Source organism: Sphaerospermopsis sp. FACHB-1194, assembly GCF_014696235.1.
Classification (GTDB): domain Bacteria; phylum Cyanobacteriota; class Cyanobacteriia; order Cyanobacteriales; family Nostocaceae; genus Sphaerospermopsis; species Sphaerospermopsis kisseleviana.
In genome coordinates this window covers 1-57671 of the sequence record NZ_JACJPU010000021.1, presented here as the reverse complement: position 1 = coordinate 57671, position 57671 = coordinate 1, and the positions used below count along the sequence as shown (strand labels likewise).

The 57671-nt window shown below is 35.9% G+C and carries 61 protein-coding genes, 1 tRNA gene and 2 pseudogenes; 27 read left to right on the top strand and 37 right to left on the bottom strand.

The features are described from left to right. Positions 1 to 509 precede the first annotated feature (509 nt). Entirely contained in the window at positions 510 to 722 is a 213-nt protein-coding gene (locus H6F45_RS13870) for a hypothetical protein (RefSeq protein ID WP_096567966.1), read from the bottom strand. Between the two features lie 233 nt (positions 723 to 955). Here H6F45_RS13870 and H6F45_RS13865 point away from each other — a divergent pair, with 233 nt between their 5' ends. Then, a complete protein-coding gene (locus H6F45_RS13865; RefSeq protein WP_190347455.1) occupies positions 956 to 2095 on the top strand; it encodes an SGNH/GDSL hydrolase family protein in 1140 nt (379 codons plus the stop codon). Positions 2096 to 2165: 70 nt separating this feature from the next. Here the strand turns inward: H6F45_RS13865 and larE are convergent, their stop codons facing one another. Continuing rightward, positions 2166 to 2999 carry an ATP-dependent sacrificial sulfur transferase LarE gene (larE, locus tag H6F45_RS13860; protein WP_096567962.1) on the bottom strand — a complete coding sequence of 278 codons (834 nt, stop codon included), beginning with the start codon at positions 2997 to 2999 and terminating at the stop codon, positions 2166 to 2168. 196 nt (positions 3000 to 3195) lie between these two features. Between larE and H6F45_RS13855 the strand changes: the two are divergent. The 3 genes and pseudogenes from H6F45_RS13855 to recJ all read left to right on the top strand — a co-directional run. Then, positions 3196 to 3450: pseudogene (locus tag H6F45_RS13855) on the top strand (4-Cys prefix domain-containing protein); the annotation flags it as partial. Between the two features lie 76 nt (positions 3451 to 3526). Continuing rightward, the gene (locus H6F45_RS27030) at positions 3527 to 3649 is read left to right on the top strand and encodes a hypothetical protein (RefSeq protein ID WP_272110438.1); all 123 of its coding nucleotides are present in this window, start codon (positions 3527 to 3529) and stop codon (positions 3647 to 3649) included. 447 nt (positions 3650 to 4096) lie between these two features. Next, positions 4097 to 6169, top strand: a complete 2073-nt coding sequence (gene recJ / locus H6F45_RS13850) for a single-stranded-DNA-specific exonuclease RecJ (protein ID WP_190347454.1) — start codon at positions 4097 to 4099, stop codon at positions 6167 to 6169. Between the two features lie 120 nt (positions 6170 to 6289). On the opposite strand, the gene H6F45_RS13845 is transcribed toward recJ, so the two are convergent. Further along, positions 6290 to 6409, bottom strand: coding sequence for a photosystem II reaction center protein Ycf12 (locus tag H6F45_RS13845; protein ID WP_009342523.1), 120 nt, complete (start codon positions 6407 to 6409; stop codon positions 6290 to 6292). A gap of 57 nt (positions 6410 to 6466) precedes the next feature. Beyond that, positions 6467 to 6631 (bottom strand): hypothetical protein, encoded by a 165-nt coding sequence (locus H6F45_RS13840; RefSeq protein ID WP_190347453.1) that lies wholly within the window; start codon positions 6629 to 6631, stop codon positions 6467 to 6469. A gap of 40 nt (positions 6632 to 6671) precedes the next feature. Here H6F45_RS13840 and H6F45_RS13835 point away from each other — a divergent pair, with 40 nt between their 5' ends. From H6F45_RS13835 to H6F45_RS13825, 3 genes are all read left to right on the top strand, one after another. Continuing rightward, the gene (locus tag H6F45_RS13835) at positions 6672 to 7028 is read left to right on the top strand and encodes a YkgJ family cysteine cluster protein (RefSeq protein ID WP_096567958.1); all 357 of its coding nucleotides are present in this window, start codon (positions 6672 to 6674) and stop codon (positions 7026 to 7028) included. An 86-nt stretch (positions 7029 to 7114) separates the two neighbouring features. Next, a complete protein-coding gene (locus H6F45_RS13830) occupies positions 7115 to 7489 on the top strand; it encodes a TMEM165/GDT1 family protein (RefSeq protein WP_096572676.1) in 375 nt (124 codons plus the stop codon). 31 nt (positions 7490 to 7520) lie between these two features. Then, positions 7521 to 7808: a TMEM165/GDT1 family protein gene (locus H6F45_RS13825; RefSeq protein ID WP_096572675.1), complete on the top strand. Its 288-nt coding sequence runs from the start codon at positions 7521 to 7523 to the stop codon at positions 7806 to 7808. 157 nt (positions 7809 to 7965) lie between these two features. Here H6F45_RS13825 and H6F45_RS13820 read toward each other — a convergent pair whose 3' ends face one another. Continuing rightward, positions 7966 to 9225, bottom strand: a complete 1260-nt coding sequence (locus H6F45_RS13820; protein WP_096567956.1) for a DUF4336 domain-containing protein — start codon at positions 9223 to 9225, stop codon at positions 7966 to 7968. Positions 9226 to 9334: 109 nt separating this feature from the next. Here H6F45_RS13820 and H6F45_RS13815 point away from each other — a divergent pair, with 109 nt between their 5' ends. Beyond that, a complete protein-coding gene (locus H6F45_RS13815) occupies positions 9335 to 9889 on the top strand; it encodes a Uma2 family endonuclease (RefSeq protein ID WP_096567954.1) in 555 nt (184 codons plus the stop codon). Positions 9890 to 9920: 31 nt separating this feature from the next. Here the strand turns inward: H6F45_RS13815 and H6F45_RS13810 are convergent, their stop codons facing one another. Continuing rightward, entirely contained in the window at positions 9921 to 10805 is an 885-nt protein-coding gene (locus H6F45_RS13810; protein WP_096567952.1) for a hypothetical protein, read from the bottom strand. Positions 10806 to 10873: 68 nt separating this feature from the next. Between H6F45_RS13810 and H6F45_RS13805 the strand changes: the two genes are divergently transcribed. Together H6F45_RS13805 and H6F45_RS13800 are read left to right on the top strand one after the other, a co-directional pair. Next, positions 10874 to 11116 carry a glycosyl hydrolase family 31 gene (locus tag H6F45_RS13805; protein WP_096567950.1) on the top strand — a complete coding sequence of 81 codons (243 nt, stop codon included), beginning with the start codon at positions 10874 to 10876 and terminating at the stop codon, positions 11114 to 11116. Continuing rightward, entirely contained in the window at positions 11103 to 11462 is a 360-nt protein-coding gene (locus H6F45_RS13800; protein ID WP_096567948.1) for a type II toxin-antitoxin system PemK/MazF family toxin, read from the top strand. The genes H6F45_RS13805 and H6F45_RS13800 overlap by 14 nt, the downstream gene beginning before the upstream one ends. Before the next feature lies 1 nt (position 11463). On the opposite strand, the gene H6F45_RS13795 is transcribed toward H6F45_RS13800, so the two are convergent. Continuing rightward, positions 11464 to 12444, bottom strand: a complete 981-nt coding sequence (locus H6F45_RS13795) for an aldo/keto reductase (RefSeq protein WP_096567946.1) — start codon at positions 12442 to 12444, stop codon at positions 11464 to 11466. A 124-nt stretch (positions 12445 to 12568) separates the two neighbouring features. Next, positions 12569 to 12640, bottom strand: a tRNA-Thr gene (locus H6F45_RS13790). 281 nt (positions 12641 to 12921) lie between these two features. Here H6F45_RS13790 and argF point away from each other — a divergent pair. The 3 genes from argF to lexA all read left to right on the top strand — a co-directional run bounded on the left by argF (position 12922) and on the right by lexA (position 14811). Continuing rightward, positions 12922 to 13842 (top strand): ornithine carbamoyltransferase, encoded by a 921-nt coding sequence (gene argF / locus H6F45_RS13785; protein WP_096567943.1) that lies wholly within the window; start codon positions 12922 to 12924, stop codon positions 13840 to 13842. Between the two features lie 98 nt (positions 13843 to 13940). After that, complete coding sequence (locus H6F45_RS13780) at positions 13941 to 14090, top strand: hypothetical protein (RefSeq protein WP_190347452.1); 150 nt, start codon at positions 13941 to 13943, stop codon at positions 14088 to 14090. 109 nt (positions 14091 to 14199) lie between these two features. After that, the gene (lexA, locus tag H6F45_RS13775) at positions 14200 to 14811 is read left to right on the top strand and encodes a transcriptional repressor LexA (RefSeq protein ID WP_096567941.1); all 612 of its coding nucleotides are present in this window, start codon (positions 14200 to 14202) and stop codon (positions 14809 to 14811) included. Here the strand turns inward: lexA and H6F45_RS13770 are convergent. Then, complete coding sequence (locus H6F45_RS13770; protein WP_190347451.1) at positions 14756 to 14893, bottom strand: hypothetical protein; 138 nt, start codon at positions 14891 to 14893, stop codon at positions 14756 to 14758. The two genes, lexA and H6F45_RS13770, sit on opposite strands and share 56 nt — an antisense overlap. Positions 14894 to 14924: 31 nt before the next feature. Here H6F45_RS13770 and H6F45_RS13765 point away from each other — a divergent pair, with 31 nt between their 5' ends. The 3 genes and pseudogenes from H6F45_RS13765 (at position 14925) to H6F45_RS13760 (ending at position 17564) form a co-directional block, all read left to right on the top strand. Further along, the gene (locus H6F45_RS13765) at positions 14925 to 16412 is read left to right on the top strand and encodes a DNA phosphorothioation system restriction enzyme (RefSeq protein ID WP_137666935.1); all 1488 of its coding nucleotides are present in this window, start codon (positions 14925 to 14927) and stop codon (positions 16410 to 16412) included. A gap of 80 nt (positions 16413 to 16492) precedes the next feature. Further along, positions 16493 to 16771: pseudogene (locus tag H6F45_RS26560) on the top strand (hypothetical protein); the annotation flags it as partial. Continuing rightward, positions 16713 to 17564, top strand: a complete 852-nt coding sequence (locus H6F45_RS13760) for an Rpn family recombination-promoting nuclease/putative transposase (protein ID WP_190347450.1) — start codon at positions 16713 to 16715, stop codon at positions 17562 to 17564. The pseudogene H6F45_RS26560 and the gene H6F45_RS13760, both read left to right, overlap by 59 nt. Positions 17565 to 17693: 129 nt before the next feature. Here the strand turns inward: H6F45_RS13760 and H6F45_RS13755 are convergent, their stop codons facing one another. The 22 genes from H6F45_RS13755 to H6F45_RS13650 form a co-directional block, all read right to left on the bottom strand. Beyond that, on the bottom strand, positions 17694 to 18098 hold the full coding sequence (locus H6F45_RS13755) for a type II toxin-antitoxin system VapC family toxin (RefSeq protein WP_096567934.1): 405 nt from the start codon (positions 18096 to 18098) through the stop codon (positions 17694 to 17696). Next, positions 18098 to 18325, bottom strand: coding sequence for an AbrB/MazE/SpoVT family DNA-binding domain-containing protein (locus H6F45_RS13750; protein ID WP_096572674.1), 228 nt, complete (start codon positions 18323 to 18325; stop codon positions 18098 to 18100). The genes H6F45_RS13755 and H6F45_RS13750 overlap by 1 nt, the downstream gene beginning before the upstream one ends. 106 nt (positions 18326 to 18431) lie before the next feature. Further along, entirely contained in the window at positions 18432 to 19526 is a 1095-nt protein-coding gene (locus H6F45_RS13745; protein WP_190347449.1) for a glycosyltransferase family 1 protein, read from the bottom strand. Then, positions 19510 to 20508, bottom strand: coding sequence for a glycosyltransferase family 2 protein (locus tag H6F45_RS13740; RefSeq protein ID WP_190347448.1), 999 nt, complete (start codon positions 20506 to 20508; stop codon positions 19510 to 19512). The genes H6F45_RS13745 and H6F45_RS13740 overlap by 17 nt, the downstream gene beginning before the upstream one ends. A 34-nt stretch (positions 20509 to 20542) precedes the next feature. Beyond that, on the bottom strand, positions 20543 to 21853 hold the full coding sequence (locus H6F45_RS13735; RefSeq protein WP_190347447.1) for a glycosyltransferase family 2 protein: 1311 nt from the start codon (positions 21851 to 21853) through the stop codon (positions 20543 to 20545). 93 nt (positions 21854 to 21946) lie between these two features. Beyond that, complete coding sequence (gene glf / locus H6F45_RS13730) at positions 21947 to 23056, bottom strand: UDP-galactopyranose mutase (protein WP_190347446.1); 1110 nt, start codon at positions 23054 to 23056, stop codon at positions 21947 to 21949. Next, on the bottom strand, positions 23049 to 24938 hold the full coding sequence (locus H6F45_RS13725; RefSeq protein ID WP_242052619.1) for a glycosyltransferase: 1890 nt from the start codon (positions 24936 to 24938) through the stop codon (positions 23049 to 23051). Before H6F45_RS13725 ends, glf (H6F45_RS13730) begins: the two co-directional genes overlap by 8 nt. 36 nt (positions 24939 to 24974) lie before the next feature. Beyond that, entirely contained in the window at positions 24975 to 25712 is a 738-nt protein-coding gene (locus tag H6F45_RS13720) for an ABC transporter ATP-binding protein (RefSeq protein ID WP_190347445.1), read from the bottom strand. Between the two features lie 91 nt (positions 25713 to 25803). Then, a complete protein-coding gene (locus H6F45_RS13715) occupies positions 25804 to 26592 on the bottom strand; it encodes a Uma2 family endonuclease (protein WP_190347444.1) in 789 nt (262 codons plus the stop codon). Positions 26593 to 26870: 278 nt separating this feature from the next. Beyond that, on the bottom strand, positions 26871 to 27692 hold the full coding sequence (locus tag H6F45_RS13710) for an ABC transporter permease (RefSeq protein WP_137668389.1): 822 nt from the start codon (positions 27690 to 27692) through the stop codon (positions 26871 to 26873). Between the two features lie 158 nt (positions 27693 to 27850). Next, positions 27851 to 28681, bottom strand: a complete 831-nt coding sequence (locus tag H6F45_RS13705) for a Uma2 family endonuclease (RefSeq protein ID WP_190347443.1) — start codon at positions 28679 to 28681, stop codon at positions 27851 to 27853. A gap of 35 nt (positions 28682 to 28716) precedes the next feature. Further along, on the bottom strand, positions 28717 to 29706 hold the full coding sequence (locus H6F45_RS13700; RefSeq protein ID WP_137668391.1) for a glycosyltransferase: 990 nt from the start codon (positions 29704 to 29706) through the stop codon (positions 28717 to 28719). A gap of 75 nt (positions 29707 to 29781) precedes the next feature. Next, positions 29782 to 31065, bottom strand: a complete 1284-nt coding sequence (locus H6F45_RS13695) for a glycosyltransferase family 2 protein (protein ID WP_190347442.1) — start codon at positions 31063 to 31065, stop codon at positions 29782 to 29784. Positions 31066 to 31090: 25 nt separating this feature from the next. Then, entirely contained in the window at positions 31091 to 31996 is a 906-nt protein-coding gene (locus tag H6F45_RS13690; RefSeq protein ID WP_190347441.1) for a class I SAM-dependent methyltransferase, read from the bottom strand. Between the two features lie 88 nt (positions 31997 to 32084). Continuing rightward, entirely contained in the window at positions 32085 to 33194 is a 1110-nt protein-coding gene (gene glf / locus H6F45_RS13685; protein WP_190347440.1) for a UDP-galactopyranose mutase, read from the bottom strand. Between the two features lie 22 nt (positions 33195 to 33216). Then, positions 33217 to 35115 (bottom strand): glycosyltransferase, encoded by a 1899-nt coding sequence (locus tag H6F45_RS13680; RefSeq protein ID WP_190347439.1) that lies wholly within the window; start codon positions 35113 to 35115, stop codon positions 33217 to 33219. A gap of 610 nt (positions 35116 to 35725) precedes the next feature. Continuing rightward, on the bottom strand, positions 35726 to 36469 hold the full coding sequence (locus H6F45_RS13675) for an ABC transporter ATP-binding protein (protein WP_096567910.1): 744 nt from the start codon (positions 36467 to 36469) through the stop codon (positions 35726 to 35728). A gap of 13 nt (positions 36470 to 36482) precedes the next feature. Then, the gene (locus H6F45_RS13670) at positions 36483 to 37289 is read right to left on the bottom strand and encodes an ABC transporter permease (protein WP_096567908.1); all 807 of its coding nucleotides are present in this window, start codon (positions 37287 to 37289) and stop codon (positions 36483 to 36485) included. A 489-nt stretch (positions 37290 to 37778) separates the two neighbouring features. Then, positions 37779 to 38525, bottom strand: coding sequence for a Uma2 family endonuclease (locus tag H6F45_RS13665; RefSeq protein ID WP_137667685.1), 747 nt, complete (start codon positions 38523 to 38525; stop codon positions 37779 to 37781). A gap of 35 nt (positions 38526 to 38560) precedes the next feature. Continuing rightward, positions 38561 to 39232 carry a Uma2 family endonuclease gene (locus H6F45_RS13660; protein ID WP_190347438.1) on the bottom strand — a complete coding sequence of 224 codons (672 nt, stop codon included), beginning with the start codon at positions 39230 to 39232 and terminating at the stop codon, positions 38561 to 38563. Between the two features lie 9 nt (positions 39233 to 39241). Further along, positions 39242 to 39997: a Uma2 family endonuclease gene (locus H6F45_RS13655; protein WP_190347437.1), complete on the bottom strand. Its 756-nt coding sequence runs from the start codon at positions 39995 to 39997 to the stop codon at positions 39242 to 39244. 75 nt (positions 39998 to 40072) lie between these two features. Then, the gene (locus tag H6F45_RS13650; protein ID WP_190347436.1) at positions 40073 to 40870 is read right to left on the bottom strand and encodes an Rpn family recombination-promoting nuclease/putative transposase; all 798 of its coding nucleotides are present in this window, start codon (positions 40868 to 40870) and stop codon (positions 40073 to 40075) included. 219 nt (positions 40871 to 41089) lie between these two features. Here H6F45_RS13650 and H6F45_RS13645 point away from each other — a divergent pair, with 219 nt between their 5' ends. From H6F45_RS13645 to H6F45_RS26555, 6 genes are all read left to right on the top strand, one after another. Continuing rightward, complete coding sequence (locus H6F45_RS13645) at positions 41090 to 41281, top strand: DUF2862 domain-containing protein (RefSeq protein ID WP_096567904.1); 192 nt, start codon at positions 41090 to 41092, stop codon at positions 41279 to 41281. A gap of 69 nt (positions 41282 to 41350) precedes the next feature. Continuing rightward, complete coding sequence (locus H6F45_RS13640; RefSeq protein ID WP_096567902.1) at positions 41351 to 42451, top strand: ArsA family ATPase; 1101 nt, start codon at positions 41351 to 41353, stop codon at positions 42449 to 42451. 123 nt (positions 42452 to 42574) lie between these two features. Beyond that, the gene (gene chlG / locus H6F45_RS13635; protein ID WP_190347435.1) at positions 42575 to 43609 is read left to right on the top strand and encodes a chlorophyll synthase ChlG; all 1035 of its coding nucleotides are present in this window, start codon (positions 42575 to 42577) and stop codon (positions 43607 to 43609) included. Between the two features lie 92 nt (positions 43610 to 43701). After that, entirely contained in the window at positions 43702 to 44421 is a 720-nt protein-coding gene (locus tag H6F45_RS13630; RefSeq protein ID WP_190347434.1) for a hypothetical protein, read from the top strand. 150 nt (positions 44422 to 44571) lie between these two features. After that, positions 44572 to 44865: a hypothetical protein gene (locus tag H6F45_RS13625; protein ID WP_190347466.1), complete on the top strand. Its 294-nt coding sequence runs from the start codon at positions 44572 to 44574 to the stop codon at positions 44863 to 44865. Positions 44866 to 45129: 264 nt separating this feature from the next. Then, positions 45130 to 45255, top strand: a complete 126-nt coding sequence (locus tag H6F45_RS26555; protein ID WP_307722522.1) for a hypothetical protein — start codon at positions 45130 to 45132, stop codon at positions 45253 to 45255. A gap of 192 nt (positions 45256 to 45447) precedes the next feature. On the opposite strand, the gene H6F45_RS13620 is transcribed toward H6F45_RS26555, so the two are convergent. From H6F45_RS13620 to H6F45_RS13605, 4 genes are all read right to left on the bottom strand, one after another. Beyond that, the gene (locus H6F45_RS13620; protein WP_190347433.1) at positions 45448 to 46401 is read right to left on the bottom strand and encodes an alcohol dehydrogenase catalytic domain-containing protein; all 954 of its coding nucleotides are present in this window, start codon (positions 46399 to 46401) and stop codon (positions 45448 to 45450) included. Between the two features lie 45 nt (positions 46402 to 46446). Further along, a complete protein-coding gene (locus H6F45_RS13615; RefSeq protein ID WP_137667689.1) occupies positions 46447 to 47064 on the bottom strand; it encodes a hypothetical protein in 618 nt (205 codons plus the stop codon). A gap of 181 nt (positions 47065 to 47245) precedes the next feature. Beyond that, positions 47246 to 48052: an inositol monophosphatase family protein gene (locus tag H6F45_RS13610; protein ID WP_137667690.1), complete on the bottom strand. Its 807-nt coding sequence runs from the start codon at positions 48050 to 48052 to the stop codon at positions 47246 to 47248. 84 nt (positions 48053 to 48136) lie between these two features. Further along, positions 48137 to 49564, bottom strand: a complete 1428-nt coding sequence (locus H6F45_RS13605) for a BCD family MFS transporter (RefSeq protein ID WP_190347432.1) — start codon at positions 49562 to 49564, stop codon at positions 48137 to 48139. A 247-nt stretch (positions 49565 to 49811) separates the two neighbouring features. Here H6F45_RS13605 and H6F45_RS13600 point away from each other — a divergent pair, with 247 nt between their 5' ends. After that, positions 49812 to 50756 (top strand): aldo/keto reductase, encoded by a 945-nt coding sequence (locus tag H6F45_RS13600; protein WP_096567890.1) that lies wholly within the window; start codon positions 49812 to 49814, stop codon positions 50754 to 50756. 113 nt (positions 50757 to 50869) lie between these two features. Here the strand turns inward: H6F45_RS13600 and H6F45_RS13595 are convergent, their stop codons facing one another. Together H6F45_RS13595 and rimO are read right to left on the bottom strand one after the other, a co-directional pair. Further along, positions 50870 to 52432 (bottom strand): DEAD/DEAH box helicase, encoded by a 1563-nt coding sequence (locus H6F45_RS13595; RefSeq protein WP_096572669.1) that lies wholly within the window; start codon positions 52430 to 52432, stop codon positions 50870 to 50872. A gap of 290 nt (positions 52433 to 52722) precedes the next feature. Further along, positions 52723 to 54048: a 30S ribosomal protein S12 methylthiotransferase RimO gene (rimO, locus tag H6F45_RS13590; protein ID WP_187038296.1), complete on the bottom strand. Its 1326-nt coding sequence runs from the start codon at positions 54046 to 54048 to the stop codon at positions 52723 to 52725. A gap of 822 nt (positions 54049 to 54870) precedes the next feature. Between rimO and btpA the strand changes: the two genes are divergently transcribed. The 4 genes from btpA to H6F45_RS26550 all read left to right on the top strand — a co-directional run. Next, positions 54871 to 55719, top strand: a complete 849-nt coding sequence (gene btpA, locus H6F45_RS13585; protein WP_096567886.1) for a photosystem I biogenesis protein BtpA — start codon at positions 54871 to 54873, stop codon at positions 55717 to 55719. A gap of 24 nt (positions 55720 to 55743) precedes the next feature. After that, positions 55744 to 55908, top strand: coding sequence for a hypothetical protein (locus H6F45_RS13580; protein ID WP_190347468.1), 165 nt, complete (start codon positions 55744 to 55746; stop codon positions 55906 to 55908). After that, positions 55905 to 56897, top strand: a complete 993-nt coding sequence (locus tag H6F45_RS13575; RefSeq protein ID WP_190347431.1) for a vitamin K epoxide reductase family protein — start codon at positions 55905 to 55907, stop codon at positions 56895 to 56897. The genes H6F45_RS13580 and H6F45_RS13575 overlap by 4 nt, the downstream gene beginning before the upstream one ends. A 166-nt stretch (positions 56898 to 57063) precedes the next feature. Then, positions 57064 to 57671: RNA-guided endonuclease TnpB family protein (locus H6F45_RS26550; protein ID WP_190347430.1), on the top strand; the 608-nt coding region annotated here is incomplete at its 3' end.

The window sequence follows — 57671 nt, the reverse complement described above, 5'->3', positions numbered from 1 at the left end:
GATGTTGGTGTATTTTATCGCTTTATAGCGAGAGTACATGAAATTGACTCAAGAAGTGCTATAAAACCGATATTCGTCCCGATGGACACAAGATATCAGGGAAATAATCAAAGGATAACCAAACCAAAGGGCAATCTAGCCGAATTTGCTATAAATTGTCAATTTGGATTTGGTAGTGCTGATTTACTTTTTGTTTGTAAACCAGCGGTAATTAAAATCAATCCAGTTGGTTATCCTCAGAGTTTCGCTGAGTTCTTTATTAAGTTGTTAACCGATGAAGGGGATCTATTTTTAGACCCCTTCGCTTTTTCCAAAAGAAGGGGTTTTGTTGATATGACTCAACAACACCACTGGGTATCTTTGGAATTGAATGAGGTTGATGGACAGGAGAATTTGCTTTTGACTTGGCTAAGAATCAATTTTTGATCAGTCGTGGTTGTTCTATTGTCCTCAAAACAGTCAATTATGCTGCACTAAAGACTTTAGAGTTTAGACTTCTCAATATAGATTCATATTTCGCCGTCTACTTGCATTTTATGCACTTTATCAGCTAACTCTTGACGACCTTGATCGTCTAGCTTATCAATTGCCATCATCCCCATGAGAATAACCTCTTTTAAGGTCAAACGTGTGGAATGTGCCTGTGTTTGCACTCTTTCTTTGATGATTGGACTTACGCCAATTGCGGTACTAGCTCTAGCCACGGAAATAAAAGGAAACATTAATGACTTCGCATAAATCTTAGCACTTTAAACGACGTTATTGTATATAGAATAAAATTTAACAATATTTTTTTAACATTTTGTAATCTGTGATTTTTTATACTTATATGTTGTAAACTACATTCTCATGGGGGATCTTGATACCGCGTAAGGAAAGTAGAATTTTCCTGAATTCAGCCAAATATGGCTGTCATAAGGAAAAGCAGTGAGTCCTTACAAGGAAAGAAAAAACGATGAAGGAACCTTATCTGTTGGCAGCAGGCTTGTTAACAGGATTGGCAGTACCAACATCGGCTCTCCCAAAGATGTCGAGTCTCCCACCTGAAAATACTGGATTTTTGGAGGATTTAAATCCAAGTTCACCATTACCAGGAGTAGATGAAAAAGTCACTTATCAAGTTGACATTTCTTTACCGGAATTCAGTAATCAAGCTATATCCAAACCAGGGAGTTCACAGTTAGCAGTACGCCAGAAAAGTAACTCCTTGCCAGAATTTAGTAGCCAAGCTGTATCAGCATCAAAGACTTCCCCGGTACGAGTTGAGAAAATTAGCCCCAGGGTGGAAATTTTGTCAGGGGAATTAGCAAACAACTTTTTAGCAGCACCGATAAAAACATCTTTAAACTTGAGTTCTCAAAAAACTAAGCGGACTCCTGTATCTGGGATTCAAATGTACTATTTAAGATTAGCTTCCCTGAAAACTGGGCAAATTTACACTCGTGTAGATGATGAAGATTTACAGTCATATTGGAAGTCAAAGAAAAAAGAGAAAGTCAGTTATCAAGATTGGAAAAGCTTATTAGCGATGGAAGCGAGAGCAATTTCCCAAGGTCAAGGTACAAATCGTTTGAGTATCTTGGTGGGTGATTCTTTGAGTATGTGGTTTCCTAAAGAAAAATTACCTGTTGGTAAATTGTGGTTGAATCAAGGGATATCTGGAGATAGTTCCGCTGGAGTTTTCAGGAGGTTAGTAGCTTTTTCCCAGACGCGGCCAGAAGTTATTTATATGATGGTTGGGATTAATGATTTGCTCAAGGGTGCTAGTGATCAGACGATTTTACTCAATCATCGGCGAATTATTCGCAGTTTGCGGCAAACTCACCCCAAAAGTCAAATTATGGTGCAGTCGATTTTGCCTATTCGCCGCCCTCAAATAGCCAATAGTCGTATTCGTCATATCAATGCCCAAATTGCCTTAATTGCTCGTCAAGAGGGGGCTAATTATTTAAATATTCACAATTGGTTTACAGATTTTGATGGTAGTTTACGTCCTGAATTGACCACAGATGGTTTACATTTGTCACCCGCAGGATATAGTGTATGGCAGTCTGCCCTGCAAAAGATAGAGTATATAGTCGCTCAACGATTGTGAGGCAGGTGACTGGTGATTGGTGACTGGTGACAGTAAGAAGAGAATAGTAAGAGTCAATCAATTGTTGATTTTATGTAGCTGGAATTTGTTGTAAAACTTGGTTTAATTTACCACTGCGATAACCTTCTAAATCTAAGGTGACGTAAATAAATCCTAGATTTTGAAATGTGCTGACAAGGGCAGGTAAATCTGTTTTTAAGACAAAATCTGCTATTTTTTCTGGTGGTAGTTCAATTCTGGCTGTGTCTCCTTCGGAACGTACCCGCAGGTTATCCCATCCTAAATTTCTAAGATAAATTTCTGCTCTACCAACTCGCTGTAATTTGGCTATGGTAATTTCTTCACCGTAGGGAAAGCGAGAACTTAAACAGGGTTGGGCGGGTTTATCCCACCAAGGTAGGCCGAGTTGTTGGGAAAGTTGACGAACTTCGGCTTTTGTGACACTTATTTCTGCTAAAGGCGATCGCGCACCTCGTTCTTTTGCGGCTTGGATTCCAGGACGATAATCATGTAAATCATCGGCGTTGACTCCATCTACCACATAAGGATATCCTAACTCTAAAGCGAGGGGCTTGAGTGTGTCGTGCAATTCACTTTTGCAAAAATAGCAGCGGTTAACTGGGTTTGATGTGTAGTTGGGATTTTCCATTTCGTGGGTATGAACGATTTTATGGGCTATCCCAATAGTTGCTGCTTGTGCTGTTGCGTCTGCTAATTCTTCTGGTAGTAGGGAAGGAGAAACTGCTGTTACAGCTAAAGCGCGATCGCCTAATACATCATAAGCAATCTTGGCAACTAATGTACTATCAACTCCCCCAGAATAGGCTATTAATGCCTGATCCATTTCCGCAAATAAGGCTTTTAACTGTTCTAGTTTTGCTTCTAGTTTTTTTGCTATTGTCATGCTGCTAAAACCCCATAACACCTGATCAATACCTATTATAGAAATAATGTCTGAATCAGGATTTACAGGATTTACAGATTTGCTGGATGGGATTTCCTAGATTTTAGGGTTTTTAACAGTATTTCCAGTCAGAGACTGGAAGGAATAAAGTGGTATATGCTTGTATAGAACTCAACGTATCTACCAAAACTCACCCATGTCTCAGATATGTTGTCTAAATCCAGATTGCCATAATCCTCCAGTTACCAACACAACCAAATTTTGTCCTAACTGTGGTGTTCCTTTAACCATCCTGAGAAACCATTATCGTCCCATTAAACCCTTGGGTGGTGGGGGTTTTGGGAAAACTTATCTAGCAGAAGATATTGACAAATTAAACGAAAAGTGCATAATTAAGCAATTTGCACCCCAAACTCAAAATACCTACGCATTAAATAAAGCCAAGGAACTGAACTTTTGGACAGGGGGCTTCTAGTAGTTTAAGTCTCAAATGTAATCCAGACAGTAAACTCGCCACAGAAATTCGTTTGAAAATTAAACGTCCTCAACCTGGACAAAAATTAGCAGATGTTTTAATTCCCAGTGGTGCATTGTCTTGTGACAAAGTTTTAATTGATGCCGTAGGTATTGGTAGTTTAAGCCAATCTTAGAGACAATTAGAGACAAATTTAATGTTGGGTGCAGCAAACGCTCAACCCAACATAATTTTATAATTTATTGTATAATTTAAACTTTCAAGTTTTAGCGAAAGTCTCCAATTTAGAACCAGAAGATGATGACAAATTGTAATAAGTAGTCGTGCCAAATAAATTGTATATTTGGGAGAAGGAACAGGTAATAGGAAATAAGGAATACAGTAAGCATTCAGCTATCAGTAATCAGTAATCAGCTTAAACCCATAATTTAGACAGGTTTAGTATCAAATTAAAAGTTTGCCCAATTCCACGCTAGATATTTACAGACTGGCATTAATCTTTTTTTAACATCTGTAATATCTATTATGTAATATCTATTGATATTATCTTAGGTGTTTTCTGCATCTTTTATTATAAAATATTCCTAATCACCAATCAACAATCACCAATTACCTATTACCGATGACTAATGACCAAAATATTAAACGTTTACCTAACCAACGTTGGCAAATTGCGCCCGCAAATATAGAATTAGCTGTAAAATTAGCTAGTTTAACGAATATTTCCCCTATTATCAGTCAGTTATTGATTAATCGGGGAATGGAAACACCAGAAGCAGCAGAAAAATTTATCAATCCTGAAAGTTTAAATTTACCTTCTCCTTTGGAAGATTTCCCCGATTTAGCGGTAAGTGTAGAATTGTTAGAAAATGCTATTAAAAATCAAGAAAAAATTGCTATCTGTGGTGACTATGATGCAGACGGGATGACTAGCACTGCTTTATTATTGCGAAGTCTCCGCGCTTTGGGTGCTGATGTTGATTATGCTATACCTAGTCGGATGCACGAAGGTTATGGAATTAATAAACGTATTGTTGAAGAATTCAAGAGTGAAGGTGTGGGTTTAATTCTCACGGTAGATAATGGTATTGCTGCTTGTGAACCTATTGCTAGAGCTAGAGAATTAGGTTTAAAAGTGATTATTACAGATCATCATGATCTTCCCAAAGAATTACCACCAGCTAATGCTATTCTCAACCCAAAGTTAATAGATGAATCTTCTCCTTATCGGGGTGTTGCTGGTGTGGGTGTAGCTTATATTTTAGCGGTGTCTTTAGCTCAACAAATGGGAGAATTAAAAGGTTTAGTTCACCCCATGTTAGCTTTATTTACATTAGGAACTATTGCTGATTTAGCTCCTTTAACTGGTGTAAATCGTCGTTGGGTAAAACGTGGTTTAAAGTTATTATCTAAGTCTACTTTACCAGGTGTTCAAGCTTTAATTCAAGTTTCTGGAGTTCAAGCTAGTGAAGGAGAAACAGAAAGTAATTCAAAATCTGATCTGAAATCCAAAATCCAAAATTCAAAATCTTTAAAACCTGATGATATTGGGTTTCGTTTGGGACCTAGAATTAATGCTATTGGCAGAATTGGCAACCCGCAAACTGTGATAGAATTGTTGACTACTGATGATATGGGAATAGCTCTAGAAAGAGCGATGCAGTGTGAACAGATTAATGCTGAACGTCAAAAAATGTGTGAGGAAATTGAACAGGAAGCAATATCATTAGTGGAAGATTTGTATGTAGAAGATTTACCTAAAAACCGGGTTTTAGTAGTTATTAAGGAAAATTGGCATCATGGTGTAATTGGTATTGTTGCTTCTCGTTTGGTTGAGCGTTATGGTGTTCCGGTTTTTATTGGTACTTTTGAAGGTGACGGTGTAATACGTGGTTCTGCAAGGGGAATACCTGAATTTCATGTGTTTAAAGCTTTAGAAGATAGTGATGATTTATTAAGTAAATATGGAGGACATAAAGCAGCAGGTGGTTTTTCTTTACCAGCAGATAATTTAGCAGATTTTAGATTACGTTTATCTGATTTTGCCAATCAATGTTTAGAAATTCAACATTTGAAACCTTTGCTAAAAATTGATGCTCAAGCAAATCTCTATCAAATCAATCAAGATTTATTCCAACAGTTAAATATTCTTCATCCTTGCGGTATTGAAAACCCTAGTCCTCTATTTTGGACTCCTAATGTTCAAGTTATTCAACAACAAATAGTTGGCAAAGGTCATATTAAATTAGTTTTGGGGCAAGTTATAGATAATCAAAGATATGAAATTCCAGCTATAGCTTGGCGGTGGGGTGATTATTTTCCCTTACCATCCAGAATTGATGTTGCTTACAAATTGGGTGAAAATAATTATAATGGTAATAATAATCTGCAATTAGAATTAGTGGGGGTGAGACTCCCGCAACAGGTGGAAAAATTATTTACTACATCAAAAATTTCTAAACCGACAAAGTTTGAATACAAACAGCGTCAATACACCTGTGGTATTTATCAAAATGGTGTAGGTGCAGAATTAAGAATTAAAAATAGTGAAGGTAAGGTATTAGTCATGCAGCCTGAGAATAAAATAGGTATGTTAGGGTTAAGTCGTGAAGATGCTAAACAGGTTGATTTATCTTTACCCCAATATGATGGTATTATTCAAGCTGCGATGCAGGCTTTGGTAGGGAATAGGTGACTGGTGACTGGTGACTGGTGACTGGTGATAGGAAAGAGCTTTTCCCAATTACCCATTACCAATTACCCATTATCCATTACCAATTACCCATTACCCATTACCCATTACCCATGACCTAAATTATAGGTCGCCGTTGCGAAACGCGAGTACAAAAATTACTGCTGGTCCTGCAAGTACAATTAATGCTACACAGGTTAATTGAAACACAACTTCCCAATTAATATTGGCTAAAGCTTCCATTTTTCCTCCAAACGGTTTTAAAAAATTCAATAACTTAAATGCAAAGCCCGCATTAGATCATATCTGGATAGGGGCAGCAAGTTTTAAGTTACTTAACAAAATTATAGGAAAGTACATAAAAATGTAAACAGGGAATTGGTGACTGGTGACTGGGGACTGGGGACTGGGGACTGGGGTATTAATCTTCCCCCACCTCCCCATTTCCCTGTTCCCTACTGTCACCTGTCACCTATCACCTGTCACCTACTCCTAGAGGTATATTATGGCTACCTGGCAATGTATAAAACAATGTGGTGCGTGCTGTCATCTTGATCCTACAGAACGCCCAGACTTAGAAGAGTATCTTTCACCAGAGGAACTGGGACTTTATCTTAGTATGGTAGGTGAGGATGGTTGGTGTGTGAATTTTGACCACGAAACGCGAGAATGTATTATTTATGCTGATCGTCCGCGTTTTTGTCGGGTCCAAGTTGATACTTTTCAGGATATGTTTGGTATTGAAGCAGAAGAACTAAATGATTTTGCGATTGATTGTTGTCATCAGCAGATTGAAAGTATTTATGGCGATCGCAGTTTGGAAATGATCCGGTTTGATCAAGCTGTGGGTTTTATACTTTAATTTTCTGTTCACAAGTTGCCATTTATGACAACATTATGAGAAAATGAAAAGAATATGAAAACCACTTAGTGAAAAGACTAACACCCGTGAAACTTGACACTCGACCTGTAACCATTACCGAACCTGAAACCCAGTCACCAGTACCAGAAAATACTGCTCAACCTGCAAACAAAAAACAGCAATCAGTATGGATGGTGTTGGGAACTACCTTCATTACCATATTTTTAGCGGAAATTGGTGATAAAACCCAATTATCAACGTTGTTAATGAGTGCGGAATCTCATGCACCTTGGTTAGTGTTTCTGGGTTCGGGAACTGCTTTAGTTACTACCAGTTTATTAGGTGTGCTGCTTGGTGGTTTTATTGCGAGTAAACTGAGTCCGAAAACTGTGGAAAAATCAGCAGGGGTAATGTTGCTGTTGATTTCTGTAATGTTGTTTTGGGATGTGTTTGTTGGTTAATTTTCAGTTGTTGGTTGTTATAGAGAAAATTATGGATTGGAATCTTTTAGGACTAAGCTTTATTACAGTGTTTCTCTCTGAGTTGGGAGATAAAAGTCAGTTAGCGGCGATCGCTCTTTCTGGTCAAGGTCAATCACGCAAAGCTATATTTTTTGGTACAGCAGGTGCTTTAGTATTAACCAGTTTACTAGGAGCATTAGCTGGGGGTGCAGTTGCAGAGTTATTTCCTACAAGAATTTTAAAGGCGATCGCTGCTGTGGGGTTTGCGATCCTCGCTATTCGTCTGCTTTTACCTAGTAGTGAAACCGAATCTGATTAAATTAGACCTCTCCAAAATAGAATGTATTAATTTGTCATAAGTTGTAGGGGCGAAGCTTATGGGCGATAATTTAACGGAAAAATCAGACATCTAGATATCCCATAAGCTTCGACCTGCCCCCATAAATAAGTTCCATAATTTCTTTTCTGGGGACATCCTACACCTTCTCCCTCGCAGGTGGCACAATTTTAAACCTATTCAAACCCTGATCAATATCTCGCAAAACCTGAAAATCATCCTCCGGTAAAGGATAACTATTACTATTCACTAAACCCCCACTGGGATATTTTTCCAAAAAAGAAAACGCTTTTCTAAATTGTTGTGGTTCCGCTTTAATAGGTGCATCAAAATGACAGGGAATTATCCATTGAAAATCCCATTGTGCCACTTTATCAGCCCAATTTATTGTTTCCTGGGGTTCGCGATTTAATATTAAACTCTGTAAAACCGGTGCCACAAATATCCGCCCATCTCCTCTTAATGCTTCATAAGACCTTTCCCAGTCTTTTCGCCATTGGAAGGGGAAAAAGCCAAAATATGTTTTTAAGCTGCGTTCTGGTGCTTTCCAGGCATCTCTAAATACATCTTTCCACTTGGGTACATCCACTACGCTGGGACGGAAGTAAAAGGCAAATAATGTAATACGTTGCCACCCTTTGCGGCGGTTTTCTGCTGTATCGGCTATGATATTGTATGCTTGATCTTTGGCGTGGTACAGCAACGGATAGGGATCAAGTTGAACTATTGCTGGTGGTTCTGCGGGTACGGAAACTATGGTATCTGTGAGCAAGAGATTGTGCGATCGCCTGTGGAAAAATGCCACTTCTGCAAACTTCCCAGGACCCAAATCAATGGGTCCCAATATCTCATAATCAAACTCATCAGCAAACGGTACTTGACTACTATCTGCGGGTAATATCTGCGTCCGGTTTGATGGTAAACCCAACCAACTTAAAGGTAAATTTACGGGAAAACTCCATTGTTCTGGTGCTACAAATATCTGTGCTGTAGGAAAATATCGCGCAAAGGGTCCGACAAATACTTTATGTTCTATTCCTGAGATGGTGGGCAAAATTATATACTTTACTTCCCCGTGTTCTGCTACCAACTCATTTACTAACCGGATACATTCTTTTGTGGGTGCGACAGGTGCATAAACCAATAAACCGCCTTTTTCTAACTTTACCACCGTCATGCGGATGGGTACAACTACATAGAAAACCCCTTGCATCTGATCAAAGATCCAGATAGTATCCTTAACTACTTCTTTGCGAATAGTGCGACGTTTTCCGTAGGGATAAAGGGGGACAACTGGCCAGAACTTCCATGTATAATCCTGGGGGTTGACATTTTCTACATTGATTGTACCTTCACCTTGAATCACTGTGCGATCGCTCCCAATAACCAATATTTTCATCTTTCCCGATTTTGGAGTTTAGCAAATTTTGGAGCTAATAATTTAATCTGGGAATTTAATTTTGTCATCAATGAAGTTACAATGGGAATAAAGCAGATGGAGAACTGCTATGAATGTAACTACTGTAAAATGGACTATTAAAGATTATCATCAAATAATTGCCACTGGTATTTTAGCAGATCGTAATGTTGAGTTAATTAATGGGGAAATAGTAGAAATGGCTCCTGAAGGAGAATATCATGCTTATTCTAGTGATGAAGCAGGAGAATATTTAATTTATTTACTTGGACAAAAAGCAAAAGTTCGTCAAGCTAAACCAATTACTATCCCAGAAACTAATTCCGAACCAGAACCAGATATTGCTATTGTTCAACGTTTAGGAAAAGATTACCGCGAACATCATCCTTATCCAGAAAATATATTTTGGGTAATTGAATATTCAGATTCTAGTTTAAGTAAAGATTTGGAAGTTAAAACTAAAGTTTATGCTTCCGCAGGTATTCCCGAATATTGGATAATTAATTTGCGGAATATGGAATTGATTGTTTTTAGAGTTCCTACTGATGCAGGTTATCAAAGTCGAGAAATTTTTAAAAATGGTGAAATTCGATCTTTAGCTTTTCCTGATGTGAGTATTTTGGTTGAGAGATTATTGGGAATGTAACAGCGATTTTAACTTATACTAAATGATAACTTCATATTCGAGCTTGATTTAATACTTCACTAAACTCATCAACCAAATCTAAAAATTCTGCCCATTCTACTAAATAACCATAATCCAAATTTTCTGCTTGTAACTTCACTATCCCCAAAACATCACGCCATTGTTTTTCTGATTTACTTCCCTTACCCCAGCGCAACTTTTGTGTTGTGTGTAAAATATTATCTTCTGCTGAAGCTATCCAAAAACTAGGTATTCCCTCTACATCTACTAACACTCTCCGATTCATTTGTGATATAGCAAAATGTGAATTATCTGTGATATAAATATCAGCATTGGCGATAGTTTCTGGATGAGTAATATTCAATATATTACCATATCCACGTTGCAAATCTTCTACCGCACCTGCTGAACAATAATATCCAGATGCTTCTAAAGTTTCTACTAATAAATCTATTTGATTTTGATTAATTTCTATAACCAAATCTAAATCACGAGTAGAACGTGGTTCTCCGTGGATAGAACTCGCAACACCACCACTTACATAGTAAGAAATATTAATTGATGCAAATATTTGATGTAGTTCCCCTGCTAAAGAAATGGAATCTTGAATCCACATATTTTCATTAATACCTTTTGGTTGAAATTCAGGAGTATATTTTTCTCCTAATACAGCGCAAGTAAATTTATCACGAATTTCTTGGATAGTAAAATTTCGATGTCGTGATTTAATTCCTACAAGACATAGTTTTTTTACGCCTTTTTCATGGGAAATAAACATTTCTAGGCGTTGTTTTAATGTCAGGTTTCTTAATCTATTAAATAAGTAAACATCAGCTTCTATGTTTGTATCTTGACTTTGGGGTTGATAATTAGATTTGGGAACTTTTGGTAAATATAATCTTGATTTTTCTAGCATGGTTTAGAAATTGGTGATATAATAATATTACAAGAAAACTTGTAAATTGCAAACTAGGATATAAAATAATGACATCTGGACATTTAGCAGTTGTTAAAGACGGGAAAATAGAATTACTCTCTCCTGTATCTATACCCGAAGGAACAAAAGTATTTATTATTCCTATTCTACCAGAAGATAAGAATACAGAAGAAACAGAAAACTGGGAAAAATTTTCTTTAAATAACTTGAATCAATGTTATGCAGAAAATGAACCAGAATATACCTTAGAATCAATCAAAGAATATAACCCAGATTATGAAAGAAGGTAATATTATATTAACTCCTATTCCTCAAGCAAATGGAGAAATAAAAAACCGTCCGGCTTTAATTTTGCGAGAAATGCCAAAGTATCAAGATTTTTTGGTATGTGGAATTAGCACCCAATTAAAACAATATATTCCTGATTTTGATGAAATAGTTTCATCTGATGATGATGATTTTCAATCTAGTGGTTTAGTTAGTTCATCTGTAATTAGATTGAGTTTCTTAACAGTTATTACTCGTAACAATATAATTGGATCAATTGGCTTAATTTCCACAGAACGACACCAACGATTATTACATAATCTGAGTCAATATTTAATTAAATCCAAAGATGAATCTAGAAAAAATTAGATCACTTTGTCTGAAAAATATTCTGCACCATCTTCTTTTCAGACTTAGCAGCAGCACTATCCAACTCTGCAACTTCCCCATCACTCAACAACCAACCCAAAGTACCTATATTTTGCTGTGCTTGTTCCAAATTCTTCGCACCAGGAATAGGAATTGCACCTTTACAAATACACCAGTTAATTGCAACTTGAGACATGGTTCTATTTCTCTGATTTGCTATTTCTCTTAAAGTTCCTAAAACTCCTTGAATCCCTGGTAAGATTTGTTTAAATAAAAATCCTCTTACACCTTTAGGAAATTTACCATTTTCCGAAAACTTCCCTGTTAATAAACCCAACGCTAAAGGACTATAAGCAATGAGTTTAATTCCCAAATCATCACATACATCTTTTAACCCTAATTCTGTCACTGGATAGGTTGATAATAAAGAATATTGCACCTGTAAAGTTTTAATCGGTATTCCCCTTTCCTGGAATCTTTTATGTACCCATAATAATCTTTTTGTACCGTAATTTGATAGTCCTACACCTTTAACTAAACCCTCTTCATATAAATCAGCTAAACCATCTAATAAACCTACTTCTTGCCAAGGTGCATAATTTGCTGTAGACCAGTGCATCTGCACTAAATCAACGTTTTTTCCTAATCTTTTAGCAGAAGCATGACAAGCAGAAATAATTGATTTTCTTGTCCATCTCCAAGGATAAGCTGCTAATTTTGTCGCAATACAAATATGATCTTGATTTAAACCTTGATATTTTTTGCTAAACTTACCTAAAAGTGACTCACTACGTCCATTTAATCTTCCTGTACCATAGGAGTCTCCTGTATCAAACAGGGTGACACCATTACTCACACAAAGATTAAATACCTGTTGTAATTGGTCATCCATGCTTTCATTATATCCCCACAGGAGTTGATTACCCCAAGCCCATGTTCCACATCCCATACTGGGAAAAGATAGTGATTGATTTGTTTGCATATTGCTTTCCTATAAAAAGTATGATGTTAGCATTTGATGATACCTAAATTGGATTTAGGCAGGTTAAACAATAAAATACTAAATTCGTTTCTATAGTTTTTGTATGTGTTTAGTTAAATAAAAAAGCCAGCAGTCAGGATTGAACTGACGACCTTCCGATTACAAGTCGGATGCACTACCGCTGTGCTATGCTGGCGTGTTGGAGCTTTTGAATTGCCCACCGACTTATAATAATAGCATAAATAAATTATTTGTCTAGTAGTTTTCCGAAAAAATTTTTTTCCCTGGTTTTTTACCTGGGTTAACTGTCAAGTCTATCCAAAATCCAAAATCCCATAACTGCTGATGTATCACCAAGCTAACTACAATCCAGTAGATTCAGGTAACAATAATTTGGTAGAGTTTTAAGACTGTATTCCTGTTGACGCGGCTGAGTGAAGACACAGAAAACATCACCATAATATACAAATCATCAGCATGGCAGCATTGATCGGACGAGATTTATTAGGTTTGGCGGATCTGAGTTCCCCAGAACTGCAAGAACTTCTAGAAATGGCAGCTTTACTCAAGTCACAAAAGCTAACGTTACATTGTAACAAGGTTTTGGGTTTGTTATTCTCCAAGGCTTCCACCCGCACCAGGGTTAGTTTTACTGTGGCAATGTATCAACTGGGTGGCCAGGTTATTGACCTGAACCCTAATGTTACCCAAGTGAGTCGGGGTGAACCTGTACAGGATACCGCTAGGGTATTGGATCGTTATTTGGATATCCTCGCTATTAGAACTTTTGCCCAGCAGGAGTTGGAAATTTTTGCTAATTATGCCAAAATTCCGGTAATTAATGCTCTGACAGATTTAGAGCATCCTTGTCAGATTTTAGCTGATTTATTAACTATTCAAGAATGTTTTGGCTCTCTGGCAGGTTTAACTCTGACCTATGTGGGGGATGGTAATAATGTGGCTAATTCTCTCATGTTGGGTTGTGCTTTGATGGGAATGAATGTGAGAGTAGCTTTTCCTTCAGGATATGCCCCAGATGCGGAAATTGTAGAAAAAGCTAGGGCGATCGCTGATCATAAAACTGAAGTTATTCTCACCCATGATGCAGCCGCAGCAGCTAAAGGCGCACAGGTTCTTTATACTGATGTTTGGGCAAGTATGGGACAAGAATCGGAAGCTGATAACCGTCTTCCTATCTTCCAACCTTATCAAATTTCTCAACAATTATTAAGTTTTGCCGATCCCGCAGCAATTGTTTTACACTGTCTACCAGCCCATCGTGGTGAAGAAATTACCGATGAAGTTATCGAAGGTTCTCAATCAAAAGTTTGGGATCAGGCAGAAAATAGATTACACGCCCAAAAAGCTTTACTTGCTAGTATTTTAGGGGCAAAGTGAAAGAATGGTGATTGGTGATAGTTGATAGTTGATAGTTGATAGTTGACAGTTGACAGTTGATAGTTGACAGTTGACAGTTGACAGTTGACAGTTGACAGTTGACAGTTAAGAGTTTTTTACCAATTACCAATTACCAATCACCAATCACCAATCACCAATCACCAATCACCAATCACCAATTTAAGGAAAAAATTGATAAATATAACTCTATTTCACTAAAATTACTGGTTAATAGTCGCAAGTGCTGAAGAAAGATATTGATTTATTCTTGAGAAATATTTAAATCAATCTTGTTAAGGGAAGATTTTTGTAGTACAAATGCTCTAGGGACATTTGTAATTACTTCCCGATAAAACAATGGAAAAACTAACAGCAGTCCAACAAGAATTGTATGAATGGTTGGTAGAATATATCCGTATTAATCAGTATTCGCCATCTATTCGCCAGATGATGCAAGCGATGAATCTCAAGTCACCTGCACCTATTCAAAGTCGTTTGGAACATTTACGCAATAAGGGATACATTGACTGGAATGAAGGGAAAGCGCGAACAATTAGAATTTTGCGGCCGACTAAGCAAGGTGTACCCATTTTAGGAACTATAGCTGCTGGTGGTTTAATTGAACCTTTTACCGATGCGGTGGAACATGAATATTTAGACTTGGCTAATTTATCTCTACCTCCCCGCAGCTATGCTTTGCGGGTAACGGGTGATAGCATGATTGAAGATTTAATTGCTGATGGTGATGTGGTGTTTTTGCGTCCCGTACTCGAACCCAATCAGTTAAAAAATGGTACGATTGTTGCCGCTAGGGTGGAAGGATACGGTACAACTTTAAAACGTTTTTATCTGGAAGAAGATACTGTCACTCTCAAACCTGCAAACCCAAAATATCAACCTATCGAAGTACCCGCTATGCAAGTACAGGTACAGGGTTCTTTGGTGGGTGTGTGGAGAAATTATAATTAGGGACTGGTGACTGGTGACTGGTGACTGGTGACTGGTGACTGGTGACTGGGAAAAATATTAATTCTTCTTCCTGAACTCCCAAACTACTGAACTACTGAACTACTGAACTCCTTATGTACCTCACGCGATCGCCAATACAGAAACAAAAACCTCCTGCTTTCTCTCTCAAGTTGCCTTTTGTCAGGGAAAATCAGGGTAGTTATCATGTTCAGTCATCTTTACCAGGATGTCCAAAAATGCCTGTATCTTTGCAAATGCGGGGATATCAGCGTCAAGCTATTACTAGCTGGTTTGCTAATAATGGCAGAGGGACTTTAAAAATGGCTACTGGTAGTGGGAAAACGATTACTGCTTTGGCGATCGCCTGTGAATTATACCAACAAATAGGTTTACAAGTCTTGTTGGTGGTGTGTCCTTACCGTCATTTGGTTAGTCAATGGGGTAGAGAATGTGAGAAATTTAACTTACAACCGATTTTGGCTTTCGAGAATTTACGCACTTGGCAAAGTCAACTTTCAACGCAATTATATAATCTGCGTTCCGGTTCGCAAAATTTCGTCACTGTCATCACCACTAACTCGACTTTAATTAGTGAGGGGTTGCAATCTCAACTTAAATATTTTACACCTAAAACTTTAATTATTGGTGATGAAGCGCATAATTTAGGCGCACCCAGGTTAGAAGAAAGTTTACCTCGGAATATCGGTTTACGTCTCGCTTTGTCTGCTACCCCAGAAAGATATTTTGATGATGGAGGTACGGAGTCTTTATTTGATTATTTTGGTTCTGTTTTACAACCGGAGTTTAGTTTGCAGAATGCCATAAATCAAGGTGCTTTAGTTCATTATCTATATTATCCTCTTCTAGTGGAATTAACGGAAGTTGAAAGTATTAATTATTTGAAGTTGACTAAAAGAATAGGGCGATCGCTACAATATAGAGAACGAGAAGAAGGGGGTATCGACGATTTTGAAAATATTGAAGATATTAAATCCTTATTAATAAAACGTTCTAGGTTAGTAGGTGCAGCAGAAAATAAATTAGTAACTTTGAAAGAATTAATGTTAAATCGTCTGGATACCAGCCATACTTTATTTTATTGTAGCGATGGTTCACAGGAAAGCGGACACCGTTCATCTTTGCGTCAGTTGAAGGAAGTAGCGAGAATTTTAGGAGGAGAGTTAGGTTACAAAGTCAGCACCTACACCGCACATACTTCTTTACAAGAACGGGAAATTTTAAGAGAACAATTTGAAAGCGGAGAATTACAAGGTTTAGTTGCTATTCGTTGTTTAGATGAAGGTGTGGATATTCCCGCTATTCAAACTGCGGTGATTTTATCAAGTTCTGGGAATCCCCGTCAATTTATCCAGCGTCGTGGTAGGGTTTTACGTCCCCATCCTGGTAAGGATAGAGCGACGATTTTTGATATGATTGTTTTACCTCCTGATTTGGATCGAGAAGCGATAGAGGTGGAACGCAATTTGTTAAGAAAAGAGTTAAGAAGGTTTGTGGAATTTGCGGATTTAGCGGATAATGCAGGAGAAGCAAGGATGAAATTATTAGATTTGCAAAAGCGTTACGGATTATTGGATATTTAGGTGAATTGAGTTAATCCCAAATAAAGCCAAAAACCTGATAAATAAAGAGTTTCAGGGTAAGAAAAAAGGAACAAGGTGCATTTAGTCTGGGTAGAGTCATGACTAAATTGCCTCATACTTCTTTAACTTCTATTGCTATTTCCTTTTTGGTTATGAATCTTTCTACCCTGTTATCATGGCTTTTTTGGGGATTTTTTTGTCAATTTTTCAGAATTACGTCTTTTTTCCGTTGTCGGAAACGCTATAGAATTTATGATATTTTAATGATATTGATGTTTAGGCGAAAACTATTTGCCATTAATGAAAACAGACTCAATTTTTTATCAAATATTTCAAACTTTACCCACTGTTCTATTTGAATTATTAGGAGAATCTCCAGCAAAGGCCAGTGGTTATAAGTTTGATTCAGTGGAGATTAAGGAGTTAGCATTTCGTTTTGATGGTTTATTTCTCCCACCTGTTGATGAAGATAAACTGATTTATTTTGTAGAGGTGCAATTTCAGCAACGTGATAATTTTTACTGGGACTTGTTTGGGGAGATATTTCTGTATTTGAAGTTGTATCGTCCTCAACAAAATTGGTGTGCAGTGGCGATATTTCCCAATCGTAGCACTGATACAGCAGAACCGATTCAGTATCAAGAGTTATTTCATCGGGGTAGAATATCACGGATATACTTAGATGAGTTAGGGGAAAAAACTGGTGATTCTGTGGGTTTAGGAATGCTAGAATTGATAGTAGCACAACAAGAACAAATCAGGGATAAAGTAGTTCAACTGAAAGAACAAGTACGGGTATCTTTAGTAGAACCAATGATCCAGGAAAAGGTTTTAGAATTGGTAGATAAGATACTGGTGTACAAGTTTCCCTATTTAAGTAGTCAGGAGTTAGAAGCTATGTTTGGACTAGATGAATTGAAGCAAACACGGTATTTTCAAGATGTGAAGGAAGAGGGTAAAGCGGAAGGTAAGTTAGAAGGTAAGTTAGAAGGTAAGTTAGAAGGTAAGTTAGAGATGATACCTTTGTTGTTACGTTTGGGTTTAAGTGTGGAGGCGATCGCTTCTGAGTTGAATTTAGATATAGAGTTAATTAGATCAAGGATATCGGATAATAAGCAATCAATGGATGTTAAAGAAGTAAAAGATTCATGAGATATTTGATTTTTAGTTTAGGGTATTTAACATAAAATTATATGTGGATAAATACCCGATCTTTTCAAGAAGTCGTGTATCTGGATGTCAAGTTGTTTTATTCAGAAATTGCTTGAGTTGCTATTCAGATCATGGAGCTATAATTTCTAAAGTTGGGAAATATGTACGGTAACGATTGACATCTCTAGTTAAAAGTATCATATTTGCAATTGCAGCATGAGCGCCTATATAAAAGTCGGGTAAAGGTGATCTTTTAGTTCCTCCTTGTTGACGATATTTGGCAAAGCATTTTCCAGCTAAAAATGCTGCTTCCCAAGGTAATTCTAAACGATGAAAAACATTGAGAGGTAATACAGCTTCTAATTCTTCAATTTTTTGAAAACCAATGGAAATTTCTGCATAAATAATGGGGTTAATATTTAGTTGAGTTTGTTCAGCATATTCAGTTAATTTATTAGATGACCACTCAAAACAATTTGGATCTTCTGTGACAATATCGAGAATTATGTTGCTATCAACCAGTATTTCTTTCATTAATCTTGTCTCGTTAGTGCCATAATTTCATCGGTGGTCATTTGGACTGTAGCTTTACCTCGCATTATTTCTATCAGATTTTTACCGGGAGTGGGTTTAATTTTGGATTTTTTTATGTAAACTGCATCTCCGATGATTTCAAATTCTACTTCTGTGTTGGGTGTTAATCCCAATCTTTCTCGTATTTCTACGGGAATAGTTACTTGTCCTTTGGATGTGATTTTCATATTTTTATTGTCAGGTAAGAATTTTCTTACTTTTAGTATTACATATTTCCGAATCATCGGCAATAAATTATGCTTTGAGTATTTTCTGGAAATTTTTAAACTCATCCTAAATATATTGCTTTAATATTTCAACTGTAGCCATTCCTGTTTTTTCCCAACTAAATTGATCTGCTCTTTTTATCCCTTGTTCTGAAAGTTTTTTTCTAGTTTCTGCATCATTAATAATAGTTTGCATTGCTGCTGTAATTTCTTGTATGTTATAGGGATTAATTAAAATTGCCGCATCTCCTGTAACTTCTGGAAGGGAGGAAATATTAGAAGTGATAACTGGAGTACCACAGGCCATTGCTTCTAATACTGGTAAACCAAAACCTTCCCACAAACTGGGGAAAACTAAAGCAAGTGCTTGATTTATAATGGTTGGTAATTCGTTGTAAGGTACGTAGTTAAGGAATTTGACTAAATGATTTATTTCTAATTCTTGAACTTGTTTTTCTAATAATGGGGTGTAACGTTTATCTGTTGGTCCAACTAACCATAGTTCATAGTCATTTCTGTTAGAAAGTATGGAAAATGCAGTTATTAAACGTTGTAAATTTTTATAAGGATGTTGACGGCCGATGTATAAGAAATAGTTTTTAGTGGGGAGGTTGAGAAATTGGAAATGAGAGCGATCGCACGCTAGGGGAATTGGTGTTATTTTATTACTTGAGATTTGGTAAAATTTGGTGATATCGTTAGCTGTTGCTTCAGAGTTACAAATAATATGTTGTGCTTGGTTGAGGACTTGGGGGGTATAGTAACGGTGATATGGTGTTAGAGGTGAAAAGGGTTTGGGAAAGCGTAATGGGATCATGTCGTGTGACATGACGATAAAGCGACAGTTTTTGTATAGTGGTGCTTCAGGGATGGGGGAGAATAGCAGGGTAGATTTAAGGTTTGTGTATATTTTGGGTAGTTGGAATTGTGTCCAGATGAGACGGTTTAAATGTCCCTTAATACCGTCAGCGGGTGTAAGATTGTTGGGGATGGTGTAGCAGTTGAATTCAGGGTAATTTTGCGCTGTTAATAGGGTAGGTTGGAGATGTTTTAAATATGGTAACAGATTTAAAGCATAGTTGCTGATGCCGGTTGGTTGGGAGAAAATAATTGATAAGTTGATAGTTAATAGATGAGATGATGAGTTATTGACTATGTTCATTAATTTGCTTATTGTCTGAATTATCCCTAATTTTGAATTTATGCAAAGCCATACCAGCATTCCAACCTATACAGATACCTTGTATAGATTCTTGAATATATTTCCATAAAATTTCATTTGATAGATGATGTGTAAATTTTAAACGAAGAATTCTGAGTAAACAACGATAAATTAGGAGTAGTGTGAGACGAATTATGAGGATAGGGAAAGGGATTTTTTTAAATGCGTGTTTTAGGGCAAAATAGGTAGTATTTTTAGCTAAGGCGTACCAACAGGTAAGATGTTTTTGATCTTGACGATTATGGCTAGGTTGAGGGTAATGATCTACAATTACATCACAGTAATGAATTTTATAACCAGCTTGAATAATGCGTAAACAAACATCAGTTTCATCTAAAAAATATTCAAAAAATTCGTCATAGCCGTTTATTGCATCTAATACATCTTTGCGATAAGATGAATTTGCACCCATCAAACAGTTATACCAAAAACCTTGGGTTTGGTTATAATTAACAGCATCTTCTGAACGAATAGGAATTGTATTACTAATAATATTACTGATACCTCGATGGTATTGTAAGGGATAACCTGGTTTTGTCATGTCTCTGACTGTACCACCAACCCCAGCACATTTATCACCATGTAAAGAATAAGTTTTTAGCAGTTGTTCTATCCAGTCAGGAGGTGGAATAGCATCATCATCTATGAAAGCAATAATTGATCCTAGAGAATTTTTGATACCTATATTCCGGGATATACTAATATTTTTCTTTTCTGATGTGAAAATTTTAATATCAAAATTCAAGTTATTTTTTATTTTTCTTAGCATATCTAACGTGTGATTCGTAGATGAAGAATCTACTACAATAACTTCAAAATAGGAATAGTGGATCTGGTTTAAGGAATCTATAGTTCTTTGCAAAGAATCTGCACGATCAGTAGTACATATAACTATAGATATTAAAATATCTTCTGCTAACATAAATATTTTTTCACCTTTGTTTATCTAATTATTCTTATGAAGTGGGATTTTTTATTAAACTTATCATACGTAAATATACTTTCAACATTTTATAAAAGACTATTAAACTTTTACACAACGAATTGATGAACCCCCATTTTACCTGAACATAACCACTACCTGTAAAAATATAGATTTTCTTAGCTAAATTGAGTGCATAAACGTCTGGAATATGACAATTTATTATGGCAACATCAACTTGTTTAAACATACAAGATACTAAGTAAATATAAATCTGATGTAATATATTTTTCGGTTTATGCCAAAATGTAATTTTCTGATTTATTTCCATCTCTTTTAAACTTATACTTTGAGATATTTCTTGATAAATACTAGATTGTACTAAAACTAATGAAGATTGATCAATAACTTGTGCTAAAGAATATTCTTTATAAGGAAGTAAACCTGGCATTTTACCCTGGATTCCTTTAAAAAAATCTTCGAGTCCTTGTAAATAAATTTCTACCCAGAAAAATCTCCCTGTTAAGGAATAGTAGATTAATTTAGGTAGCAACACTCTGATTCTTTTTAATAAAAGTTCAGGATGATGTTTCTGCCAGCAATAGCACAAGTTACGCTCATCATAATAACTAATCCAAGGACGTTGTTTAAAATCAGGTGAAGAATGCCAAACAATTGATGCTGGATGTGCTGCTACTACCCAACCAGCTTTTTTTGCTCGCAAGCACCATTCCACATCATCAAAATGCAGAAAATAATTTTCAAATACTCCTATTTGCTGTACAACTTCACGACGCACTAATAATGATGCAGCAGCACAAATATCAACATTAATGTAAGGTTTTCCTGCTAATATTTGCTCATTTCCAATAAGTTGATAATTACCAAAATTAGTTTTTAAATGAGCTTTTTTTTGATAAATAAAACCACCTATTTCTTGAATAATTTGAGGCTGTTCTAATTTTCTAATTTGAGAACCTACTAAACCAACTTCAGCATAATTTTCTAATATTTCCACCAAAGGAAGTAAAGCTTCGCTGTCTAAACGAACATCATTGTCCAGAAGCCAAATATAATCATATTCTAATTCTAGTTGACTGACAAAATTTAGTCCATAAGAAAACCCTCCAGAACCACCTATATTTTCTCCTGTTTGTAACACTTTGATATAAGGATAATTTTTTTCAATGTGTTCCTGTGTACCGTCATGGGAATCATTATCAACTACGAAAATATCAAGATTTATACCGCTTAGATTTAAGTTAGTAATATCTTTAATTAAATTACAAACATCATTTTTTTTGTTCCAAGTAACGATAACAGTCGCTACTGCGTTGTGAGACATTTAATCTAGACCTAATAAACAACAAAATTTTTCCTCTCAAGTAATATTTTCGTCTGTTGTAGTCTCCATTCTTTTTGTCATCAATTAATACAATTAATAAAGTTTACTAATTTTGTTCTCAAATACAGTTAGGGCAGCAGCAACAACTTGATCCATGTTGTAATACTGATATTGTGCTAATCTACCAACAAACGTAACAGTTTGCAATTTCTCGGCTTCATCTTTATACTGTTGGAATAACTCACGATTTTCTGGGCGTGGTACGGGGTAATAGGGATCTCCTTCTGCTTGCGGGTATTCGTAATAAATTGTAGTTTTGGGGTGTTTTTGTCCAGTTATATGTTTGGACTCAACTATTCTTGTAAAGTCATAATCGTTGGGATAGTTAACTACTGCAACTTGTTGAAAATATTCTGTGTCGTGAGTCTCAAACTCAAAACGTAATGAACGATAAGGAAGTTTACCAAATTTATAGTCAAAAAACTGATCTATGGGTCCTGTATATATTAAATGGTCAAACTTCAGCCATTTTTCAACTTCTTGAAAGCTGGTATTTAGCATGAATTTAATATTAGGGTGATCCAACATTTTTTCAAACATTTTAGTAAAACCGTGTAATGGCATAAGTTGATATTTATCACCAAAATAGCGGTTATCTTTATTAGTTCTCACAGGAATACGAGCGCACACAGAAGCATCTAATTCATGAGGCCACAAATTCCACTGTTTATAAGTGTAGTTTTTAAAGAATTTTTCATATAAATCTCGCCCTACTTTACCCACAACAGCTTGTTCAGAGTTTTCAACTCTGTCATATTTTTCTCTAACTTGTTCATAAAAATCTTCAACTTCTTGACTATTAAGATTTAGACCATAAAGTTTATTAATAGTATTCAGGTTAAGGGGAATTGGGTAAATATCACCATCTAACCTAGCAAGAACTTCATGTTGATAAACTCTCCACTCAGTGAACTTGCATAGGTAATCAATTATTTTCTTACTATTAGTATGAAAAATATGCGCTCCATACCGATGGATTAAGACTCCAGCGTTATCATAATAATCGTAAGCATTACCACCAATATGATTGCGGGTGTCTATAACTAAAACTTTGCGATCTAGCTGTGTAGCTATACAATTTGCTAAAGTACAACCGGCAAAACCAGCACCAACAATCAAAAAATCAAACATCTTATTAGACATGGTTTTTGTTATTAATTGATTTTTCTATTTCTAAATACTTTTCCCAAAAAGATTGGCTAATAAATTCAGGAAACATATCTAAATAAAGCCTTTTTAATTTAGGTAATTTTAAAAACATTAATACAGCTAACCAGATAGCATAGAATAGAACTTGAAAAAAGCGTATTCTAGAAAATTGAACGACAAATCCTTCTTTTGTTTGCAAATTATAATAAAGAACTTTCCTAGCTCTAAAAACGTTTAGAGGTTTACCATTCCAAGAAGGTACAATTTTATAGCCCTTATCTGTTAAATTATCATCGTTCCAGAAAAACCAGGAGGGTAAAATATGTCCATTGAGAGTTAAAATTCTGAAAAACTTATGTAATGTATTTTCAGTTTGTGTAATAGTTTCTATATATTTATTGTGTATGAATATATTTGTACAATCTCTCGTCGCCTTCTCGGTACATACAGATAGTTTCTTATGTTCTTCTTGTGGATTTTTAGAGAATAAATGATTGGGTCCTTCTAGAAAGTCTGAAGTTGCTTTCAAAATATAATTCGCTGTCTCATATTTGTAACAAAATAGATGTCTAATTACAGGTTTTACAAACCATTTAATATACAGAAAAAGATTGATTTTTGTATCCAGATATAGGCTGTTAAAAATTAATCCATTTCTAATGTTGTAATATTCTGTAACCGGGCTATGCTTGGTTTCAAATTGTTCATGCCAAACACATATTCCATTTAAGTTTATCATTTTATTTTGGATTCTTTTATTAAATTCCACATCATCCAATCTGATAAAAAATGGATAAGGAAGCCCAAATTTTTTGATATTTTCCATAGGAAAACAATATAACCACCAAGCATTATATTCAGAATATTCTTCTATTTCATTGAATAAAATATTGGCTACAACTCTTAAATCAAGATTATGCTTCAGGGGTATACAACCCTTGTCTTTATCCCAATATCCCCCTCTTTCATGTTGGATATATTTTTTATCCAATCTCAACATACTACCGCCAATGCTGATATTTTTTTGGTTGATTAGGCTCATAAAGTTCCATAATCTTTTAATTATTTCTGGATCAAATAGAACGTCATCATCCATAAGTAAAATATGGGAGAATTTTTCTTGATGCTCTAAAACTTCAATCATACCCCTTGCAAAACCACCACTGCCTCCTGTATTTTTATTAGGTATAACATGAATTAAATCATTATCAAATTTCTCTAAAGTCTTGCCATTATCAATTATGAATAGCTGGATTCTATCTGCCCACGAGTCTTGTTTAAATAGATATTTTTTTAGCAAATGAATATTCTTGTATATGTATTCTTCTCTTTTGTATGTACATATAACTAATGCCAACTTGATATCAGTTTCTGGTTCTATATAAGAATAGAAAGAACCTCCTCTTATTTGACAATTGTTATTTAAAGCTTCAATCCCAATATATATCATTCCAGAATAGGAAGATATATCAAAAGTTTCTAGGATTGTTAATGTTTCAAAGTCTGCATTGTTTATTATTGTCTGTGATACTAAAGTTTTATCCTGATCTAATGTGTCCATATTCCAAGTACTAATCTTGAATGAACCTTGCAATTCGAGATCAGCACCAATACTTTTTATTTTGGTATAATTTTTCCAAGTTTCCACAGAAAAGCCATTAAAATATGTATCGAAACTAACAAACCCACCTTTATTTAGTTCTAAAGTTTGATTTTCATAATTAAATAAGACTTTAGAGTTGGTTCTAAAAAATAGCTCATCAACAGCACAGATATCAATTTTGGGGAAAATAAAATTCTGAATACTAGTTTTTTTATGAATTTCCTCTTCTTGGAACAATACTGATGATTTGCAATGATTAACCATAACTTTCATGTTTATATGTGTTTACCCTGTATGATGATGTTATTTTCAAATCACTTTTTTATTAAGATAATAATTTACACCCTTTTCTGTACTTCCTATAAAATTTATTTTTCCTCCCTCTATCCAAACTACTTTATCACAAGAGTGTTTTACAAACTCCAAATCATGGGACACAACTAAAACCGTCGTTTCCCCATTCCAAAAACTATCCATTCTTTGCTTACACTTATTCTTAAAACTCTCATCTCCTACAGATAACACCTCATCCAAAATTAAAACATCTGGCTGCACATCCGTAGCAATAGCAAACCCCAACCTTGCCACCATACCAGAAGATAAACCCTTAACCGGAACTAAAGCATAATCCTGCAACTCCGCAAACTCCAAAATTGACCGCGATCTTGCTTTCATTTCAGACCTAGAGAATCCTAACAATACACCATAAAGAAGTATATTGTCCATCACTGAAATTTCCGGATCAAAACCTGCTCCTAGTTCAATCAAAGGTGCCACTTGACCACGTACTCTAACTGTTCCGCTAGTGGGTTGCAAAATTCCAGATATTACCTTTAAAAGCGTAGATTTACCTGAGCCATTAGCACCAATTATACCTATTTTTTCACCTTTGTCAACTACTAAATCAATATTATCTAAAACTAATTTTTTAGCGGGCTGGCGATACTCGCCTTCTACTATGGATAGTATGGTTTTCTTTAAATCATAAGAAAACTCTTCTTGAGTACGCCTCCATAAACAAACCTGATCTAGTCTAATGACTTCCATTTACAATAAATCCATAAACTGATGTCGCTATAAATTAAAACAAGTCTATCCCACGATAGAAAATAATTATACCACTCAATAACGTATCTATTTACAAACTATCAGGTTCAATACCTAATTCTCTCAATTTTTGAGCTAAAATAGCTGCTTTCTCCTCTGCTGCATCAGCACGTTGGCGTTCAGCTTCAGCCTTTTGGCGTTCAGATTCAGCTTTTTTGCGTTCAGCTTCAGCTTTTCGTTCTTCAATTTCTGCTCTTTGGAGGGCAATTTCAGCTTTTCTAATTTCTTCCAAATTAGCTTCTTCTGGTGTAGGTACTAACTTTCCTTCAACCGTAAAATATCTTAACTTCTCTTCCCACACCCCTAAGTATAAACCTATCTCCTGACTCCAATACCAGTCATTTTCTGATGGTGTAATAGCTTTATATTCACTGTCTGTTAGTCGCCATCCCATTAATTCTAAGGTATTTGGGGAAAACCAAAAATACTCAGGAGTGCGGAATTGATTTTGATACAACTGTTTTTTCAATCCCTTATCTACTTTCGCTGTAGAATCAGAAAGTAGTTCAATGATTACATTGGGATATTTACCATCCTCTTCCCATATTACCCAAGACAGGCGCGGACGTTTTTCCGTGTCTTTGACTAAAAAAAAGTCTGGACCTCTGAAGTCTCGGTTTTTTAATTGTTGACGACTATAGTAAATACTAAGATTTGCACCAATAAAAAAATCTTCTCTATCACGCCATAACCATTCTAAACAAGTTACTAATATTAATAATTGTGTATAATGTAATGAGCTTTCCATTTCTGGCTCGTCGCTTAGTAGTTGAGTGCAATCTGGCATTAATGCTTCTATTTCTTGTGCGGTTAAAGCCATAGATTTTCTTAGGATAAATTACTATCTTTAAGTTAATTATAAACTATCCGTATCTAATGGTCTGCAATTACAGCATATTCCATCTACACGATGTACATTATGAACAGGCAAGACTTGTAATGAGCGGTTAGTGAGCTTGTACTGAGCGAAGTCGAAGTGCGCAGTCGAACTATGTCGAAGTATGCCTGTGCTACAAGGGTTTTATCATTAATATCTGTACCTGATAATAATGGAAACTGCTGTATCAAATAATAGTTATATCAACAAAACAAGTCTATTTACAATAAATCCATAAACTGATGTCGCCACAGATGAAAACAAGTCCATCCTAAGGACAAAATAATTATGCCACTCAGTAACGCCCCCCATATTAAACCTAAATCTGGTGCAGAACCTGATAATGTAATCTGCCGCAGACTCTCAATTATAGGCGATAGGGGATTTAAACTCAGAAAAGGCTTGACTTGGGGTGGTACGATCGCTGCTGGATAAAAGACAGGGCTACTGATCCAAATCACAAACACAACTAACTCATAAAAGTAGGGTAAATCTCTAAAGAAGACGTACAAGGCACTTACCAAAAATCCAATACCAGTGGAAACTAACACTAATGCCAGAAACGGAAAGACTAATGCTAATACATTTACCAAACTCTTGGCATTAAATAAAGTCATCAATGCCAGTAGTGGAAATGCCCCTACGGAAAATTGAAATATGTTCGCCGCTACCATAGAAACAGGGAAAACACTGACTGGCAACCGAATCTTATTCAATAATGCTCCATTACCGACTACACTTGCTAAAGCTTGGGATGTGGAAGCTGAGAAAAAATTAATTACCACCAGTCCTGTAAACGCTGCTAATACGTAGTTAATGATGGAGTTACCATAGTAAGATGAAAAGGTAGCACCAAAAATAGCTGTGTATAAACCAGTCATGATCAATGGGTTCAGCAGTGACCAATAAACACCCAGGATTGAACCCCGATAACGCACTTTTAAAGTCCGCACTACCAAGACGTGCAATAGTTCCCAGTAGCGCTGTACCTGTAACCAAGTTAAATTGTTTTTGATGAAATTTTCTTTGATAGATAGGGTCATTCTCCAGAACCACCACAGGCTATAGCCAACTTACCAGAGCATTGTATACTATTTTCAGTATTAATTTAACCTAAAATATAACCATCCTCTTGAACGTTAAAATAGATCCCTAACTTCTCTCAAAAGAAAAAGTCGGGATCTATTGAATGACAAATTATTTACAAACTATCAGGATTAATACCTAAATCTCTTAACCTCTGAGCTAAAATAGCTGCTTTAGCTTCTGCGTCTTCAGCCCTTTGTTTTTCAGCTTCGGCTCTTTGTTTTTCAGCTTCGGCTCTTTGCTTTTCTGCTTCAGCTCTTTGCTTTTCTGCTTCAGCCTTTTGTTTTTCTGATTCAGCCCTTTGTTTTTCTGATTCTGCTTTTCTGTAAGCAATTTCAGCTTTTCTGATTTCTTCTAAATTTGCTTCTTCAGGTGTGGGTATTAATCGCCCCTCAACGCTAAAATACCTTAATCTACTTTCAAACACTCCTAAATACAACCCTAATTCCTGACTCCAATACCAGCCATTTTCCGAAGGAGTAATACTTTTATATTCACTGTCTGTTAATCGCCACCCTACCAATTCTAAGGTATTAGGCGAAAACCAAAAATATTCAGGAGTTCTAAATCGGTTTTGGTACAACTCTTTTTTTAATCCCCGATCTACTTTAGCAGTAGAATCGGAAAGTAATTCAATAATTAAATTGGGATATCTACCGTCTTCTTCCCATACTACCCAAGAAGCACGAGGGCGTTTTTCTGTGTCTTTGACTAGAAAAAAGTCAGGTCCTCTAAAGTCTCGATTTTTTAACTGTTGCCGGCTATAGTAGATGCTAAGATTTGCGCCGATAAAGAAATCTTCTCTATCTCTCCACAACCATTCCAAACAAGTTACTAATATTAATAGTTGTGTATAATGTAAAGAGCTTTCCATTTCTGGCTCGTCGCTAAGTAGTTCGGTGCAATCTGGCATTAATGCTTCTATTTCTTGTGCGGTTAAAGCCATAGATTTTACTTGGATAAGTTACAATCTTTGATCCATTATAAACTAATATGATTCTTGTTAAGAATTTTCTCATTATTTCCGTAATGCCAAGCAATACCAGCACTCCAACCAACACGCACACCTTTAAAAGCTTGTTGGATATATTGCCATAAAATCCCATTATTGAGACGATGGGTAAATTTAAGCCTAATAATCCGCAGTAAACAACGATAAATTAACAGTGAGGCTAAACGTATAATTAAAATCGGCAAAGGAATTTTTTTACAAGCGTGTTTTAAGGCAAAATAAGTCGTGTTTTTAGCCAAAGAATACCAACAAGTTAGATGTTTTTGATCATAACGGTTATGACTAGGTTGAGGATAATGATCTACAACCGTATCACAATAATGTATTTCATAACCAGCTTGAATTAAACGCAAACAAACATCTGTTTCATCTAAAAAATATTCAAAAAATTCATCATACCCATTAATTTTTTCCAGTAATTCTTTACGGTAAGATGAATTAGTTCCCATTAAACCATTAAACCAAAAACCCTGTTTTTGATTATAGTTAATCACATTTTCTGAACGAATAGGAATTGTATTACTAATAAGATTGGTAATACCTTGATGATATTGTAAAGGATAACCAGCTTTTGTCATATCTCTGACAGTACCACCAACCCCGGCACATTTATCACCATATAAAGAATAGGTTGATATTAATTTATCTAACCAGTCAGTTGGGGGAATAGCATCATCATCTATAAAAGCAATAATCTTTCCTGATGATTTTTGGATTCCTATATTTCTAGAAATACTAATATTTTTAGGTTGTGATGTTAAAATTTTGATGCTAAAAGTTAAATTATTTTTGAGTAAATTTATCATTTTTAATGTACTGTCATCATCGGAAGAATCTACCACAATAACTTCAAAAGAATTATAATTGATGTGATTTAAAGATGCCAGAGTTTTTTGGAGTGAAGCAGAACGATCTGCGGTACAAATAACTATAGATATCAATAAATTTGTGTTTGACATAGTTGCAATTATTTCCAATTATTTCCAAGTATTTCCAAGTATTTCCAAGTATTTCCAATATTTTGAAGAGAGATGTTATTTTGCACCGACTGATTTATTTACCAAAATGCTCATCTGCAAATATATTTTTAATACCCGATAAAATACTTGCAGACTGTTAAACAGCACATTCATTAAATGCAAATTTACCTGAATGTAACCAGTACCACTAAAGAAATAAACTTTTTTAGCTAAATTGAAATACAAAATTTCTGGTTTATAGCAGCTAACTATTACCAAATCTACAGGTTTAACAAAACAAGATCCTAAACAAATGTAAATTCTCAATAATAAACTTTTGGGTGGATACCAAATAGTAACTTGAGGGAATTGACAGATATTTTGATATATCGAAGATTGCACCAATATTTTGCTATTATTGTGAATAATTGTTGCTAAATCATATTCCTGATATGGCAATATATCAGGCATTTTACCTTTAATTTTTTGAAGGAAATCTGTCAAACCTTGTAAATAAATTTCTGCCCAAAAATAACGCCCAGTTAATGAGTAATAAATTAATTTTGGCAATAATAATTTCAGACGTTTTAATAATAGTTCTGGTTTGTGTTTTTGCCAACAGTAACAAAGATTACGTTCATCATAATAACTAATCCAAGGACGTTGTTTAAAATCAGGTGAAGAATGCCAAATAATAGACGCTGGATGAGCAGCAACCACCCAACCAGCTTGTTTTGCTCTTAAACACCATTCCACATCATCAAAATGCAGAAAGTAATTTTCAAATACTCCGATTTCTTCAATTATTTCCCGTCTGAATAATAATGAAGCTGCTGCACAAATATCTACTGTGAGATAAGGTTTACCTGCTAAAATTTCCGCTGTTGATTTAATAGGTGAGTTACCAAAATAAGTTTTTAAATGTGCTTTTGGTTCATGAATATAACCGCCTATTTCTTGAATAATCTCCGGTTGTTCTAATTTTCTAATTTGAGAACCTACTAACCCTACCTCTGGATACTTTTCTAAGGTTTCTACTAAAGGAAGTAAAGCTTGATGATGTAAACGTACATCATTATCTAGTAACCAAATATAATCATAATCAAGGTTACTAACAAACTTCATTCCATAAGAAAAACCACCAGAACCTCCGAGATTTTCCCCTGTTTGTAAAACTTTAATTTCGGGATAATGTTCTTCCAGATAAGCTTGTGTACCGTCATTAGAAGCATTATCAACAACAAAAATATCCAGACTTATCCCATGCAAATCTAGTTTTTGTGTGTCTTCAATAACCAAACAAACATCTTTAATTTTGTTCCAAGTAACAATGATAGCTGCGACTTTGGTAATGTTCATAATTTATTTCAGATTATTGCATAAATCATTTATTAAAATCAATAATTCCAATACCCATCCATTCTTCAGCAATATGACTAATTTCCCAAATTGAATATGACTGAGAGTATGATAATTTCATTTCATTCCAACATCTTCTAGTACCACCATCTAAGTGATCATATTCCGAGGCGTTAATATCATGAAAAGCACAAATTTTTGCATAACGACCTACATTAAAAAAGTCTCTTTTCATGCCATGATAGGAATGATCTGCATCAATATAAACAACATCAAATTCTTTACCGATAAAATCAGCAGATGTAGCAGGAATGGCTTTTTCTAATGGTAAAATAGATGCAAAATAATCCCAATCTCTAAAGTTGTCTTCTATATCTACACAGGTATACTTAAAGCTTTTGTTGAACTTAGATAAAACCGCACAACAAAAAACAGAAAATCCTCCATACATTACCCCAATTTCCAAAAAAGAACTTGGTTGTTTTTGAATGCAATAAATTAAAAAATCTGCAAATTCAGTAGGGATTTGTAATGGACCATAATCAGAAGCATTCAGATATTGTTGATAAGGAGAATAAAGATTCCATCCTTGATATGCACAACCATAATCTTTGATTTTTTCTAACAAAAAATTTCTATTTTTTAATTGTTCTTTGTCTGCTGCTAAAATTGATTGAATGACAACTCTACCCTTATTAAAATCATGTTCAATGGCTTTTTGATTCATGATATATGGTAGATTTTCAGATTTATTTACCGCAGCTAAATCTTGATATTCTGTTTTTAACATCTTATAGATTTTTTTGATTTTTCTGGATTCGACTTTTAGCCGTTCATAGGAACTAATTAACTTTTGAAAACCCATATTTCGATCACGAATAAATACACGAATAGATTTAGGTACTATTTGTGTGAATGCTGTATATATCACGATATTTTACCTCTGATTCTTGTTGATTAAATGTGAGGAAAGGTGAGTAAAGTGTGGATGTAACCTGATGAAAATCTCTAATAAAAATCTAATAAATTTGACTAATTCTTTTTTCAAAAACCGTGAGAGCAGCAGCAATAACTTGATCCATGTTGTAATATTGATATTGTGCTAATCTGCCTACAAATGTCACCGTTTCTAACTTATCTGCTGCATTTTTATACTGTTGAAATAATTCACGATTTTCGGGACGCGGAACAGGATAATAAGGATCTCCTTCTGCTTGTGGATATTCATAATAAATAGTGGTTTTTGGATGTTTTTGTCCAGTAATATGTTTAGATTCTACTATCCTTGTAAAATCATAATCATTGGGATAGTTGACAACAGCAACAGGTTGGAAATATTCAATATCATGAGTTTCAAATTCAAAACGCAATGAGCGATAGGGAAGTTTACCAAATTTATAATCAAAAAATTGATCGATGGGTCCAGTATAAATTAAATGGTCAAACTTCAACCATTTTTCTACATCTTGAAAACTGGTATTAAGCATAATTTTAATGTTGGGATTATCCAACATTTTTTCAAACATTTTTGTAAAACCATATAGTGGCATAAGTTGATACTTATCACCGAAATATCGGTTATCTTTATTAGTTCTCACAGGAATACGAGCGCACACTGAACCATCTAATTCATGAGGCCACAAATTCCACTGTTTATAAGTGTAATTTTTAAAGAATTTCTCATATAAATCAGTTCCTACTTTGCCAACTACAGCTTGTTCTGAGTTTTCGATTCTGTCATATTTTTCTTTAACTTGCTCATAAAATTCTGCAATTTCTTGACTATTGAGATTTAAGCCATACAGTTTGTTAATAGTATTAAGGTTGATAGGAATTGGGTATAAATCACCATCCACTTTAGCTAAAACTTCATGCTGATAAACTCGCCATTGGGTAAATTGTGAAAGGTAATCAATAATTTTTTTACTATTTGTATGGAAAATGTGCGCTCCATATTTATGAATCAATACTCCCGCATTGTCGTAAAAATCAAACGCATTACCTCCAATATGATTGCGGGTATCAATCACTAAAACTTTGCGATCTAAGCGCGTAGCTATACAATTCGCTAGGGTACAACCTGCAAACCCAGCACCAACAATCAAAAAATCAAACATTGTAGGGTACATAATCTTGTGATAGTTAATTTGATTATTTTGTTTCTATTTCTAAATACTTTTCCCAGAAAGCTTGACTGGTAAATTCAAGGAATGAGTCGATATATAAAGTTTTCAATTTTGGTAATTTGATGAACATTAACAAGGATACCCATAGTGCATTTATTAGCACTTTAAAAAACCTAGTTCTGGAAAATTTGACTACAAATCCTTCCTGCATTTGCAAATTATAATACAAAACCTTTTTAGTTCTAAAAGCATTTAAAGGTCTACTATTACTAGCGGGGACAATACAATATCCTTTATCGTTTAATGTGTCATCTGCAAAGAAAAACCAATTTGGTAAAAGATGACCATTAAGAGTTAAAAGTCTGAAAAATCTATGTAACTTGTTTTCACTCTTTTCTCTACTTTCTAGATATTTTTTGTACACAAATGGTAAATCTGGATTTTTAGTTGTTTTTTCTGTAGACTGACAAACCTCTTGATGATTTTCTTCTGGGTTTTTAGCAACTAGAACATCAGGACCTTGGAGAAAGTCAACAGTACCTTTAATAATGCTTTCAGCAGTTTCATATCTATAACAGAATAATTCTTTTAATAATGGTTTCAAAAACCATTTAATTGCCTTGATACTGCTGAACTCTTTGTGAAAGTACAAACTATGATAAATCAGACTATTTCTGAAAAAATAGTATTCAATGGATGGATTTTTCTTATTTTCAAATGGTTCATGCCAAACACATATACCATTCAAAATTATAATTTTTTTACCGATTCTGCGGCAAAATTCCACATCATCTATTTTAATAAAGAAAGGATATGGTAAACCATAATCTTTGATAGCATCGACTGGAAAGCAGAAAAACCACCACCCAGCATAATCAATATATTCATCTACCTCATTAAATAAAGTTTCTTTTAATTTTCTCAAATCCATATTAGGTTTAACAGGAATAAAACCTTGATTTCTATTCCAATAAGCTCCTTTTTCATGCTGTATATATTTTTTATCTAATCTCAACATACTGCTACCAAGACAGACATCTTTCTGATTAGAAAATGTCAAAAAGTTCCAGACTCTCTCTAATATTTCTGGATCAAAGAGAATATCATCATCCATCAGGATAATATGTGAAAATTCATTCTCCTGATTATGTTGCTGTTTTAAAACTTCCAGCATTCCTCTAGCAAAACCACCGCTTCCTCCGGCATTTTTATTGGGTATAACATGAATTAAATCATTATCAAATTTCTCTAAAGTCTTGCCGTTGTCAATAATAAATACTTCTAATTTGTTTTCAATAATACTTGGTTTTAATAAGTATTTTTCCAATAATTTTATGTTTTTATAAACATAGTTTTCCCTTTTGTAAGTACAAATGACAACTGCAATTTTTACGTCGGTAACAGGTTCTGTCAAAGTTGAAAAATACCCACCGCTAATTTGACACAAATTTTCTAATGCTTCTATTTTCAGGTAGATCATTCCTGTAGATGTGGATATATCGAAGTTTTCTAAAACTTTGATTTCTTCAATTTCGTTATTTTTGATAATCTTCTGTGATAATACAGTTTTAGTCTCACCTAATCTGTCAATATTGTAAACACTAATTTTAAAAGTTCCTTTTAATTTGACACTAGCACTTATATTTCTAACCTGGGTATATTCTTTCCAGCTATCCACATAAAAAGCATTAAAATAGGTGTCAAAACTAACAATACCACCTTGATTTAGCTCTAGTATCTGATTTTCATAGTTAAATACAACTTGGTTAAATAAAACTTGAGAATTACTTCTAAAAAATAATTCTTCAACAGTACAAATATCAGTTCTAGGAAAAATTATATTTTGCAGATGATTATTACATATATCTTTTATATCTTTTGGAGTACGGTGAAGGATAGCTGGTGATTCTAGTTGGTTAACCATAGTTTATTTTTACTCGACCTTTGTTTTATGTTGCTTAATAAAAAATCTTCAGTAACTGTTATGCCAAACCAGAAGTTGAAATGCCAACAGAATAATCACTTAATTCCCAACTCTGGTTTCTGTATTCATATCTCTTGTTAATGGTGCATTTTTGGTTAATATTTTATACGATGTTAATGTATAGTTGAGTTGTTGTGGATTTTGAAAAATAGCTTTTTCCCTTGAGTAAATAAATTTATTTCACATTATTTCACCAGATTATGCTATTTTTTATACCTAAGTCTTCAATTATTTATGTCTGGCAATACTGGATAGTTATTTAACACTAAATTTTGTTGCTTCTTATGTTATTTTTGATTCTAGGTTTTATTTATTTCACTATCAAAAAATTTATACATTACACCTCCTAGTAATGATGTAATATTATTTGGTAGCGATGGTCAAAAATGAGTTCATATTGCAAAATTTAACTGCATAAATCTTGTTTTTCCTTGTGCTTCAAAATATCTAATATCTCATAAAATCCTTATTGATATGATATCTGCTCTATATTACAAATACAAATCGACTTACTCACCCTGATAAATAACTCTGATCAGTAGACTTAAATTTATTCTGGAATAACTTTACCAGCAAGATAAGACTCTACTGCACGTTCCGCACTACCTATAAAATTGATTTTTCCTTTGTCTAACCAAATTATTCTTTGACAAGACTGTTTCATAAAACCTAAATCATGGGATACTACTAAAACCGTTGCATCTGCATCCCAAAATTTTTCAATTCTTTGCTGACATTTATGCTTAAATCTTTCATCACCTACTGATAAAACTTCATCCAAAATTAAAATATCCGGTTGCACATCTGTAGCAATAGCAAAACCTAATCTTGCTACCATACCGGAAGATAAACCTTTCACTGGAACTAAAGCATAATCTTGTAATTCTGCAAATTCTAAAATTGAATGCGCTCTTTTTTTCATTTCCATCCTAGAAAATCCCAGTAACACACCATAAAGTAAAATATTGTCCATAACTGAAATTTCTGGATCAAAACCTGCTCCTAATTCAATTAAAGGGGCAATTTTTCCTTTACCTCTCACTTTTCCCTCTGTGGGTTTAAGAATACCCGAAATTATTTTTAAAAGTGTGGATTTTCCAGAACCATTCGCACCAATAATTCCTAGTTTTTCTCCTTTATTAACTACTAAATCAATATTATTTAAAACTAATTTTTTGGCAGGTTGGCGATATTTACCTTCTACGATAGAAAGCAACGTTTTTTTCAAATCGTAAGAAAATTCTTCTTGTGTTCGTCTCCACAGTGACACTTGATCTAGGCGAATTACTTCCATTACAATAAATCCATTACAATAAATCCATAAACTGATGTCGCCAAATATGAAAACAAGTCAATCCCAAGGATAAAATAATTATACCACTCAATAAAGCACCCCAAATTAAACCTAAATCTGGCAATGTTCCTGATAATGTAATTTGACGCAAACTTTCAATTATTGGTGATAAGGGATTCAAGCTTAAAAATGGTTTTACTTGATTTGGTACAATAGCTGCTGGATAAAACACAGGGCTACTTATCCACAGAACAAATACAATTAATTCGTAAAAGTAAGGTAAATCTCTAAAAAATACGTATAAAGCACTTACTAAAAATCCGATTCCTGTAGAAACTAAAATTAATGCTATAAATGGAAATACTAACGCTAGACAATTTACCAAATTTTTGGCATTAACTAAAGTCATTAATGCTAGTAAAGGAAATGCTCCAACACAAAACTGAAATATATTAGACGCAATCATTGATACAGGAAAAACACTAACTGGTAACTGAATTTTATTCAATAATGCGCCATTATTAACTACACTCACCAACGCTTGAGATGTGGAAGCTGAGAAAAAATTAATTACTACTAAACCTGTAAATGCTGCTAAGACATAGTTGATGATCGAGTTACCATAATATGATGCAAAAGTAACGCCAAAAATTGCCGTGTATAAACCTGTCATTATTAATGGGTTCAAAAGTGACCAATAAACACCAAGGAATGAACCCCGATAACGCACTTTTAAAGTTCGGGATACTAAAACTTGCAGCAGTTCCCAATAACGCTGGACTTGCAATTTTGTGAAATTGTCTTTGATAGATAGGATCATCCTCAAATACCACTACACACCACAGCCAAGATATTCGGGCATTTTATAGGATTGTCAGCATTAATTTTAGCCAATTTGTCAGAATTAGCTTTTCATGAACCATAGGAATAGTATTTAGGGGTTGCTGAGAAAGTCTTTCCGTGAGGGCATAGGAGTCAGGAGTCAGGAGTCAGGAGTCAGGAGGAGATTGGAAAATTTCTTTGCCATCTCTTGAAATCCCAAAAAATGCACACTTTTTCCGGTATACCCTTCAAAACCCTTGCACTAATTTCTGTGTTTATCAGCCTCTAACCTTTGATATATCAAGGTTTTAGGTTTATTCAGCAAACCCTATTTATACCAAATATCCCCAACTCCTTGGAAAAGTCAGGGATATACAGCAGAAGTCAGGAGTCAGGAGTGAAACAGGCTTTGTGTATAGGTTTCAATTTTGATTCTGTACCTCATTGATCTGTAATCTGCTGTATTTACTGAGAAAGATTACTTTCATTACAAACTATCAGGTTCTATACCTAATTCTCTGAGCTTTTGAGCTAAAATAGCAGCTTTATTCTCAGCTTTATCTGCTCTTTGACGCTCAATTTCAACTTTTTGACGTTCAATTTCAACTTTTTGACGCTCAATTTCAACTTTTCTAATTTCTTCTAAATTCGCCTCTTCAGGTGTGGGTATTAATTTTCCTTCAACGCTAAAATACCTCAATTTATTTTCCCAAATTCCTAAATACAATCCTAATTCTTGACTCCAATACCAGCCATTTTCAGAAGGGTTGATTTTTTCATATTCACTTCCTGCTAATCGCCAACCCACTAATTCTAATGTCGTAGGTGAAAACCAAAAATATTCAGGTGTGTGAAATTGATTTGCATATAACTGTTTTTTCAAACCCTTGTCTACTTTGGCTGTAGAATCAGAAAGTAATTCAATGATTAAATTGGGATATTTGCCGTTTTCTTCCCATATTACCCAGGAAGCACGAGGACGTTTTTCAGTATTTTTTACAAGAAAAAAGTCTGGTCCTCTAAAGTCTCGATTTTTTAACTGTTGTCGGCTATAGTAAATGGTGAGATTTGCACCAATGAAAAAATCTTCTCTATCTCTCCACAACCATTCTAAACAAGTTACTAATATTAATAGTTGTGTATAGTGTAAGGAACTTTCCATTTCTGGTTCATCGCTAAGTAGTTCGGTGCAATCTGGCATTAATGCTTCTATTTCTTGTGCGGTTAAAGCCATAGATTTTAGGTTGATAATTTGGTATTGTTCGTTGATTATAAGGTATCAGGATCTATTCCCAAAGAGCGCAATTTTTCTGCTAATTTATCTGCCCGTTGGCGTTCACTTTCTGCCCGTTTACGTTCATTTTCTGCCTGTTCAGCAAGTTCTGTTGGTATCAGTAATTTATCCCCTGTATCTAAACGGTAAAATCTTAAAAGTTCCCCTTCTACTTCTAAACGCAAACCCAAAGGTTGACATAAATTATCTGTAATGGGTTGATAAATCTCATCCTGTAAACGATAACCTTGTAATTTTTGATTTATCCATTCTCCCTTGGGATCAAATAACCAATATTCTAAAATTCCTAATTGTTCATACAATAATTTCTTGTATTCTTGATCTTGTTTTTGAGTTCCTGCACTTGTCATTTCAAAAACTACTTGAGGAACTTGTCCTTCTTGCCAAATTTTATAGTTATCTCTACCACCAGAAGGCACATCAAAAATGATCATGACATCTGGTGCTATTCTTAATTTGGGAAAACCTTGGGCATAATATAAAAATTGATTTGCCAGTACCGTTGCTTGTCTACCTGTAAGGTATTGTTTGAGAACTTCTAAGGTTGTTAAAATTGCATAGAGATGTATATAAGTTTCTGCCACTGGTTCACCATCACTACTAGGATATTCAATCTTGAAATCAGTTAATTTTACAGTTGTAGTCATAGTTTTTTCCTAATTTACTAAACTATCAGGATCTATTCCTAAATCACGCAATTTTGCTGCTAGTTTATCTGCCCTTAAATGTTCACTCTCTGCCCGTTGACGTTCGTTTTCTGCTTTTTCTGCTAATGTTGGCAACCAACCATTATTGTTATACCAACGTAACCATAAACCCTCTGTATTTTGATAATTTCCTTGCCATAAACCTAAACCCATTTTTATTTCTTCTAACCAAAAATGGTTATCTGATAAATTGACAGGTTCATATCGAGTACCATTGAGTTTAAAACTACGGAAATTATTTTCATACCTATCATAAATCACATAGTAAGGGATACGCAAAATTTGTTGATATACTTCCCATTTTGTGGGCGGTTTATTCACTTCTCTGAGAGTTTGTCCTAAGTCTTCTTGTTCTGTTCCTGGTGAGAGTAATTCTACTACCAAAAACGGATCAATTCCTTCTTGCCAAACTACATAACTTAAACGTAAATCTTCCTGTTGTTTAGTATTGGTAACTCCCAGTACCATATACCAATCAGGGCGTTTATACCAACTAGGATGACGTGGATCATAATATAGATTTAAGTCACTAGCTAGTAAAATTTCTGAGGTTTGATAATTGGTCGGTTGACAAGTTTCTGTCAGTAAATCCGCTTGTATACAATGAAATTCGTCCGGCAACCCTGATTCTCCTATTAATTCACTAGGTAAATCATACATTGTGGGCATGGTTTCTTTGGGTGAAGGTGGATGATTTTGATACATTTTTTATTACCTCATCAGGGCGTATTCATTGAATACACCCTCAGAAAATTAATTATTTAGTAAGCAGTAAAACTCTTAAAGTTCTCGTTCTAAATCTTGAACTTGTGCCAAAGATAATTCTGTAACTTCAGCAATTTGCTCTAAACTCATGCCAATTCTTAATAACTTTAAAGCTAATTTTTTGGTTGCTTCCGTTATCCCTTCTTGTTTACCTTCCTGTCTTCCCTCTGCTAATGCTTCTTGATAAACTCTGGTTTGTTTTAAATCACTTAACCCTAACATGGCTTCTATCTCCTCGCGGCTTTTTTGGGGTAATTTATAGACGATAATTGTCTCAATTAGTTTGATCAGATCCCGTTTACTGGTGGTATCATTAATTTGTTGGTTGGCTTGGGCAATTAACTGTTTTGCTAATTCTGGTGCTGTCTGTTCTGTTTCTATTACTAGTTTAACAACTCCTACCCCTAAAGAAGTTTCTCCTAACTCATCTAAGTAAATGCGTTTGACTCGCTCCAATAGCAAGATTTCACCAAATTGTACAGGCTGTTCTCTTTCTATGGTACGACTAGGATAGATAATGACAACCTGCCAAGGATGGGGCGGTTTGTATTGTTTTAAGTAGAGGCAAAGTTCTGCAAATAGCCGATAATATAAATCATCGTCTGGTTGAAATTGTACTTCCACTACATAAAATGGTTTTTTGGCATCTTTGGTAGTTGGTAAAAATAATCCATCCAACCGAAAAGCTAGTTGTTTGACTTCACGGGATGTAAATTCATAAGCAACTGCTTCTGTGGGAGATTTGTTAATTAATTCAAAGAAAATGCTCGGAAATTCTTGAAATAAGCTATAGAAAATGGTATCTGTTTTCACGGTAATTGGGTAATTTTATTGTCACTCATTTTAGGATTTATCTAGAATTTATAACATGATTATATATATATGGTTGAAGTATAAAATAAATAAATATATTTAAACATACACAAATGTTAAATCAGATAACTATCAAAGTAACATTTCTGAAAGCTTAACTGCCAACTAAGTCGCAGATTCCGGTACACTGAGATTTGGATTATTGGATTCTAACTAGACATGGAAATCGGACAAAAGGTTAAAGTAGTTCGTTTGCGCGATCGCGTATCTGCTCCTATCGCTCAAAAACTAGGTAAAGTAGGTGTGATAGAAGGTTACAAAGTTACAGATGGTGCTGGTATTGGTGTTGTAGTCAAATTTGATGACAATACCTCCACTTGGTTCTTTGAGGATGAAATTAAAGCCATATAGGTAGATTAGCTGTTTTATTTAAGTGCTAAGTTGGAGTTGAACAAATAGGCGGTAATTGGAAATCACGTAATGGCCTTGATACTGACATTTTTAGGCAAAAACGGCATCGCTCGCAGTAAAATTGCGATCGCCGCAGCCAAGCTATTGGCAAGCCAAGGCAAACGGGTACTTTTAGCAGGATTAGCAGAACCAACGTTGCCAATTTTACTGGAAACTACTCTCTCTCCTGACCCCCAAGAAATCGCTCCCAACTTGCAAGCAGTACAGTTTCAAGCATCTGTACTGCTAGAACGCAACTGGGAAGAAGTAAAAAAACTAGAAGCGCAATATCTCCGTACACCAATTTTAAAAGAGGTCTATGGACAAGAACTGGTAGTGTTACCAGGCATGGATAACGCCCTCGCCCTCAATGCGATTCGTGAATATGATGCCAGTGGCAAATATGACGCGATTATCTATGATGGTGCTGGAGACGCTGCCACCTTGCGGATGTTGGGAATGCCCGAATCTCTTAGCTGGTACGTGCGAAGATTTAGACAATTGTTTGCCAACTCCGATCTAGGTAAAGCAATTTCTGAATCACCCCTCATTCAACCCCTGATTACCAGTTTATTTAATGTTAACTGGACGGCTGATAACTTCTCCCTACCCACTAACCAAGTTAATAATTTTCTTGATCAAGGTAAAGCAGCTTTAGGTGATCCTCAGCGAGTTGCCGCATTTTTAGTCACAACCCCAGATCCCATAGATGTGGTCAGTTCCCGTTATCTTTGGGGTACTGCCCAACAAGTTGGTTTAACTATTGGTGGCGCAATTTTAGTATCTGCTGATCAAAGCACCAATCTATCAGCAGAATTTTCACCCCTACCTATCAGCATAGTTCCTGATGTATCCAACAGTGAATGGCAACCTTTGATAGATGCTTTACCTAACTTTGTCGAGCAAGCATTAAAAGCACCCAAACCAATTGAAATAGACGTACATAATCGCCAAGTACGGCTATTTTTACCAGGTTTTGACAAAAAACAAGTCAAACTCACTCAATCGGGTCCAGAAGTCACAATAGAAGCCGGAGATCATCGCCGTAATATCTTCTTACCCCCTGCCCTCAGTGGTAAACCTGTTACCGGGGCAAAGTTTCAAAATAGTTATTTGATTATTTCTTTTTAGGGACTGGTGACTGGGGACTGGTGACTAGGGACTGGGTAATAACTCTTCTTCTTCCCAATCACCAATCACCAATCACCAATCACCAATCACCAATCACCAATCACCAATCACCCATTACATCTTATGTCTGAATCAACTCCGATAAATCAAAATTCTCAACCAACTGAGGTTGTAGAAACAACAATTCAGGAAGCTACAAATAAAGAAGATCGTAATGCGAAAACTCGTCAACTTTTGGGAATGAAAGGTGCAGCACCAGGAGAAACATCAATCTGGAAAATTCGTTTACAGTTGATGAAACCTATTACCTGGATTCCCTTAATTTGGGGTGTTGTTTGTGGTGCAGCGTCTTCCGGTAACTATACTTGGACTTTGGAAAATGTCCTAAAAGCAGCCCTTTGTATGTTGCTTTCTGGTCCATTATTAACTGGTTATACCCAAACCATTAATGATTATTATGATCGGGAAATAGACGCTATTAATGAACCTTACCGCCCTATTCCATCGGGGGCAATTTCCGAAAAACAAGTAGTTACCCAATTTGTGCTTTTACTATTATTAGGATATGGTGTAGCCTACACTTTAGATTTATGGGCAGGTCATCCATTTCCTAATATTTTAGGATTGTCGGTTTTTGGTTCTTTTATTGCCTACATTTATTCTGCACCACCATTAAAATTAAAACAAAATGGTTGGTTAGGAAATTATGCTTTAGGTGCAAGTTATATTGCATTACCTTGGTGGGCGGGTCATGCTTTATTTGGTGAGTTAAATTGGAAAATTGTAGTTCTCACCTTATTTTATAGTTTGGCAGGTTTGGGAATTGCGGTTGTTAATGATTTCAAAAGTGTAGAAGGCGATCGCCAACTTGGTTTAAAATCATTACCAGTTATGTTTGGTGTCCAAACTGCCGCGTTAATTTGTGTAATCATGATTGACTTATTCCAAGGTTTAGTTGCAGGTTATCTCGTCAGCATCCATGAGAACTTGTACGCCGCAATTTTGGTATTATTAATCATTCCCCAAATCACTTTTCAGGATATGTATTTCTTACGTGATCCTATAGCAAATGATGTAAAATACCAAGCCAGCGCCCAACCTTTTCTAGTATTCGGAATGCTAGTTACAGGTTTAGCATTAGGACACGCAGGAATTTAACGGTTATTTTCAGTAGATATCCTCGACTCGTCAAAGATGTCGGGGATATGTTGGAAAAATGCTCCATTCAAAAACTAATCTAAGAGAAACAAATGTTACGCAGAATTCTATTTATATTAGCACTAAGCCCCATTTTCACAAGTTTAATAGAGTTTCCATCTAATGCTGGATATGTTCGCGGATATTACCGTAAAGACGGAACATACGTTAGACCACACTATAGAAGTAATCCGATATCCAGAAGTATTTATTACGATCCGTTGATAACGCCGTTACCACCTACGCCATCAATTAAATATAATATTCCTAATCATAATTCGATCCCAATTCCAGTTGTACCTATTACTCCTATAAATACGGATTCAGGTGCAGAATCTTTCGATACACTAACACCTGCATTGCAACCAGAAATAACAGAAAACAAATATGGAAATAGCTGTGAAGATGTAGTATTTCACTCAATGAAAGACTTACAACATCAACGAGATTTATTGTTGAGCATTGAGCTAAAAAAAGCAACAGATACTTATGGAATATCACCACAAAATAGACCCTATTATTATTTAATATCTATGTCTGGAAGTTCTGTTGATTCAATTTTTAATTCACCTCAATTAATAAGAACAATATCTCGTAGAATAATTAAAAAATGTCCTTCCATTAGCGCAATTGCATTCGGCAGAAGTAATAGTGGTGAATTGTATACTATTGGAATTTTGCCAAGCAAAGAAGTTGATTTCTTTCAATGTGTTGAAGATATTAATTCAAATTTTAATAGTTTAACTTGGGGTCAAGAATATTGCCATTTGTAATGAAAAATAGAATTATGATTTTAACCTATATCATCCATTATGACACGCTTACTAGATTTACACTTTGTAATATATCTTTAGCAAGAAGTGATCAATAAGGAGTTAGGAGTTATATTAGTTCCTAACTCCTCACTTGTATTGACTATTGCCATGTTAAATTTTGTATCTTTTCTCATTCATGGGATACAGCCATTTTTAATTCCCATTTGTTTTGTCGTCGCTTGGACAACCATAATTATAGTGTTTCTGAATTTATGGACAGCGACCAAAGACACCGTGAAAACTGCCAAAAAAATGCACCAAATTCCCTGCCATAATTGCCAATTTTTTACTAATAATTATCGTCTTAAATGTACTGTAAATCCTTATATTGCGAATACAGAAGAAGCAATAGGTTGTAAAGATCATCAACCCCATAAAAATTTTGATTCTGAAAAATATTAGACAATCAGCAGGTTATTTTTCCCAGATACACTAAAAATATTTGTAACAATTTTTACCATTTTCACAACTTCCTCAACTTTGTCAGTTAAATTACAACCAGATAAATTACAACCAGACAGTAAAGGTTACTTAAAAACCTATCTGTTTGTAAAGTACGTATTTGTACGTATTTATTGGATAACTTGATAAAGTTTAAAGGATGGAAAAAAACTCAAAGCACAAGAAAAATCCGAGGAATTAAAAGATGCTTTAGGTAAAATTTGCATGATTGACCTAGCATTTATTGAACAATCATATATAGATGTTGCAACAACTGCTGTATTAAGAGAAACTGGTTCGTCAGCAGCTTTATTTAAACGTTTAGTTACCAAAGGTGCAGAATCAATGTGAGATTTTCCTTCAACAATAGACATCTCCAGAAATTAAATATGCGGTTTCCAGAACCCTTGTAGAGACTTTGTATGCAACGTCTCTACATTCTTTTTCGGAGAGGTCTAATAGAAAATTAACATTGGATAATTGACGATTTAAAACTTGAACAACATAATTATCAATTGTCAATTATCAATTATCAATTATCAACTAATTCATCTCTAACAACACCTTTAAAACTCCCTTAGTTTGTGCTTTTGCAAAAGCAGCTAAACCTTCACTCAAGGGATAATTTGCTTGAATCAAATATGTAACATCTATCTGATTTTTTGCTAATAATTCCAATGCTGGAGAAAAGGGACCACAACGAGAACCTATCAGGGTAATTTCATCTACCACTAAGGAGGACATATCCACACTTAAATCACCAGCGTAGGTACTTTTTAAAACTAGCTTACCTCTAGGACGTAAAGCGCGACGTGCAGTAGCAAAACCTTCAGGATTTCCTGTACAATCTACAGAAATATCAAAACTTCTATCTTTTATATCATCAACTAAACCTGTTTTTATTCCTCTATTTTCCAAGTTTGCTAATTTATCTTTGTGTCTTCCTACTACTAATAAATCACAACCAGTTAACGCTAAAGTTTGCGCTATTAATTGTCCTAATTTTCCATCTCCTACAACTAAAACTCTATCATCTGGAATGATTTTTACCTGTTCTTGAATTTCTAAAGCTGCTGCAATAGGTTCAGTAAAAGTTGCTGCATCTGTAGAAACATTTTCTGGGACAAGATGCAGGTTTTTTTCAGGTAAACACAGATATTCAGCAAAAGCACCATTACGATTAACAATACCTAAAACCGTGCGATTTTCACAGTGGGTAGGTTCTCCCCGCAGACAAAACCGACAATAACCACAAGCAGCGTTTATTTCACCAACAACTCTTTTATTTATTAAATGTTCTGAACCTTTTTCTACAATTCCTACAAATTCATGACCTAAAATACCTGCATAGGGATAATAACCTTTGAGTAATTCTAAGTCAGTGTTACAAATACCTGCACGTACAACCTTTACTAAAGCTTCTCCCTTTGGGGGTTGGGGAATGGGAATATCCGTTTTTAATTGTAATTCTTTATTTTCTAACCAAAGTGCTTTCATAATTTGGTAATAGGTAATTGGTAATGGGTGATTGGTAAATGGTGATTAGTTATTTATTTCTTGTAAAATACCGATAATTGAACTAACCAAAATATCTACATCTCCAGGAACTTTAAACAAATTAATATCTTGGGTTATTTGTTGTTGACTACTATCAATTTTACCAAATTGCCAAACATTACCAATAGTCACAGCACCATACAAAATACTCTTTTCCTGAATGTGAGATAATGCAATTAATTCCACAGCTAATTGTGTAAAACCTCTAGTCAAATCATCATTTTTAGCTTCGATAACCAAGAAATTATTATTTAACCGTAAAAGATAATCAAGATTCCCCTTGAGTTGATTATTAATAGCAAGAGGGTATTCAATTCGCATTTGACAATGACAATAACGAATTACCTCTAATAAAATTGGAGATACTAAAGTTTCCCTTCTTGCAGTTTCATTACTCAAACTAACAAAAGGTAAAATATCATCTATTCTTTGTTTGAGTGCTGGTAATTCTTGAAATTCCTGCTTGGTTTGTGGTAAAGATAGGTGCTTTTTAATTAGAGAGTAATTAAATTCAGCTAAAATATCATCTGCTTCATAAGGTAACTCAAAATAAGACCGAAAAGTATAAGATTGATCTTCTTGCAGAATTTTCATTTTAGCCATAGCACCTACCTTTTTTATTTTATTATTTCAAATCTTCATTTCTCTGTGTTCTCTGTGTCTCTGTGGTTCGTTATTTCTGATTAGAACTTAGGTAAAATTTAACTAAAAATCTGATTCTTATGTAGGGGTAATTCATGAATTACCCCTACTTTCGTTTTGTGTTGCGTAAGTCCTGCTAATACTACAATTTAACACCTTTAAGAAATGGTGTAAACACAGATTCAATTTTTGAATCACTGACAACCATTGTCGGAAAAGAGCGATCGCTATAATCAACACCTGCTATTAATGGAAAAGGTTGATCTTTCAAAGATATCCAACAACCACCAGCAGCTTGTAAAATTACCCAAGCACCTGCAATATCCCAAACTTTGGGAGTCGCTTCCACACCTCCCAAAACTGCACCAGTCGCAACAGTTAAAAAGTTGTAACTTGCAACTCCCAACATCCGCAACTTACAAGGAAAACCCGGTTGAATAATTCCCGTACTGCGAGAACAAAGATTAAAAAAATGATTTCCACTCGGATCATCCTTACTGGTATGAATGGGGTGGTTATTTAAAAATGCTCCTGTTGGCGTTTGTAACCCTGATGAACCAGCCCAAAAACCATGAAAGGTTTGATTTAATGGTGGTACATGAACATAACCGAAAATGGGCGTACCTTGATAAAGTAAACCTAAAGAAATTGCCCAGATAGGAATACCCCTGGTAAAATTTGTTGTCCCATCCAAAGGATCAATTACCCAACACCATTCTGTATCAGGAAAAGTTTTATCACTTTCTTCACTTAAAATTCCGTAACCTGAGAAAGTAGAAGCTATAGCATCTCTAATTTCTTGATCTGCCCATTTATCAGCTTGAGTAACTAAAGTTCCATCAGCTTTTTGAGATGCTTGAACTTTACCAAAATCCTGCATTAATTGTTTTCCCACTCTGGTTGTAATAGTTTGGGAAAAATCTAAAATCGTGTTCCAAAAATCATTCATTGTTAATTCGTAATTCGTAATTATTTATTGGTCATTAGTCATTGGCTAATTATACCTAATCACCAGTCACCAGTCACCAATCACCTAATCTAAATCACTTTCTAAAACCGAAGCTAAAGCTTGTTTAGTATTGGTTTGAAATTCTGTCACATTTACCCGGTTTAAAAACCACAGAGAAATGATCATTCCCAAAGCTTCTAAAACAAAAACCATACCATAAGCTAATGGTAAATTATTGGTAAACAAATTGCGACCAATATCTAAAACAGTACCACCAATGACTACAGCTATTCCTCTAGATATAGATTGTGCTAATCCCCATGCACCGATAAAAGTACCTGCGGCTTCTGCTACTGTTAAATCTAACATTAAACTGACTGCGCCAGTGGTGACAAAACCGGTAGATAAACCAAATATTACTAAACCAAATTTTAAAAAGTTGGCATTACCAGAAAACCCGGAAAATCCTAATAATAAAGCGGAAAAAGCTACTAAAATACAGCCTAGTTTAATTGTTTTGCGTTTACCTATACGTGGCACAATGAAAAAGCCAGTTACACCATAAGCTATTAAAATTCCCGTACCATAAAAAACATTAAGTTTGGTACTTTCAGCCAAAGGCATTTTAAACACTTCACCCGCATAAGGTTCTAAAATTGGATCTTGCATAAATAAACTAATTGTCATTACCAATAAAAAGGTAAAAAACAAACCTGTTTGCGGACTAGCTGTTAATATTGACCAAGCTGCACCTAAACTAATGCTATCTTCTCGGTTTCCTGGTGTGGAACGTTGATAAAAGCGAGAATATTTTTTTTCTACACCTACAGTAGAAATAATAGAGAAAAGAAATACTACACTAGGAACAATTAGAAATAATCTATTAATGGCAGATTGTAAAGTCTCTAAAGGTGCATTTCCATCCAATTGTTTTAATAAACTAGAACTAACAATTGCTCCTACAACAATACCAACCATTAGCATTGACCAGACAATACCAACGACTTGGGAACGGTTATCTTCTTCGGAAATATCTACTAATAATGCGGCAAATGCAGTACCACTAACACAAATTGCTAAACCATAAATAGCAAAAACTAAACCTAAAACTCCTGTCCAAGCGATCGCTTGAGTTGTCCACACCCAACTATCACCACTGATAGCGTTTAACTGCCAAATTACTTGTACTGCTAAAAAAGCAGCGATCGCAAATATTGCCGCCCCGATCCACACATAAGCTGTACGATGATAACCCAACAACGGTTTAGCATCAGATATCTGTCCAAATAAAATTCGCGTCGGAGAGACAAAAGCAGGTATAGCTAACACTATAGCTACTATTGTCGCCGGAATGGCGATTTCTTGAATCATGACTCGGTTGAGTACCCCCAGAGTCAAAATAGACATCATACTCAACCCCATCTGAAAAAACCCTAACCTAAACATAGTCGGTATGTTGACCTTGGGTACGGTTAGGGAGTCTTTTGGGGTATCGAAAATATCACCTGCCATAACTACTGTTTTGTATTGTTTACAGAATTTAATTTCATTTAGGACTCATGCAAGATTGGAATAAAAATCTGATTCCTACGTAGGGGTAATTCATGAATTACCCCTACTTTCGTTCTGTTTTGCGTCAGTCCTGTCATTAATCAAGATAAACCGAAATGTTCAACCACTGTGGAGTCACCTGAACAAGTTTAGATAAAACGTTAAACTAAATCTGTAAAGAAATGTAACTAAAATCTATTTTAGCAAAATGGAAGCGATCGCATTAGGTAAAACTGGCTTAACCGTTCCCCCTTTATGTTTAGGAACTTGGGCTTGGGGTGATAAACTTTTTTGGAACTATGGGGATAATTACGGAGAAGAACAACTGCAAGCAGCTTTTACCACTGCTGTAGATGCAGGTGTCACTTTCTTTGATACTGCGGAAGTTTACGGTTTAGGACTTTCAGAACAGTTTTTAGGCAAGTTCATCAAACAAACATCCCAAAAAGTACAAATTGCTACTAAATTCGGTCCTTTACCTTGGCGTTGGGACGGAAAATCTGTTTCTGAAGCGTTAACAGAAAGTCTAAAACGTCTCCAATTAGAAAGAATAGAATTATACCAAGTTCACTGGCCATTTACATTCTTTCTCTCTCAAGAAACTTTGATGAACACTTTAGCAGATGAGGTACAGAAGGGAAGAATTGGGGCAATAGGTGTCAGTAATTATTCTGCCTCAGAAATGAGAAATGTACACAAAATATTATCCGCAAGGGGAATACCCCTAGCAGTTAACCAGGTGCGTTATTCTCTGTTAACAAGGCAAATTGAAAGCAACGAGATTTTACAGACAGCCCGTGAATTAGGTGTAACAATATTAGCTTATAGTCCCTTAGCTCAGGGATTATTAACAGGCAAATACACCACCTCTTATAAACCCACAGGTGCTAGAAGCATAGACCCGCGATTTAGTCAAGATGGTTTAAATAAAATTGCCCCAGTTTTATCTTTATTGCAAAAAATCGGTAATAAATATGATCGTACCCCTGCCCAAGTAGCCCTTAACTGGTTAATTGCCCAGGGGAACGTGATACCCATTGCGGGAGTCAAAAACCCCGAACAAGTAAAACAGAACGTTGGCGCTTTAGGTTGGAACATGACCAAGGATGAGTTTGACGAAATAGATCAAATTACTCAACCCTGGAAAAATTGAACTTTATTAACTGTGATGGGGAGGTGGGCAGATGGGGAGCAGGGAGAAATTATTTGTATTTTCCCAGTCACCAATCACCAATCACCAATCACCAGTCCCCAATCACCAATCACCTACACCTGTTTTTGATTACCTGGTAAAACAGGAGACTCATGACGGTCATAGCGTTCTTGGCGTTCCTTCCGTAGTTTGGGTTTGGGTGTAGGCCTTCCTTCATCGCCATTTCTGTCAGACTTAGACCAGGAACGTCCACGATTACCTCCAGAACGCTCGTTGTAGTCACCGCCAAAATTGCGTTCTGAGCGATCGCCATCACGACGTTTGTTGAGTTTGGGTTTGGGAGTAGGTTCTTCATCAGGAACATCTACACCATTTTGCAACCAAGCGGGACGGGTTTGATCGTAAGCCAGTTGTAAAGCTGCTGCTGCGATCGCCTGAGCATCATATTTTTCAGTCAATTCGCTAATAATGGGCAAGAATGAAGCCAACCGTTCACCTGCTAAAGCTTCAGAAACCTGATCTTTCAATTTCTGAATGTGTCGAGCTTCAATTTGCGCTCTGGTAGGAATTGTTAACACCTGCCAGCTTTGACGGTTATGGCGTTCAAATGCCTGTTGCTTACGACGTTCAAATGGTTGTACCAAAGAAATCGCAGTACCTTCTTTACCAGCGCGACCAGTTCTGCCGATCCGGTGCAGGTAGGTTTCTACACTATCAGGCAAGTCAAAGTTAATCACGTGGGAAAGCAGATCCACATCTAAACCCCGTGCCGCAATATCAGTAGCTACCACCCAGCGTACTTGGGCATTACGGAAACGAGTTAATAATCTTTCCCGTGCTTGTTGGGATAAATCACCATGATATTCATCTACACTGTGACCAGCAGCTTGCAATTGATTGGTCAATTCTGCGGCTGTGCGTCTGGTGCGGACAAAGATTAAAGCTGTGTCTGGATCTTCCATTTCCAAAATAGGTTGCAAAGCTTTAGCCTTTGTCCAGTGTCGAGGAATTAGGTAAGCTACTTGGTTGATTTTATTGGGTGCAGCTTTTGGTTGCTCAACGGTGACAGTCACCGGAGAGTTTAAAAACTTATTCACCAACTGGCGAATAGATGGGGGCATAGTTGCCGAGAATAAAGCCGTTTGCCGATCTTCGGGAGCTTGGGACAATATTTTGATGACATCATCAATAAAACCCATGCTCAACATTTCATCGGCTTCATCTAAAACAAACCATTTCACTTGGTCGAGCTTTAAACTACCACGTTCCAACAAGTCTATTACCCGTCCTGGTGTACCGACAACTACATGAACACCACGTTTTAGCTGCATCATTTGTCGGTCAATAGACTGACCACCATAGATAGCCAAAACACGCAAACCATCATCACCCATAAACTGGGAAATGGCATCATGAACCTGCATCGCCAATTCACGAGTCGGTGTTAAAACTAAGGCTTGTACTGCTCTTTTACTTACATCCAATTTTTCCAACATGGGCAAAGAAAAAGCAGCCGTTTTCCCTGTACCTGTTTGGGATTGACCCACTACATCACGACCCGCCAAAAGTTGGGGAATCGCTTGCATTTGAATGTTGGTAGGTGCGGTGAAGCCGATTTTTTCTAATTGTTCAACACGCTCTTGGGAAATGCCTAGTTCTTGAAAGGTAAGATTCATTAATTCTCCTAGATTTTCTTTATTGTGAATTTTGGACTTGTAAGCCGAATACTTAATACCAATTCGTAATATTTCCTTCGGTCCGGTTAGGGATACGTAATTCATAATTTATAATTATGGCAGTCCGACCGAATCTGGGTTTGAGGACTTTAATCAGTCGCCGAATTTTAGAGAATTGGTATATTTTGTAAGTTAGGTAATGGGTAATGGGTAATTGGTGATTGGTGATTGGTGATTGGGAAAAATACAAATAATTTTCCTCTGCTTCTTACCCAGTCCCCAGTCCCCAGTCACCGATCACCATTCACCACCTCACCATAGAGGTCGTAGGCATCAGCACTGGTGATTTTGACTGGTACGATTGTTCCTAGTCTGGCTTCGCCTGTAACATAGACTTGACCATCAACTTCTGGGGAAAATCTGGCGGAACGGCCAATTAACTCTCCACTTCCGGGGTTTTCTTGCTCAATCAGGACATCAACTATTTTCCCGACTTCCTCCTGATTTTTACGGAGAGAAATAGGTTGTTGTAATGCCATGATTTGATCGCGTCGTTCTACCATCAATTCTTGTGGTAATTGATTGGGTAGGTTATAAGCTGGTGTTCCTTCTTCTGGAGAAAAGGTGAACACACCAACATGATCAAATTCATGTCGTTCTGTAAACTCTAGTAAATGCTGAAAATGTTCCTCTGTCTCTCCAGGAAAACCAACTATCAATGTCGTTCGCAGCACTGCTGATGGTAAGGCGGTTTTGATGCGCTCAATAATTCCGTCATTGACTCTACCCTGCCAAGGACGATTCATGGCGCGAAGTATCTCTGGATGAGAATGCTGTAACGGCAAATCTAGATAAGGTAGGAAATTAGATGTTTCTTGAATTGCCGCAATTACATCTGGGCTTAGTCCCGTAGGATAAGCATAGTGCATTCTCACCCAGGGTATATCTACTTTCCCCAAGGCACGAATGAGTTCCGCTAACTTTGGTTTACCGTAAATATCTAATCCATAGTTAGTGGTGATTTGGGAAATGAGAATTATCTCTTGTACCCCTTGCGCTGCCAGCTGCTCTGCTTCGGCTACTATTGATTCAATTGTACGCGATCGCTGGTTTCCTCTCAAATGAGGAATTATACAAAATGCACAACGATAATCACATCCTTCGGCAACTCTCAGGTATGCTACTCCTTCGGTTGTTGTCCTGTAGCGTGGTGTGGTTTCATCAGCTATGTAGGTGGGTTCGGAGCTAATTTGTTTAACTCGCTCTCCCTGTTCTACTCGCTCAATCACATTGACTATTTTGTGATAATCTCCTGTGCCAACTACCGCTACTGCTTCTGGCAACTCTTCCAATAATTGTTCTTGAAAATGTTGCGCCATGCAACCAGTAATCACTACTTTTTTATTGGCTTCTGCCAGTTCTACTAATGTTCTTACCGATTCTTCCCTGGCAGCTTCGATAAAACTACAGGTATTTACTATTACATAATCTGCTAACTCTTCATTTGAATCTACACCATAACCTGCTTCTACCAACAGCCCTAACATATGTTCTGTATCTATTCGGTTTTTCTCGCAGCCCAGGTGTGAAATCGCAATCGTTGGCTTGTCACCCATATTTTGAAAAAATCTTCAATTTTTTTCTCTTTTCTTCAAACATTACAAACATTAAACTAGGTGCTTTTTCCCGCACCATAACTAGGATTTTACAGTGACTATTCGCCACTGTCAGCAAGTGCCCATTGAAATATAACCCTATTCATGGTTCATGATAGTGGTTATGCTATGATGTCTTTGTTATTTTGTTTCCCAGGGTAAATTTAGGTGTCTTTGGGTAGTTTAGACACTGTTAATATTTTTTAACGATTCGCTTAATGGTATTTTACATTACCCCAGCGTGTGCGTTGTTAATTTACCCATCGGGAAGCCGCCCAAAGGGCTGTTGGTGAGAAGTCGCTACCCTCCGGGAAATCGCTAACGCGACTAAGCCCATAAAGCAGTATTGCTGCCCTACCTTCAGGCTAGTGCTGTAATGTACTGACAGCTATCAACCTAAACAACGGGAAGCGGCCTTGCGTCTTGTGAGTGGCAAACTCCTCTTGTAGCCATATTTTATCTTAACATATCTTATGAAAGGTTTAACGACAATTTACATCTTCAGCATGAGGAGATTTATTAAATCCTGAATAACACGCCAAAGCATATCAGTATAGCAATCAGCTATCAGCCTTCAGCTATCAGCTTTCAGCTTTCAGTCTGGAGATGAAATACAGAGAATGACAGGACTTGAGCAATAGTTGGCTTTTTTGTATTGGCGTAATTTGTAGCCAATTCAAAATTTTGAATCTTTGTTATTGGTATCATTTAGCTGATTACTGATTACTGATAGCTAAATACTAATTTTTCAACTCTGAACAATGCCATCTTCAAATTAAAGACGTGGACTTATATCAACTATTCAAAACTTGCAAACCGATTATTGGCGTAGTTCATCTGCTACCCTTACCTACCTCAGCCCGTTGGGGAGGTAGCCTGAAAGCGGTAATTGACCGTGCTGAACAAGAAGCTACAGCCCTTGCCAGTGGAGGGGTAGACGGCTTAATTGTAGAAAATTTTTTTGATGCTCCTTTTACTAAAAATCAAGTTGATCCCGCTGTTGTCAGTGCTATGACGGTGGTAGTACAGCGGATACAGAATTTAGTAACTTTACCTGTGGGTTTAAATGTTTTAAGAAATGATGGCAAAAGTGCAATGGCGATCGCCAGTTGTGTAAAAGCCCAATTTATCCGGGTTAATGTCCTCACAGGGGTAATGGCCACTGACCAAGGATTAATTGAAGGGGAGGCACATGAATTACTACGCTATCGTAGAGAATTAGGTTCTGATGTCAAAATTTTGGCTGATGTGCTAGTTAAACACGCCCGTCCTTTAAGTTCTCCTAACCTGACTGTGGCTGTGAAAGACACAATAGAAAGAGGTTTAGCAGATGGGGTAATTTTATCAGGTTGGGCAACTGGTAGCCCTCCCAATTTAGAGGATCTAGAATTAGCTAGTGGTGCGGCTGCTGGTACACCAGTTTTTATCGGTAGCGGTGCTGATTGGGAAAATGTGGGTACGCTAATGCAAGCTGCTGATGGTGTGATTGTTTCCAGTTCTTTAAAACGTCACGGGCAAATTTCCCAACCCATTGATCCAATTCGCGTCAGTCAATTTGTGGAAGCTGCTCATCGCACTTGGAATTCTAAAGGTGAAACTAAATCAAGTTCCTCAGTCAAGTTACATTCTTAGGGACTGGGGACTGGGAAGAAGCAGGTGAGCAGGGAGCAGGGAGCAGGGGGAAATTATTTGTATTTTCCCAATCACCAATCACCAATCACCAATCACCAATCACCAATCACCAATCACCAATCACCAATCACCAATCACCAATTACCAATCACCAATCACCAATTACCAATCACCAATCACCAATTATGATTCGTCGTCGTTCTACTCCTTGGATTCATAAATGGTCGCGTCCGTTAATTGGGGCGATCGCCGGATTTGGTATTCTGAATACAGGTTATCTCACCTTTGAAAAGCTCACCGGAGGTAGTCCTCTTTGTAATACTCCTGAAGCTGTAAAAGGTTGTGCTGATGTACTTTCTAGCCCTTGGGGGACTGTTTTTGGTCAACCTTTAGCTTTGTTTGGCTTGCTGGCATACGTGGGTATGTTCGTATTGGCTTTAGCTCCCTTAGCATTAAAATCAGCGGAAAAAGACAAGATCAAAAACGCTAAACAAATAGAATTGCTGACTTGGTGGTTGCTGTTGGTGGGAGCGATCGCCATGACTGTATTTAGTGCATATTTAATGTATGTCCTGGCATTTGAACTCAAAGCTTTATGTTGGTACTGCATCGCTTCGGCTTTGTTTGCTTTGAGTATGCTTACCCTCACGATTTTAGGACGTGATTGGGAAGATATCGGACAAATCTTCTTTACCGCTATTATTGTCGGGATGGTGACGCTAATTGCCACCTTGGGAGTTTATTCTGGTATTAATGCCGATGGCACTGTAGGAGATGCGGATGGTCCTCAGCGAATTTCGGCCTTTGCTCCCAAGGAAAATCCTAACCCTGCATTTGGTTGGGAAATTACTACAACTTCGGGAGAGTCAGAAATTGCTTTAGCAGAACATTTAGTCAAAGTAGGCGCTAAGGAATATGTAGCTTATTGGTGTCCTCATTGCCACGAACAAAAGCTGCTCTTTGGTAAAGAAGCTTATAAGATTATCGACGATAATATAGCTGTGGAGTGTGCAGCAGACAGTCCTAAAGGTAAGCCAGCATTGTGTCAAGCTGCAAAAATTCAAGGTTTCCCTTCTTGGGTGATTAATGGTCAAATCTATAGTGGTGTACAAAATTTAAACGAACTTGCCAAAATTACTGGTTATACAGGACCGCAAAACTTCAAGTATTTTCGGTAAACTAGCGCAATAATTCATCTAAAATTTTTCCCTAACTAAGCTTAACGCTAAAGTTAGGGTTAGTAGCTAGTTAATGTTTTCTTAACCAATACTAACAAATACTCACATTTACTGAAAATTTCCTGTCATCTTTTGCTTTGTGACAGAATTACAGTAAAATCACTGTATGCTACTAGGATTCAAAACCCAACTCAAAGTTAACAAGCAACAACGACTACTACTGGCGCAACACGCAGGAGTAGCCAGACACGCTTGGAATCAAGGGTTAGCACTTTGTCAACAGGTATTATTACATAACAAACTGCAACCAGAAGACAAAATCAAATTTCCCACAGCCATAGATTTACACAAATGGTTAGTAGCAGCCATTAAATCTACCCATCCTTGGTATTATGAAGTGTCTAAATGCGCCCCTCAATACGCATTAAGATATTTGTCAGATGCTTTTAAATCTTTCTTCAAAAAAAGTAAAGGGTTTCCTAAGTTTAAGAAAAAAGGGAGAGATGATTCTTTTACCTTAGATGGTGTCATAAAAATTGACTACAGAAAGGTAAAAGTACCCGTAATTGGTTGGATAAAAACTTATGAAATTCTCCCTACAGGATATAAACCGAAATCTGTCACCATCAGTAAACAAGCTGACAAGTGGTTTATCTCTTGGAAAATAGAAATAGAAACGAATCAAACCCAGAAAAATCAAGAGTTTGTAGGAGTTGATTTAGGAATCAATCACTTAGCTACATTATCAACAGGAGAAGTATTTGATGGAGTAAA

Bases quoted from the DNA above. Each gene is read 5' to 3' on its own strand.
- H6F45_RS13870 (WP_096567966.1), bottom strand. From the start codon at position 722: ATGTTTCCTTTTATTTCCGTGGCTAGAGCTAGTACCGCAATTGGCGTA.
- H6F45_RS13865 (WP_190347455.1), top strand. From the start codon at position 956: ATGAAGGAACCTTATCTGTTGGCAGCAGGCTTGTTAACAGGATTGGCA.
- larE (WP_096567962.1), bottom strand. From the start codon at position 2,999: ATGACAATAGCAAAAAAACTAGAAGCAAAACTAGAACAGTTAAAAGCC.
- recJ (WP_190347454.1), top strand. From the start codon at position 4,097: ATGACTAATGACCAAAATATTAAACGTTTACCTAACCAACGTTGGCAA.
- H6F45_RS13845 (WP_009342523.1), bottom strand. From the start codon at position 6,409: ATGGAAGCTTTAGCCAATATTAATTGGGAAGTTGTGTTTCAATTAACC.
- H6F45_RS13835 (WP_096567958.1), top strand. From the start codon at position 6,672: ATGGCTACCTGGCAATGTATAAAACAATGTGGTGCGTGCTGTCATCTT.
- H6F45_RS13825 (WP_096572675.1), top strand. From the start codon at position 7,521: ATGGATTGGAATCTTTTAGGACTAAGCTTTATTACAGTGTTTCTCTCT.
- H6F45_RS13820 (WP_096567956.1), bottom strand. From the start codon at position 9,225: ATGAAAATATTGGTTATTGGGAGCGATCGCACAGTGATTCAAGGTGAA.
- H6F45_RS13815 (WP_096567954.1), top strand. From the start codon at position 9,335: ATGAATGTAACTACTGTAAAATGGACTATTAAAGATTATCATCAAATA.
- H6F45_RS13810 (WP_096567952.1), bottom strand. From the start codon at position 10,805: ATGCTAGAAAAATCAAGATTATATTTACCAAAAGTTCCCAAATCTAAT.
- H6F45_RS13805 (WP_096567950.1), top strand. From the start codon at position 10,874: ATGACATCTGGACATTTAGCAGTTGTTAAAGACGGGAAAATAGAATTA.
- H6F45_RS13800 (WP_096567948.1), top strand. From the start codon at position 11,103: ATGAAAGAAGGTAATATTATATTAACTCCTATTCCTCAAGCAAATGGA.
- H6F45_RS13795 (WP_096567946.1), bottom strand. From the start codon at position 12,444: ATGCAAACAAATCAATCACTATCTTTTCCCAGTATGGGATGTGGAACA.
- argF (WP_096567943.1), top strand. From the start codon at position 12,922: ATGGCAGCATTGATCGGACGAGATTTATTAGGTTTGGCGGATCTGAGT.
- lexA (WP_096567941.1), top strand. From the start codon at position 14,200: ATGGAAAAACTAACAGCAGTCCAACAAGAATTGTATGAATGGTTGGTA.
- H6F45_RS13765 (WP_137666935.1), top strand. From the start codon at position 14,925: ATGTACCTCACGCGATCGCCAATACAGAAACAAAAACCTCCTGCTTTC.
- H6F45_RS13760 (WP_190347450.1), top strand. From the start codon at position 16,713: ATGAAAACAGACTCAATTTTTTATCAAATATTTCAAACTTTACCCACT.
- H6F45_RS13755 (WP_096567934.1), bottom strand. From the start codon at position 18,098: ATGAAAGAAATACTGGTTGATAGCAACATAATTCTCGATATTGTCACA.
- H6F45_RS13750 (WP_096572674.1), bottom strand. From the start codon at position 18,325: ATGAAAATCACATCCAAAGGACAAGTAACTATTCCCGTAGAAATACGA.
- H6F45_RS13745 (WP_190347449.1), bottom strand. From the start codon at position 19,526: ATGAACATAGTCAATAACTCATCATCTCATCTATTAACTATCAACTTA.
- H6F45_RS13740 (WP_190347448.1), bottom strand. From the start codon at position 20,508: ATGTTAGCAGAAGATATTTTAATATCTATAGTTATATGTACTACTGAT.
- H6F45_RS13735 (WP_190347447.1), bottom strand. From the start codon at position 21,853: ATGTCTCACAACGCAGTAGCGACTGTTATCGTTACTTGGAACAAAAAA.
- glf (WP_190347446.1), bottom strand. From the start codon at position 23,056: ATGTCTAATAAGATGTTTGATTTTTTGATTGTTGGTGCTGGTTTTGCC.
- H6F45_RS13725 (WP_242052619.1), bottom strand. From the start codon at position 24,938: ATGAAAGTTATGGTTAATCATTGCAAATCATCAGTATTGTTCCAAGAA.
- H6F45_RS13720 (WP_190347445.1), bottom strand. From the start codon at position 25,712: ATGGAAGTCATTAGACTAGATCAGGTTTGTTTATGGAGGCGTACTCAA.
- H6F45_RS13715 (WP_190347444.1), bottom strand. From the start codon at position 26,592: ATGGCTTTAACCGCACAAGAAATAGAAGCATTAATGCCAGATTGCACT.
- H6F45_RS13710 (WP_137668389.1), bottom strand. From the start codon at position 27,692: ATGACCCTATCTATCAAAGAAAATTTCATCAAAAACAATTTAACTTGG.
- H6F45_RS13705 (WP_190347443.1), bottom strand. From the start codon at position 28,681: ATGGCTTTAACCGCACAAGAAATAGAAGCATTAATGCCAGATTGCACC.
- H6F45_RS13700 (WP_137668391.1), bottom strand. From the start codon at position 29,706: ATGTCAAACACAAATTTATTGATATCTATAGTTATTTGTACCGCAGAT.
- H6F45_RS13695 (WP_190347442.1), bottom strand. From the start codon at position 31,065: ATGAACATTACCAAAGTCGCAGCTATCATTGTTACTTGGAACAAAATT.
- glf (WP_190347440.1), bottom strand. From the start codon at position 33,194: ATGTACCCTACAATGTTTGATTTTTTGATTGTTGGTGCTGGGTTTGCA.
- H6F45_RS13680 (WP_190347439.1), bottom strand. From the start codon at position 35,115: ATGGTTAACCAACTAGAATCACCAGCTATCCTTCACCGTACTCCAAAA.
- H6F45_RS13675 (WP_096567910.1), bottom strand. From the start codon at position 36,469: ATGGAAGTAATTCGCCTAGATCAAGTGTCACTGTGGAGACGAACACAA.
- H6F45_RS13670 (WP_096567908.1), bottom strand. From the start codon at position 37,289: ATGATCCTATCTATCAAAGACAATTTCACAAAATTGCAAGTCCAGCGT.
- H6F45_RS13665 (WP_137667685.1), bottom strand. From the start codon at position 38,525: ATGGCTTTAACCGCACAAGAAATAGAAGCATTAATGCCAGATTGCACC.
- H6F45_RS13660 (WP_190347438.1), bottom strand. From the start codon at position 39,232: ATGACTACAACTGTAAAATTAACTGATTTCAAGATTGAATATCCTAGT.
- H6F45_RS13655 (WP_190347437.1), bottom strand. From the start codon at position 39,997: ATGTATCAAAATCATCCACCTTCACCCAAAGAAACCATGCCCACAATG.
- H6F45_RS13645 (WP_096567904.1), top strand. From the start codon at position 41,090: ATGGAAATCGGACAAAAGGTTAAAGTAGTTCGTTTGCGCGATCGCGTA.
- H6F45_RS13640 (WP_096567902.1), top strand. From the start codon at position 41,351: ATGGCCTTGATACTGACATTTTTAGGCAAAAACGGCATCGCTCGCAGT.
- chlG (WP_190347435.1), top strand. From the start codon at position 42,575: ATGTCTGAATCAACTCCGATAAATCAAAATTCTCAACCAACTGAGGTT.
- H6F45_RS13630 (WP_190347434.1), top strand. From the start codon at position 43,702: ATGTTACGCAGAATTCTATTTATATTAGCACTAAGCCCCATTTTCACA.
- H6F45_RS13625 (WP_190347466.1), top strand. From the start codon at position 44,572: ATGTTAAATTTTGTATCTTTTCTCATTCATGGGATACAGCCATTTTTA.
- H6F45_RS26555 (WP_307722522.1), top strand. From the start codon at position 45,130: ATGATTGACCTAGCATTTATTGAACAATCATATATAGATGTTGCAACA.
- H6F45_RS13620 (WP_190347433.1), bottom strand. From the start codon at position 46,401: ATGAAAGCACTTTGGTTAGAAAATAAAGAATTACAATTAAAAACGGAT.
- H6F45_RS13615 (WP_137667689.1), bottom strand. From the start codon at position 47,064: ATGGCTAAAATGAAAATTCTGCAAGAAGATCAATCTTATACTTTTCGG.
- H6F45_RS13610 (WP_137667690.1), bottom strand. From the start codon at position 48,052: ATGAATGATTTTTGGAACACGATTTTAGATTTTTCCCAAACTATTACA.
- H6F45_RS13605 (WP_190347432.1), bottom strand. From the start codon at position 49,564: ATGGCAGGTGATATTTTCGATACCCCAAAAGACTCCCTAACCGTACCC.
- H6F45_RS13600 (WP_096567890.1), top strand. From the start codon at position 49,812: ATGGAAGCGATCGCATTAGGTAAAACTGGCTTAACCGTTCCCCCTTTA.
- H6F45_RS13595 (WP_096572669.1), bottom strand. From the start codon at position 52,432: ATGAATCTTACCTTTCAAGAACTAGGCATTTCCCAAGAGCGTGTTGAA.
- rimO (WP_187038296.1), bottom strand. From the start codon at position 54,048: ATGGGTGACAAGCCAACGATTGCGATTTCACACCTGGGCTGCGAGAAA.
- H6F45_RS13575 (WP_190347431.1), top strand. From the start codon at position 55,905: ATGATTCGTCGTCGTTCTACTCCTTGGATTCATAAATGGTCGCGTCCG.